Raw genomic sequence first — 57,671 nt, forward strand, 5'->3', positions numbered from 1 at the left:
CCCTAGGACTTTATGTCCTCTAAAGAGCCGTTGAAGACTACGACGTTGATAGGCTGGATGTGGAAGTGCGGTGACGCATGAAGCTGACCAGTACTAATTGCTCGTGAGGCTTGACTATACAACACCCAAGCAGCTGTATATCATGCTTCAATTGATTCACATATAATCAATCAAACTTGATTTAGTTAAAAAGCTAGATACAATGAACATCTTAAATTAACTCAAGTACTTCTGTTAATAACTCATTTGACCAAGCAACGGCACTGAAAAGATAAGACCAAATGCAAAGTCATAACAGTTGTGCTGGCGACAATAGCAAGAGTGAACCACCTGATCCCTTCCCGAACTCAGAAGTGAAACCTCTTAGCGCTGATGGTAGTGTGGGGTTACCCATGTGAGAGTAAGTCATCGCCAGCTCATTATTCGAAAAACACCCCTAACTCAAGCAGTTAGGGGTGTTTTTTTATGCATTAAATAAAAATAGGAAGGATAAAGAATGTAAGCTGAACAGAAGGCGCTTTAAAAAAATGAGAAGATATAAGATTTTAAAAAAAGAATAGCTTGATGGATAAAGAAGAATGACAGAGAAACTTCCATGCACAATGTGCGGTGCAATGATTCTAAAAGATACTTTTGAGCGGAATACAGGACTGTGTATGCCATGTAAAAATGGCATACGAGCTGCGCATGAGCATTCTAAACAGCAATATGAACGAGACAGGCTTTACCGGCAATTCGAAGAACACCATTATTGGGTTCAATTGGTTGAAAAAGTTAATCAGCAGCGCTGGTCAGTACTGTCACGACAGGATCAGCATTATTTTGTCATTAGTATTTTAATTGGTGAGGTTCTAAATGGCGGTTTTGAGCAATATTTTTTCAATAGTTCAGGGGATTATTACACACAGACAAAGCAAGTTCTGATTCAGTATGGTGAAGAGGACATTTTTAGACTATTGCTGCGCGCGAAGCAGCTGATCTTTACGGGGCAAGCGGTACCTGTGCGTTGTGAACAGCGACGGCAACTGTTGCAGAATATTGAGGCCGAGCAAGAACAGCAGCATGATGCAGAACTGCGTTTGCTGGAAAATCGATTTTTTGAAAAATCAGACCGGCTTTCAGCCCTTTTATCAAAATTGGCTGTGGAACATCATTTATATAGGCCTTTTGAATAATATTTTTCAAGTTTGCTTTTTGAGCTGTTTGAGGCAGTATTATTGCTATAATTTTGTATGTTTTTTAATAAAAATATGCTATAAAAAATAAATACGGCATAAAAATTGCTTATAACTCGCGGTATTTATATAGGGAATAAAAGATGAAGTTATCGGTTGGATTAAAGGTTGCAAACTCTCTGTCGCTTACGCCGCAGTTGCAGCAAGCCATTCGGTTACTTCAGCTTTCCAGCCTTGAATTAGAGCAGGAAATTCAGATTCAGTTAGACAGCAATCCTCTATTGGAAAAAATTGAGGAGCAATCCAGCGTTGAAGCATTAGCGACATTAAGTGAATCGGAGCAAGACCGTAAAGATTTAACCAATGAGCTGAATGCGGATCATTTGCCAGATGATTTGCCTGTTGATACAGATTGGGATGATGTGTATACCCATCAGCCCACCAGCCTTGGCAGTGCAGAATTTGAAGAGCGTGAGGATAATCGCCAAGGGCATTTAAGTCTAAAAGAACACATGCTTGAGCAGGTGAATTTACTGCATTTTTCGACTGTTGATAAACTGGTCGCGCATTGTATTATTGATTCTCTTGATGATAAAGGTTTTTTAGATTGTGATCTTTCGGAGATTACGTATTCTGCGCAGCATTTGCTGCAAAGCATGGACTATGATGAAGAGGTCGAGGATGATGAGGTCCTGGTTGTTTTAAAGCATATTCAGCGCTTGGAGCCTATAGGCATCGGTTCGAGAAACCTGGCAGAATGCTTAACCGTACAGTTGGAAAACCTGCCTGCAGCGGTTCCAAACCGCAGAGAAGCATTGCTGCTGATGCAGCATTATGAATTGCTGATTTCCAATGAGCTTCCTAAATTGGTGAAACAGACAGGATTGAATGCTGAGCAGTTAAAAGCAGCTGTTGATTTGCTGAAGACCTTAACAGCGCATCCCGGCATGGAATTCGAAGACCGCAGTTCTGATTATCAGATTCCTGATGTCGTTGTCTCTAAGAAGAATGAACATTGGCATGTACAGCTGAATCAGGATGTCATGCCTAAACTGAGGGTTAACTCATTCTACGCCAATATGATTAAGCGAGCGGATCAGAGTGATGATAATCAATATTTGCGCAGTCAAATGCTGGAAGCCAAAAACTTTATTAAAAGTATTGATGAGCGCCATAAAACGCTGCTGAAAGTTGCCACTTGTATAGTAGAGCATCAACGGGCTTTTTTTGAAATCGGTCCTGAAGGCATGAAGCCTTTAGTGCTTCGTGATATTGCTGAAGAAGTCGAACTGCATGAATCTACCGTTTCAAGGGTAACCACGAATAAGTTTATGCTGACGCCGCGCGGCTTATATGAATTGAAATATTTCTTTTCCAGCCATGTTGGCACCACATCCGGCGGCGAAGCATCATCTACGGCTATCCGGGCGAAAATTAAAAAAATGATTTCGGATGAAAATACCCGTAAACCTTTGTCAGATAACGCTATTGCGAATATGCTGAAGGATGAAGGCATTGATGTTGCGCGCAGAACAGTGGCGAAATATCGCGAGTCGTTACATATTCCGTCGTCTTCTGAGCGAAAAGTCTTGATCTGAATTTTAAAATCTGACTATCCTAGCGGTTCATTATGACAAAATAATGAATCTCTTTTTATTTAAGGAATGGCCAAAATGATTTGATGTTAAATGCAGAGCTCCAGCAATTTGCAAGTCTTCGAACTTTTGGGCTGTTTCTTTCTAATCCTAAAGAAGGTGAGGGATAGTGTTATGCAAATTACAATTCGTGGCCATCATTTAACCGTTACATCTGCGATAGAAGAAGATATTCGTTTTAAATTTGCACAGATGACTAAGCATTTAGACCAAGTCAACAGTATGCAAGTAAAGTTGACCAAAGATCATCAAATTGATAAGCGTTCCCGTAAAGGAAGTTCAAACCATATTGCAGAAGCGATCATTCGGCTGCCTGGCGCGGAACTGTTTGCTCAGGCTACAGCCGATGATATGTATACTTCAATTAAAAAATTGGCAGAAAAATTAAAAAGACAGCTGCATAAGCACCGGAAAATGCAATTGATCTATATGCCCTTAGAAGTTTAGCTCGTAATTTGCGCAAAAAGAGGTTTTAAATAACCTCTTTTTTTATTGATATATTGTGTGTGATTAATGAATTATTTTTTTTGATTTATAGTAAAATGGCAGGTTTTACACCGTTAGTCCTATAAAGAGGTCTTGTGATGAATAGTGAACAGCTCGCTGATATTTTAAAAGCTGCGTTTCCAGAAGCTGAAGTTGCAGTGAGTGGGCAAGGCGGAAAATTTGATCTTCGTATAGTGGATGATCAATTTGAAGGCAAGCGTCCCGTTGCCCGCCAGCAAACCGTTTACGCGCCTTTGAATTCCTATATTGCCAGCGGTGAAGTTCATGCAGTCACAATTCGCGCAATGACCAAAGAAGAATGGCGCAAAGCAAGCCTTTTCGGAGCTTAATAATTTAATGGATAAATTTTTAATTCAGGGCGGTGTGAAGCTCGAAGGCGAAGTGCGCATTTCTGGTGCAAAAAATGCGGCGCTTCCATTGCTGGCTGCAATGATCTTAGCAGACACTCCGATTACCCTGACCAATGTTCCAAACCTTAAAGATGTCAATACTTTAGTAAAATTGATTGGCGGTTTGGGCGTACAGATTTCTTATGAAGGCGATACCGTAAAAGCAGATGTATCTACTTTAGATAATCAGTTTGCCCCGTATGAGCTCGTTAAAACCATGCGTGCTTCAATTCTGGTGCTTGGGCCATTGCTCGCGCGCTATGGCAGTGCACAAGTGTCACTTCCGGGCGGCTGTGCGATCGGTTCACGTCCAGTTGACCAGCATTTAAAAGCATTAGAAGCTTTAGGCGCGCATATTGAAGTTGAAAATGGCTATGTACACGCCAAAGTTGATGGCCGCTTAAAAGGCGGTGAAGTTGTCTTTGATATGGTGACTGTAGGCGGTACAGAGAATATTTTAACGGCTGCGGTATTGGCGGATGGTGTCACCACCATCCGTAATGCAGCCCGTGAGCCGGAAATTACAGATCTTGCGCAAATGCTGATTAAGATGGGCGCAAAGATTGAAGGTTTAGATACAGATACCCTGATTGTAACAGGCGTAGACAGCCTGCATGGCTGCGAATATGCTGTGGTTGCGGACCGTATTGAAACAGGGTCATATTTAGCTGCTGCTGCCATTACTGGCGGTAAAGTGAAAACCACACATACTGATCCAAATCTTTTAGAATCTGTCCTCGATAAATTTGAAGAAATGGGCGCAGAAGTGACCCGCGGTGATGACTGGATTGAACTGGACATGATGGGCAAACGCCCGAAAGCCGTCAGCTTTCAAACTTTGCCGCATCCAGAATTCCCGACAGATATGCAAGCGCAGATTATGGCAGTGAATGCCATTGGCCGCGGTTTTGCAACGATTTCGGAAACGATTTTTGAAAACCGTTTTATGCATGTGCCTGAGCTTTCTCGTATGGGCGCAAATATTCAGGTTGAAGGGAATGATGCTGTTGTGACCGGTGTAGACAAACTTTCTGCAGCGCCGGTAATGGCAACTGATTTACGCGCTTCATTCTCTTTGGTTCTGGCGGCATTGGCAGCGGAAGGGGAAACATTGATTGACCGTATTTATCATATTGACCGCGGTTATGAAGACATTGAAGCAAAGTTACAGGGTTTAGGTGCCCAAATTAAGCGAGTAAGTTAATGAGTGATATGAGAAACGATGATCCAAACTTTGACGTAATGGGCAATTTTGATCATGGTTTAACTTTAGCATTAAGCAAAGGGCGTATCTTAAAAGAAACTTTACCGTTGCTTGAAACAGCGGGGATTAATTTACTGGAAGATCCAGATAAGTCCCGTAAATTAATTTTCCCGACGACTCATAAGCGCGTGCGTATTTTAATTCTGCGCGCTTCGGATGTGCCGACTTATGTTGAAAACGGCGCAGCGGATTTAGGGGTTGCCGGTAAAGATGTATTGATGGAACATGGCGCACAGAATGTGTATGAGCCATTGGACTTGAAAATTGCCAACTGTAAACTCATGACAGCAGGCAAAGTCGGGATGGTCCGTCCGAAAGGCCGTTTAAAAATTGCCACTAAATATGTAAACCTGACGCGTCAATATTATGCGAGTTTGGGTGAACAGGTGGATGTGATTAAACTTTATGGTTCAATGGAGCTTGCGCCGCTGGTGGGCTTAGGCGATTACATTGTCGATGTTGTTGACACAGGCAATACACTCCGCGCCAATGGTTTAGAGCCCTTGGAAGAAATTTGCAAAGTTTCTTCGCGCTTGATTGTGAATAAAGCCAGTTTTAAGCGTAAGCAGCAATTGCTGAATCCTATTCTTGCGCAGCTGGAAACCGCTGTAGAAGCACGGGAAAAAGCCAAGCAGGCTTAATGTATCTTTAAAAAAATCGCCTCAAAGGGCGGTTTTTTTTGCGCCAATGGCTTTTCAGGCAAAACGGCATTAAAAAATGGGCCTTCGCATTCATAGAATGCTTTGACCCTTTTTTTAATTGAAATGGTTTTGATTTTACTGGCTTTTGGTCGTTCTGGCTGGAAGAGGCTGCATGAGCAGTCTGGCCAATGCAATCAAAAGTAATTTTCCATTAAAGTCTGCTTAAAAGGCGGAGGATTGTTGCCCACAAAATGGCGGAAACAAGGTAAACTAAAGTTTTCCAATTCAAACCTTGTGGGTAAATTGATGCGACGTTTATCGACTCAAGATCAAAACTTCAAGCAGGCTTTTGCTGACTTGTTGGCTTTTGAGACAGTTAGTGATCCTGAACTTTTAAAAACCGTAGATCAAATCATTGCTGATGTCCGTCAGCATGGTGATGCTCATGTTCTTAAACTCACTCAACAGTTCGATCGACATCCCGCGCATCAATTTTCTGATCTGGAATTAAGCCAAGAACAGCTGAAAACAGCCTTTGAGGGTTTAACTGCTGAAGTGCGTGAAGCTTTGGAGTTGGCGGCTCGCCGCATCCGTGAGTTCCATCAGGCGCAAAAGCAGGATGGCTGGACTTATGTTGATGCTTTGGGCAATACATTAGGTCAAAAAATCACGCCTTTAGACCGTGTGGGCATTTATGTACCGGGCGGTTTAGCCTCTTATCCATCCTCTGTATTGATGAATGCGGTTCCAGCCCATGTCGCTGGCGTGCCAGAAATTATTATGGTGGTGCCTGCGCCGAATGGTGAACTCAATCCATTAGTTTTGGCGGCTGCTTATCTATCTGGCGTGCACCGCGTATTTACCATTGGCGGGGCGCAAGCGGTCGCTGCCTTGGCATATGGCACGGAAACGATTCCATCTGTTGATAAAATCACTGGTCCAGGCAACCGCTTTGTTGCTGCGGCAAAGCGGGCCGTATTTGGTCAGGTCGGCATTGATATGATTGCCGGGCCATCAGAAATTCTGGTTTATGCTGAAGGTGAGAACAATGCTGAATGGCTGGCCATGGATTTATTGTCGCAAGCGGAACATGATACTGTTGCGCAAGCAGTTTTTATTACACCCGATGAGCAGCTGCTGAATGATGTGGCAACTGCGATTGAAGCGCATTTGCAAGCTTTACCTAAAGCGGAGATTGCGCGCACATCGATTGCCAATCGCGGCGCATTAGTGCTGGTGAAAGATCGCGCCGAAGCCATTGAGCTGATCAACCAAGTAGCGCCAGAGCATTTAGAACTATGTTTGGATGATGCGCAAGCAATGGCTGAGAACATTCGCCACGCAGGCGCAATTTTCATGGGGCGCTACACTCCTGAAGCCATCGGCGATTATTGTGCAGGGCCAAACCATGTGCTGCCAACATCTGGCACAGCGCGTTTTTCATCGCCTCTGGGCGTATATGATTTCCAAAAGCGTTCAAGCCTGATCATGTGCTCAGAGCAAGGTGTTAAAACCTTGGCGAAAACGGCAGACATTTTGGCGCAGCAGGAAAACTTGGATGCGCATGCGCGTTCTGCACGTTACCGTTATCAGTAATTGAAATATAGGCTAGCTGAAAAAATCTAGTTTTCTAAAATGACAAACCTCTCCCTGACCCTCTCCTGCAAGGAGAGGGAAACGCATGCAATGAAAAAATTCGATGTCCGATTTTATCATTCATGAGATGGAGATTCCTCTGCTGAACGGGTTTTATTAAAAACACAGTTTAAGTGAGGTTAGGAGAGGGCAATAAGAGAATATAAAATGTCTAGCATTACTACTGAACAGATGCGTTTTTGGAGCCCGGAAGTGCGTGAGCTTGAGCCTTACGTGCCTGGAGAGCAGCCGAAAATTCAAAATCTATTAAAATTAAATACCAATGAAAATCCTTATCCGCCATCCCCTAAAGTGGTTGCCGCGGTACAGGCGGTATTGGATAATTCTGCCGATGCTTTACGTCTTTATCCAGATCCTGACGCATCGGCGTTAAAGCAGGCGATTGCCAAGCAGCAGCATGTAGCTGTAGAAACTGTATTTGTTGGCAATGGCTCTGATGAAGTGCTTGCGCATATTTTTAAAGCATTTTTCATTCAAGATTTACCGGTTTTGTATCCTGATATTACCTACAGTTTTTATCCGGTTTATAGCCAATTCTTTGGTGTTAAAACTAAAGTGCTGCCTTTGAGTGAAAATTTTGAAATCATTGCGGATGATTATAAGCAAGCCAATGGCGGGATTATCATTACCAATCCCAATGCGCCAACCAGTATCGATCTAGGCTTGGCTGCAATTGAAGAAGTCCTGCAGGCGAATCCGAATTCTGTCGTCGTGATTGATGAGGCTTATGTGGATTTTGGTGCGGAATCTGCAGTCAAGTTGGTTGAAAAATACGATAATTTAGTGGTCTGTCAAACCACTTCCAAATCGCGTTCTTTGGCGGGCTTGCGTGTCGGCTTTGCCATTGCCCAGCCGCATTTGATTGCAGCATTGGAAGCGGTGAAGAATAGTTTCAATTCATATCCAATTGACCGTTTTGCCATTGCTGCCGCCGTTGCTTCATTTGAAGATCAAGCTTATTTTGAAGAGCATAATCAGAAGGTGATAAAGAGCCGCGACAAACTTGTGGCGCAGCTTTCAGATTTAGGGTTCAAAGTTTTGCCGTCAAGCGCGAATTTTATTTTTGCATCGCTGCCATCCAAAGATGCCGGTGACTTAGCTGCTGGTTTACGTGAAAAAGGAATTATTGTGCGGTATTTCAATAAGCCGCGCATTAATCAATTTTTGCGGATCACAATTGGGACAGATGAACAGAATCAGCGCCTTGTTGATACGTTGAAGCATGAAATTTTAAAGTGAACTAGATTTTTACTCTGCCAGAGCCCCCCATTGTCTGATCAAGAAGGGCTAAGCGGAATTTAAAAAATGAAAGCGGATCTGAGGATCCGCTTTTTTATTCGGCAGGCTGATGCCAAGTATTGAGTAAATTCAGCATGGCGGATACTTTATCAAAGCATTCCTGATATTCAGCATCGCAATCAGACGCAATCGTAATGCCGCCGCCTGCCCATAGAGACACATCATTTTGGTATTTTTGAATTGAGCGGATGAGAATATTCCAAGAGCCTGTGCCATCATCATTAAAATAGCCTAAAGAACCGCAATATGCGCCGCGCGGCGCGCCTTCCAACTCGGCAATAATCTGCATTGCCCGGATTTTTGGTGCGCCCGTAATTGAACCGCCGGGCAGGGCAGACAGCAGCATATCGAAGGGATTCACATCATTTTTCAGTGTTGCGGTCACTTCGCTGACCATATGATGCACCTGATTAAATGATTCAATATTAAACAGTTTTGGGGTTTTTACAGATCCAGTTTCAGCATAAACACTGAGGTCATTGCGCAGCAGGTCTACAATCATGACATTTTCAGCCTGATCTTTTTCAGAGTTTATGAGCGTCTGTTTTGATTGCTGATCTAAAATCGGATCATCAAAGCGGGGCATCGTGCCTTTAATCGGTTTGGTCACAATCTTGCGGTCAGCTTCAAAATCAATAAACAGCTCCGGCGAACAGCTCAGCAATTCAAAATCATCAATGCGGAGATAGCCTGAATATGGAGCATCTGTTAATTGCCAAAATTGCGCAGCAGTATCTAAAAGTGACCCTTCCGCGGCAGCAACAAACTCTTGAGTTAAATTGATTTGGTAACAATCACCTGCTGTTATATATTCCTGTACTTGCTGAAATGCTGACTTATATTGGTTTTTTGACCAGCGGGCTGTGCAGGCAGATTGCAATGAAAAGCTGTTGTTTTTATTGATATTCTGTATTGCTTCAAGGAGTAAAGCCTCTGTTTGGCTTAGTTTTTCCGGTGAGCAATGCAGTATCCAGCCATCCTTCGTCCAGGCGAGAAAAGTGCTGAAATGCCCTAAAAACAAACTGGGCTGATTTTTTTCCGCCAAATCAATCTGCTGTGAAGCGCTGTAATCGTAACTGATGAATCCTATGTATCCGCCATTAAAACTTTTGTTGTGATTTTCTTTCAATATGTTATTGCCGATCCGCGGCAATTGCTGAATTGCTGATTTACAGTATGTGTGCAAATCCTGCTGAATAAAATGACTGAGCTGAGCGTTTTGCAAAAGAAAATATTCATCTGCGCCAAAGGCAATGACCGGCGAATTATCATTTTGCAAATAGGCGGCATGATTGAAGCCGGCCAAAGCTTTTAAAATAAGGCTGGCATCAATAGTATGATTAAAAAGGTTTTTTTTACAAATTTCGGGGTTTTGCATGCGTCAATTTAATGCAGAATTGAGTAATACGGAATAGTTTATATCAATGCCGCGCCGTTGGCTGTGTAAATACCGTTTATCGGCAAGAGAAAGATTGCGACCAACAACAGTTGAACAAAAAATGACACAGATATAATTTAGTCAGGCGAGCACTACTCAAGGAAAGATGTAACAGCTGTCACAAAATGAATAATCAGCTGGGTATATCGAGTGGTTGACAATCAAAAAAATAATACTCTTGGGAGAGTACAAGATGAAAAAACTTACTAAACTTGCTTTAGTTTCATCAATGGCTATCAGCGCAAATGCAATGGCAATGCAAGCAATGGATGATGCGGCGCTAAGTGCTTCTACAGGTCAAGATGGCATCAATATCGGTATCGGCATTTCAAAAATTGAAATCGAAAAATTATTGATTCATGATAATGACGGTTTAACTGATACAGCATTAGGCGGCACGAATAAAGCTGGCGCAATTGTAATCAAAGGCAATGGCATTTCAGGTGATGTGCTGGAAACTAAAGGTTTGATTATCGGTGCAAACTACGACAATAATGGCGCATATCTTTTAACTTCTCGCAACTTGGCTGATTTGCGCATCGATTCTGATGCCGGTACAGGTGCTAAAGGCGCATTCATCAATATCGCTGCAGATGTATCTGGCTTGGATATTAAAATCGGTGAGATTGGTGTGGCAGCGTCTAATGCAGTGCCTGCGGCATCAGCAACTTCTATTCGCCGCGGCGCTTCTGATACTAACTATAATGCGATTTTATCAGGCTTATCACTTAAAACGGGTAAAATGTCTGCAAACATCCAGCTGGGCGCAGCGCCTCAAGGTGCAATGATCAAGTTGGCGAGCACGATGATTGGCGGTCTTGAAATTACGAATCTCGGTATTCTTGATAACTCTACAAATGGTGCTGTAGTCGGCGCTGTTACAGCAGGGGCTATTACCACTAAGCAAGCTGGTGAAATTCATATTGACAGCATTAAAGTTGCTGATGCAAATAGCAAAGATTTAGCTTTAAATGCGACTGTATCTGTATATAACGACGGTTATTTAGGTGCAAATAAAGCGACTGACGGCTTCATTAAAATTCAAAGCAACAGCGGCCCAATCGATACTTATGTTGCAGGCATCCATTTAGGCAGCAAAACTGGCGGTTCTATTGGTGATGTAGAAGTGCAAGGTCTGCAAACATATTGGAGCCCAGCACAAGGTACTTATAACGCAGGTTCTGTAATCAAGATCTCTGGCCGTTAATATCTTTAAAAAAAAGCGCGTATTTATACGCGCTTTTTTTTTACAAAAAAAGATAAAAATCATCAAAAAAATAAAAAAAATACTGTTTTATTTTGAAAAAAAACGGTATCTTGCATATTACATGGATGTAGAGCATTAGCTCTAAAACAAAGATAATAAAGGCACATCATTGCCGATAACTAAAAAAGTTAGAACATATGTTAGAGATAGCACTAGGCTCGGCATTGATGTATTACTTTGCCAAAGAGTCGTTCGATATAAAGGAAAAGCCAGCCGGGACAGTGCAATACACTGAAACCTTGGATTCCCGTAATGATTCGTTTACGCGCATGCACCGCGAAGCGGTTAAAATCAAGCCTGCTATAGAAGATCAATTCCGCGGAATTGTCCGGCAGGCTTATGACTACAGCTGCGGTTCCGCTGCATTAACGACTTTGCTCAATGGATATGTAGGCACTCAGCTGACAGAACAGCAAATTATGAATGGCTTGCTGAAATACGGCGAAACCGAAAAAATTATCGAACGCCGCAGTTTTTCTTTGCTGGATATGAAGCGTTTTGTGGGCGCTTTGGGTTTGCAAAGCGAAGGTTACCGCGGAGAATTTTCGGATTTAGTCAGTCAAGGCCAGCCTGCTATTGTTCCAATTTCATATGCCGGCTTTAAACATTTTGTTGTCTTTAAAGGCTATAAAAATGGCAGGGTGTATGTTGCGGATCCTGCACTGGGAAACATCAGCTTTGACGAAACCCGATTCAAGCAAATCTGGGAAAATAATACTTTATATTTGATTAATGTTGCGCCTGAGCATCGAAAAAATTTATTGGCGCTGCAAGATGCTGATCTTCGTCATGTGGATGATGCGACCGTGAACAGATATGCATTTGTTGATATTCAATACCCGCAATTTTATATGAATAAAATTGCAGATAAAGCCTCAACAATCCGTCTCGATAAAAATATGAATAAAGATTCGGAGAACTACGGCAAGCAAGAATACAACTATTTGCGGCTTTACTATAAGAGCAAATAACTTCTGTTAACAGTTAATCGAAAGAAAAGCGAAATTAAAAAAATAAAAGCGGTGGGATGGAACATGAAAAGTAAATGGATGAACAGAACAATATTGGCTATGAGTATTCAGCTGGTGATGGGGGTTGCCTATGCTGCTGAAGAGTCGACGGTCGGAGAGTATGAGCAGCCTGAACAGCAAGAACAGACTATTGCGGCGGATACGGCAGTAGGCGGCTATGACTCTGTCGATGAGCCAGATGCAGATGCGCCTGCTGTACCAGTTCAAACAGCAGAAGCATCAAGTCCAGCTGCGCCAGAAACTCAGGCAGCAGTGAGTACTCCTGATGCATCATCGGCTTTGCAGCAGCAGGCTGGCGATGCAAACCAGGAAACAAATCTGCAAGAAGTATTCACCTCAAATGAACGTCAGTATTCTCTGATTAAAAAAGCTGAAATTTCATCTTTCTATGATGTGGACTATACGTATTATCGGGATACGCAGCTGGATATGGAAATGGCTAACGGCCAGCTCTATCAGTTGCGTGTGCAGGAAAATGCAACGCATTCGATGACCAACACTTTTACATTGCAATATGGTGTTTTGGATAATTTAACGTTTACTGCATCATTGCCTTTAGTCGCTAAATCGGATTTGCTGAAAGATACCTCTACTGCCGGTTTAGGCGATATTTCATTAGGCGCTCGCTGGGAGCCGTTTCCGCTGAAAGCAGGGCGCTTGCCATTAATTTTATTTGGTAATTTATCCACTAAAACGGGTGACAGCCCATATGAAGTCAATGCCGCTTCAGATTTAGCGACAGGTAAAGGCTATTATTCTGTCGGGGTGGGCGCAAGTACGCGCAAGTATATTGATCCAGTCGTATTGTTTGCTTCTGTTTCAGCCAATTATGGCCTGCCGGAAACTGGCTTGAACCAGCGCCGCGGCACAAGAATCATTAATGAGTTTGATCCGGGCATCAGCGGCGGTTTTGCTTTCGGTTTTGCCTATTCATTCAACTATGATGTCTCTTTGACGATGTCATATCAGCAAAGCTTCAATACTGGCTCTGAATTTAGATATAACACTGGAGAATCATACTCTCCAGCAGATCAAACTAGTTCAACTTTAGCCATTTCATTAGGTGTCCGGGTATCGCCAGACACGATTGTGAATGGAACAGTTGGTTTAGGCTTAACAGAAGATGCGCCAGATGTTTCTCTGGGCTTATCTTTCCCGCTGGATATCTTGGGTTTCGGAAAGAAACTCCGTTAAGAGGGCTGCTGCATGAATAATATTCGGCTCAGCCCACTCGTTACCGCGATTATTTTAACGGGCTGTTCCAGCGCCGCATTTGCGCAGCTGGGTACAAACTTATCTGTAGATGTACGTTCTTTGGCGCTGGGTAATGCCGTTACGGCAGATCCCCCGGGGATCAGCGCCGTGCATTTTAACCCTGCTGCTTTAACCAAAATCGAAGGCCTGCAAACCGATGTGCAGGGCATTATTGCTAACTTTGATATTCAGCGGCAGTTTTCTGTTCCAGCTGGCTATAATGTTTTTGGCTATTCAGACGACCCAATGGTCTGTAATGACGGCCCAGAAATTTCTGCAGATATTTGTACGGACTTCAAAGATACCATCAATGGGGATGTAGAGTATGCGAGCCTCTATGTGCCGATATTGAAAAAAATGGTGGACTTGGGCGAGGGGATGCCTTTAGCTGCACCCACTGCAGGTATTGCATATAATCCGCCAGGCTCAAAAGCGACATTCGCAACTGCAATGTACGCGCCATTAATTGCCGGTTTCGGTGCGGAAAATGGCAATGTGGGCAATTATATGGGCCAGCAGGTAGCGCTGGAGCGAATTACGTATTTATCGCCAACAATGGCTTATCAGGTCAATGATGAACTGTCGATCGGCGGCGGCATCGGCATGTCTTATCAGGCTATTGGCCTGAAAACAGATTTAAGGTTCCCAAATGAGCTGATCGGCATGCTGCGCATGATCGATGAGGTTGTCTGTACGCCCTTTAAAGAAAATTCAGACATTATTACCGATATTCTTTTGCTGGGGATGTGTAATACAGAAGAGGGCATGAACCCCTTTAGCCGTTTTGGCCAGCTGCAGCTCTCACTTGAGCAATCCTTAAGTCCAAGCTTTAACTTGGGTGTGCTGTGGGAACCCCGGGAGGATTTCGGTTTTGGCATGGTTTATCAAAGTGCATCAAAAATGCGCTTGAAAGGGAAATACCATATTGATAACTCTAAAGCACCGCAGGAACTGATAAAAGGCTTAATGTCTTCTCCAACAGGGCAGATTTTAGCAGCTATCTTAGGTTTTCCGACAGCGGTGCCTGCAAGCGAATCCGGCCTGGTTTCGATGGATTTTGAATATCCGCAGCATTTTCAAGCCGGCATCAAATATAAAATCTTGCCAGATCTGCAAGTCAACTTTGACATTGGCTGGACGGACTATAGTGCATGGGACAAATTCCGTTTTGAATTTGACCGTCAAATTTCTGCCCTGAAAATTGCCAAATTATTGTCTGCGGACATTAATGATACCTCACTGGCATTGCCCTTGAAGTTCACATCGCCATGGAACTACGGCATTGGCTTAGAGTATTCTGCAACGGACCGCTTAAAGCTTCGGATGGGGTATGAACCCCGCACCAGCGCCATTCCGGCTGATAAGCGGAATACGATGATTCCAATCAATGGGGCGCAATTATTTGGCATGGGCGTAGGTTACCGTTTTGATGCAGATACTGATTTAGACTTATCGATCGGCTTTTTACGCAGCAAAGATAACATCCCGGCAAATTCCAGTAGCTTATCCAACCAAACTGGGGTAAATAATATATTGTTAAATCCATACGCGGGTTTGAATGTTAAAACAGATACAAAAATCACGATTTTAGGGTTGAACTATAGAACAAGATGGTAGGAAAGGCAGAAGAATGAAAGGGAATTTATTCATGAAATCGGTGCTTGCATTTGGAATATTGCAGGCAGCGGTTTCTAATGCTGGCATATTCCATACAATTATTGGACCGGATGGGCGTCCGATGGTAGTGCAGCTGCCAGACAAGAATCTTTTGAAAAAACAGTTAGTAACGCAAGGCGAACCCCAAAAGTATGCGCAGCAGAGCGAACATGCACGTAAGGATGATCTGAAACAGTCTAACTTAAAGATAGAATCTGCTGTTATTGCCCAGCCGCAAGAAATCCGCTCATCTTCACAAATCAGTAGGGTGCAAGAACAGAATTTACAGCAAGTTATTAAAAAATTAGATGTGAAAAAATCTGTTCCTTCAGTAGAAGAGCGTCAGCAGGCTAAAGATAATTTGCCGTCAATACCCCCGGCTCAAGCGGCAGATGTCCAGCGGCCTAAGCCGCAAAAACAGGATGATGGGAAAGCGGCTGAGCAGCTGAAGCGGCCTGAAACAGCGCAAGGGAATGTTCCGCCAGTTCTTAAACACAATGTGCACGCGGAAGAGCCTAAGCAGCCAGCATCAGCAGAACGTGTGCAGATTGCGCCTGCGGTCATACAGTCAATTCAAAAAAATGAGCAGCTGAATCAAGCGCAGTCTCCGTTTAAGACCCTGCCGCCGGATCTGCTAAAAAAAACGGGCGCAGCTGAGAAGCCTTTAGCGCAAACAGAACCGCGCACAGGTTTTTCCGCCATCAATGGCGAGCAGTACGTCAACAGTGAATATCTGGAAGATAAAGAATTTAATTTAGAAGGTAAAAAGCGCTTTTATGCGATGCCGGAAGGCGTAATTGATCATAAAGTCGGTGCAACTCGAATGCAGATGGTTGAGCGTGAGAAGGGGGTCAGTAAATCTATAATTGAATCCCTGTTTAAGCGCAATCAGCCTGTGGAAAATGGGCCAATTACCTTATCTGCATCTTATTATAGGGTTTCTCAGGCGGATGCTGTTTTAGGACTAGGGCAGCAGTGCTTCCAGGAACAGCAAACTAAAAAAGCGAAAAATTTAAAGCCGCAGTCTGAAATGAATATCTGGCCAAGGGCGCCATTGAAAGATGAGTTTGATTTTGAAGTGATCAAAGTCGAAAAGCCAATACAGAATATCCGAATCAACTCGTATGCGTCTAAACAGAATAATCCAACTTTTTATTGGCCCTTTGTGGTTTTCTTAGATCAGCAGGGATGTGTGCTGGAAGGGGCTGGGGGTTTTAAAAATAATGACAGCGCTGCAACAATGACCCAACATGAAAAAATTGAAGGTGTCATTCACGTTCCGCAGCAGAGCCAATATATTTTACTGACGCCTTTGGCTTCTGCGCTGGACGTTGATCATCGTGAATTATCCAATCATGGACAGTTGAAATTAGTCGCAATCCGATAGGATTTGAATAAAGAGAACAGGAATGAAAAGAAATTATTTTTTACCCTTTGCAGCAACAGCATTGGTTGCAGCATTATCTGGCTGCGGCGGCGAAAGCGCTAATGTGATTCCAGAAGTTTATGACACCAGCACTGCAAATGGGGCATGCACAATTGGTACAAGCGGCTGCTTGGGCTTTGCGCTGGACTATCCGCTAGATGGGCTGAATTTCACCTGCAGCAGTGACACGGTAAATGTATTCACCACGAATTTGAATTTAACAGATGGCGCAGCAACAGGCGCATGCAAGATTGGGGATACGGCGACCTTTTTTATTAAAGGTGAAAAAGATAAACGGATTAATTTGGGCAGCTTAGACCTGAACAGCATTGCAAAAGTAAGTGTTGCTCAGTTGCCGCGCCTATCTATTGCTGATATTGCTGCAGGGCTCACAGGAAGCAGCGCTGCATCTTTAAATGAAAATGATGCCACCATTAAAGTCGCGGTTCGTATTGTCCGGATATTGCAGGCATTAGCGCTTCAAGAGCGGAAAATCTCTAATCCTGCTGACATTCAAGCTTTATATATTACAGACAGCATGCGTACGCAGCTTGAAAATATTGCGGCTTCGATTCCTCAAGACAAGCTGATTAATACCACCGATGCTGAATTTGAAGCATTGATTAATCCATGGATTAATCTATCGTCTGTAACGAATGCGCAAGCTTTTGAAGCTGTAAAAACATTAGTCATGATTACGAATGGCGCGGTGTATCAGCCAGAGTTTTCATTATTTTCTACCGCAGCGATTTTGGGAAGCGCATTAAGCGGTTCAGACGGTTTGGTCGGCTGCAATAAAGACAGCTGTGATACAACCGATGCATCTACACAGCATATTTTTGGTCACTTTATGGTGATTACAGACCGTGAAGGCTATACTTTTGGTAGCGGTTTGCAGTGGCAGGGCTCGGGCATTTCCGGGACACAAACCGTAGGCGGATTAAATACGAAATTAATTACATCGACGCGGCCGATCCGTTTAACCGCGCCATCTCAAAATACGTGGCTGAATCCGTTAACGAAGAAAATTGATCAAAATTATAATTTTAATGTGGGGAATTCATCCTCGCCGTTAACGATTTATCAAGGCAAGCTGTATAACGATTATATGATTGCCGGCAAAGAAAAATTCTATAAATTGCTGACCGGAAAGACGACAGTAAGCAGTGCGGATCAGCTGGATTTTGGACTTTGGAAGCAAACGGCAGGGGCCGATCAGTTTAAAGGAACGCTGGATCTGTATAAAACGTTCCCAATTACTTATTTAGACAAAGCGGTTTTCAAATCCGCAGCCAATGTAAGCAATGGCGAAAGCTATGTTTTCCCAATGTATGCAGATTTGACCTTTAAATTTACGGATACTTCTGTTTCCAATGTCAAATTGGGCATTGTGATTGAGGAAAACGGGAACATCCGTTCAAATATTAAATCGGGCTTTACTGCTGATGATATGTCTACAGGCACGTGTGACAGCAGCACCTTCAATAAAGCCACATATGTCCAAGATGGTGTGCAGCAATATCGCTTGGGTGCCGTTTCTCGCGCGTTTACCAATGATAAGACGGTGTCCCTGCGGATGGTTTTAGGCGGGGCAACACTAGGGAAAATTGATGGCGCCTTGATTGGCATGAACTCATCCATTAAAACGGACAGTGATGGCAGCAGTTTAGTGATTGGCGGCGCTTTATTGAATGTCGGTAATTTATTAGGCCTGACTGGCGGTACGGCAAGCATCCCATTTACCGATTCAACCAAAACCGGTGATGTAAAATGGGCGAACAGTCTGGCGAGTTTCCAGCGCACATACAATACGAATAATACGACCGCAGTAACGGCTCAAGATACTGAACTGGCAAAATTAGCGGGCGGCACTTTATCGATTAGCCTTGCGCCGTGTTATAGCGTGAAAGTTAAAAATTAAATATAAAAGATAAAAAAGCCCATCTCCTGATGGGCTTTTTTATCTTTGCAGGGCTGCTGCCTAACGATGAAAAGCGCTATCCGGTATGATCCAAGCGCGTGCCTAATGTTTCCAGATGGTTTGAGAAATTGCCTGTTTTCCGGTCTTCAAAATAATGCCGGAGTGTGCGCTCCACACTGGGAAACGCTAAATCATTCCATGGAATTTCGTCTTCAGCAAATAAGCGGGATTCGATGGTTTCTTCACCGGCGCCAAATTTTCCTTCAATGAGGTCGGCTTTAAACAGCACATAAATTTGACCAATCCGAGGGATATTGTACATGCAGTAGAGCTGCTGAATTTCGACTTCAGCTTCAGCCTCTTCACGGGTTTCCCGGGCTGCGCCTTGCTCCATGGTTTCAAACAGCTCCATGTATCCGGCGGGCAAAGTCCACAGTCCATAGCGCGGCTCAATTGCGCGGCGGCACAGCAGCACTTTATTTTCCCAAAGGGCAAGCGCGCCGCAAATCACCTTGGGATTGACATAATGAATATAACTGCACTGAGTGCATATACGGCGGACTTGGTGATCGCCAAGAGGGATTTTTTCAGCTGTTGTACCGCCGCAGTTTGTACAGAAGTTCATATTCAAGGTCAATGATTAAACTTGCAGTCAGCATAACTGAAAAATTAAACTTTGGCATCATTTCTCAGGCAGCGGCAATAAAATTGAGCTATGATCAAATGAGCCAATAAGAAAGAGAAGTATGGATGAAGGATCGTTCATTGACACAAAAACTGCAGCAGAGCTTACGGTTTTCGACGCGGGTGCAATACGCGCAAGCCGCTGTGTTGATTGCGGTTACAGATGAAGCCGATCCTAAAATACTGCTGACCCGCCGTTCCGCTTATTTGTCCAATCATGCCGGGGAAGTTTCATTTCCTGGGGGCAAGCGTGACCCGAATGACACCAGCAATATCGTGGTCGCCTTGCGTGAAGCGCAGGAAGAAACGGCGCTTAATCCTTTTGATGTGCAGCTGCTGGGTGATCTGCCCATGCAAAAAGCAAGAAATGGCATGCTGGTTAAGCCCGTTGTGGGGTTGATTCCGCCGCAAGTTGAACTGATTGCGCAGCCGTCCGAAATTGACCGGATCTTCTTTGCTTCTGTCGAAAAATTGATGCAGGCGCCGCCGATTCCTTATGAAGTGCGTTACGCGCATCAATCGCTGTATTTTCCCAGCATGCGGGTAGAAAATGAAATTGTCTGGGGCTTAACTGCGCGGATGCTGATTTCGCTGTTTCAATACGGATTAGGCTATCGAAAAGAATGGCCTTTTTTAGTTAATTCACCGACATTTAAGTGACTTAATTCATGTCTTATTCTCAACAGGATATTTTCAAGGAAGCATGATGCTGTATAAATTTGAAGGGCGCTCGCCGAAAGCGCTGCATCAGCCATGGGATGGCTGGGTAGCGGACAATGCCACAGTGATTGGCCAGGTTGAACTGGGGCGGAAAGTCAGTATTTGGTTTGGCGCTGTCATCCGTGCCGATAATTGCCGCATTCATTTGGGGGATTATAGCAATGTGCAGGAAAATGCAGTGTTGCATACCGATGCCGGCATTGAACTGCATATCGGCAATTATGTGACCATTGGCCATCAAGCGATGCTGCATGGCTGCACCATTGGCGACAACAGCCTCATCGGGATTAACGCAGTGGTATTAAACAATGCGGTAATTGGCAAAAACTGCATTATTGGCGCCAATGCCTTAATTCCAGAAGGCAAAATCATTCCCGATAATTCAGTGGTGATGGGTTCTCCTGGCAAAGTTGTAAAAATGCTTGATGAGGCTGCCGAAGCAAAATTGAAAATGAGCGCTCTGCATTATGCTGCGCATTTCCCTAAATTCATGCATTTGGAACCGGCTCAATTAGATTGGGTTTCAATCTAAAAAAGACTCAGCCTGGATGATTCCAGGCTTTTTTGTATCCAATGATGGAAAATCTCGCGAAGCATCTGCGAGTGGAGTATCATAATCACCGTTTTTTAGTCCGTTTTAATTAAGGTTGTGCATGAAATTGCTGGCACTGGAAACCGCCAATGAGCAGTGTTCCGTCTGTATTGCAGAAGAAAATCAAGAGCTTTATTTCCAACTCGATGCGCGGGCGAAAGCACAAACGCAAACCATTTTGCCATTCATTGAGCAGGGCCTTTCGCAAACAGGCATTCAAATTTCAGATTTAACCGCAATTGCCTTCAGCCGCGGCCCAGGTTCTTTCAGCGGCGTGCGCATTAATGCAGCCGTGACGCAGGCTTTGGCGTGGTCAAATGACTTGCCGGTTATTCCTGTATCCAGCCTGCAGGCCTTGGCGCAAGCTGCATACCGTATCGCCGGTTTGACTGAAGTCACGGCGGTACTGGATGCACGTATGAAAGAAGTCTATATGGCCAGTTATCAGCTGGATCAAAGCGGCATTATGCAGGCGGCAGATGAAGAACAATTATTAAGCTACAGCGAAGCGGAGCAGGCCGTGAAATTTACGCTGATTGGCTCAGGTTCAGTTTTAGTTAAGCCAGAACAAATACAATATAAAGATATCAGTGCAACCGCACAGGATATCGCCACTATTGCGCGCATACATGCACAGCAGCAGAATTGGGTGACTGCTGAACAGGCTTTGCCTGTCTATTTGCGTGATAATGCTTGGAAAAAAATCCCAGAACAGGGCACACCATAATTAGGAATTTGTATGGATCTTATCCTGCTGCTTAAAGCAGCAATCATGGGCATCGTTGAAGGCATAACTGAATTTTTGCCAATTTCAAGTACTGGGCATTTGATCTTAGCTTCTGAATTGATGAACTTTTGGACCAAAGAAAAAAGCGACGTCTTTGTGATTGCGATTCAAATGGGCGCTATCGCTGCCGTCATTTATGAATACTGGTCACGCCTTTGGGGCGCAGCAACCGGCATGTTCACAGGTGAAGTCAAAGGCCGGCATTTAGGCTTTAGCCTGATCATGGCGTCTATTCCTATTGTCCTGGTGGGCTTAACTTTTGGCCAGGCAGTAAAAGACCTGCTGTTTAATGATATTGCGGTTGCGATTGGCCTCATTGTTGGCGGCTTTATTATTATCTGGATTGAAAAGCACCCGCCGAAAGTAAATGCGCAAGAAGTCGAAAATATCAGCTATAAAGAAGCAATGTGGATTGGCCTCATTCAAGTGCTGTCTTTAATTCCGGGCACCTCGCGTTCAGGCGCCACGATTATTGGCGCAATGTTCTTGGGCATATCGCGTAAAGCAGCGACGGAATTTTCATTCTTTTTGGGTATCCCGGTGATTATTGGCGCAGGCCTGCTGGATTTATATCAAAGCTATGATGTGTTTAAAACCACTGAAGACTGGAGCGTTTTGGCAACAGGCATCATTGTTTCATTTGTTTCCGCATTGATCCTCATCCGCGCATTGGTCGCTTATGTCGCAAAACGTGATTTTATGATTTTTGCCTGGTACCGTATTGCATCAGGCCTATTGATTCTATTGTTTGCATTTACAGGCTGGAAATTATGGTAAGCGAAATGCGCTTATACACAGAAGCCGAGTTTGAACCGAAAGCACAGCAGTTCTCTGCTGTGCTTTCTTCTCGTGGGGTTGATGTAAATATTCAGGTTGCAGAAAAACTCAATGCGCGGTTTTTCCGCCAAAATCCGGATATCGCCTTGAGCGTAGATGCGGATGGCCTTTGGCTATGCGCCAATGGCATGAAAATGCAGCCGGACTGGAAAGCGGAGGCCGGACGTTTGAAGCGGGCATCGATTAAATCTGAAATGATTGGCCGCGCCTGCAATTTGGCAGAAAAGCCCAATTTGATTGATGCGACAGCTGGCCTTGGCCATGACAGCCTGCTGATGGCGTATTTAGGCGCCAACGTAACTTTGCTGGAACGCCATCCGATTTTGTTTACGCTGCTTGAAGATTCGCACCGGCAGGCCATGCAGGATCCTTTTTTAAAGCCAGTGGCTGCGCGCATTCATTTGGTCTTTCAAGATTCAGCAGATTATTTGCGTGAACAGGCCGTGCAGCGTAAAACGACGGATGTCGTATATTTAGATCCCATGTTTCCTCAGCGTGATCAGAATCAGCAGGCCATTAAAAAACAGGCGCAAGTGAAAAAGCAGATGCAGCTGCTGCACATGCTGCTGCCGGAAGATGGCGAAATGGATTTGGGTGACAATTTGCTGGGTTTAGCGCAGCAGGTTGCAAAACGTGTTGTGGTAAAACGCCCAAGACTGGCGGTATTTCTGGCGAATCAGGAACCGCAGCATCAATGGCAAGGGGATGCCTGCCGTTTTGATGCCTATTTTCAGCATGATCTGGCAATTTAGTGTGATAATGACTTCAAAAATCACCCTGATTTGCTATATAGTTGAAAAATAGCATTGATAAAAACTGCATCAAGCATACACTTGCTGATGTGATAAGTGAGCCATAACCCCCATAAGATTTATATGATCGACTTCAAACCCTCCATCAATTTTTGGCATGATTTTAAAAGCAACCAAACTGCGGGGATGTGGCTGTTTTTAGGGTCTAGGCGCTCGCTTCAGATTGTCCGCCCATCTATTCTGCAATTGGTGTTTTGGGGGATTTTAGGCGGCTGCGCAAACAGCCTGTTTAGCTGGCTGAGCAGCGGGCGCATTGGCGAATTTAACCCTCAAGGCTTGGTCAGCTACGCGCTTTGGCCTTTTATTGCCTTGATTGTCGGAATCTTTTTGTCACAGCGGGTCAATAACCCGCGCCTGATGCTGGTGCCTGCGCTGTTATGGCTGGTGCTGGATACCCACATCATGCTGTTCCAGGGTTTGATACAGTATTTGGGCGATCTGGATGCGCTGCCGTATATCTTGTATGACTTTATTCCAACCCTGTTCATTATCCTGTTTGTGTGGCAAAGCCTTGCTGTTGTCTGGGTGATTTCCCGAGAGCTGAAATGGCCATGGTGGGAGCGCGCGCTGATTATGCTGGCGACGCTGTTTACTTTGGTGGTATGGCAAATGTCAGTCAAAGACCAGCCGATCTGGAAAGTGGAAGACATGCCGCCAACATTTGAAGAAGATGCGTTCTATGCGCAGAGCAAACTGCTGAACAAATCTCTAGATGGCGTGGAATATGGGGAATTTGCGCAAACCCACTGGTATTTTTTAGGGGTGGCGGGAGCCAGCTATCAAGATGTCTTTAAACTGGAAATCGAGCGGATTAAAGAACAGTTTGATACGCGTTTCGGCACCTTTGGCCACTCTATGGCTTTAGTCAACAATCCGGCAACCCGCACGGAATTGCCGATTGCATCCCGAACCAGCATGGAAATGGCTTTGCGCCGTATTGGCCAGCAGATGAATAAGGAAAGCGATGTCTTATTTTTATATATGACTTCGCATGGCTTGCCGAATGTGTTTGAAATGGAAAATGCCCCTTTGGATTTGGCGCAGGTTGACCCGAAATGGCTGCGTGAAACTTTGGATGCCGCTGGCATCCGCTGGCGGGTGATTGTGATTTCGTCTTGCTATTCCGGCAGTTTTGTTCCGGCTTTGCAGGATGAAAATACGCTGGTGATTACCGCATCGGCGGCTGACCGCCAGTCCTTCGGCTGTTCGAGTGAAGCGGATTACACCTATTTCGGGCGCGCTTTTTTTGATCAGGCGATGCGTGAGCAGCCTTCCATAGAAGCAGCATTTGAACAAACCAAACAAACTGTCGCGCAATGGGAAAGTGCGCAAGGCTTTGAACCGTCTGAACCGCAATGGTCAATTGGCAAAAATATGCAATTGATGCTGCCGCAATTGGAGCAGCGCTTATTTCCGCCTGCTACTGCGCCGCAGAAACTTGTTTCGGCGCCACAGAAGCCTGCTGCCGCAGCGTTGAATTAGGACGTATCCGCCGAGCTGAAACAGCCGGCCTGAGGAAGGTTGGTTTAAAAATGTGCGCGGTGTTTTTGAATCTCCGCAAGCAGTTGCAGCGCCGGAGCTGAAAAAAGGCCGCAGCAGATATTCTTAGATCTTCTAAAATAATGTATTGATTTGATTAAAATTGATTGTTTATTTAATACTTCATATTTTGTGATTGGGCGATTATTTTTCTAAGCCAGGATTTGGTTTTAACAATTCAAGTTTTCATTGGGTTGCTGAACAATTGGGCTAATATGGCACCGCTGATGATTAAGGAGCAGTTTGTGGAAAGAATAGAAAGACATGCCTCATTTGGCGGCTGGCAGGACGTTTATCAGCACCAGTCAGATGTTTTAAAATGCGCTATGAACTTCTCAATTTATCTGCCGCCGCATGCAAAGGATGAGAAATTGCCAGTCATTTATTGGCTTTCCGGGCTGACCTGCAATGAGCAGAATTTCATTACCAAAGCCGGCGCTCAAAAATATGCATCCGAAAATAAAGTGATTATTGTCGCTCCGGATACCAGCCCGCGGGGTGGTAATATCGCGGATGATGCGGCTTACGATTTAGGGCAAGGCGCAGGATTTTATCTCAATGCGACACAAGCGCCATGGTCTGAACATTATCAAATGTATGATTATATCGTTCATGAACTGCGGGCCTTAATAGATGGAAACTTTCCAAGCAAGCGGGTGCAAAGCATTATGGGGCATAGTGCCGGAGGGCATGGCGCTTTAGTCATTGGCCTGAGCAATCCGGACGTTTATCAGAGCATTTCCGCCTTTTCGCCTATTGTTGCGCCGTCGCAAGTGCCTTGGGGGCAGAAGGCATTTAGGGCTTACCTCGGCGATGATCAATTGCTGTGGCGCCGTTATGATGCCGTTGAGCTGATTAAGTCGGGTGCAGCGCGCAAGCCAATTTTAGTGGATCAAGGTTCTGCGGATTCGTTTTTGGAAGAACAGCTAAAGCCTGAATTGCTGAGCGATGCCTGCCGTGAAATGAACTATCCGGTGACGCTGAACATGCGTGAAGGATATGACCACAGCTATTATTTTATTGCCAGTTTTATTGAGGCGCATATTCAGTTCCATAGCGCTGAATTAAACAGGTAAAATCACGGATCAGACCAATTTGAAATGCTGTTTCGGATGCCGCAGTATGATGCATTTATGCTGTGGATTGCGCTTCGATATGGCGGATATTGCTGATCAAAGCCACACTGGCGGGATAGGCGCTTCACAGCGCCGTGCATTTACTCAAAATAGTGCGGATTCAATCTTGGAAACATTATAGTCAGATCAATGGATATGTTTCATATGCAGGCGATTTTAACGGAAGTCCTGCCGGGATGAATGTTTGCCGCTGATCGAAATAGTTTTTCCGCCCGCTGACAGCAAAGTACTCCATATTTATTCATTTTATCTATAGAATCAAAGGATAGCGCAGAATAACGTCATCACCTGCTTGTGTAATTCACCGTATATTGCAGTCATGCTGAACAGCGCGGTGACATTGGATCACTCAATTATTAAAATAATTTTTTAGGCTTTTTATGCAAAATTCAGAAACCTATCCCAATCAAAACCCAGACTTTCCCACTCCTTTTTTTGAGGAAACACCGCAGCAAACGGCGGGGGCTTCCATAGATTTGGGGCTGCAATATTCATTTCGCTTTCAGGGAACCGCCTCGGAATATTTCGGCATTTGGATTGTCAATATTTTACTGACCATCATTACATTAGGCCTATATGCGCCGTGGGCGAAAGTGCGCCGCCTGCGCTATTTCTATGGCAATACATGGTTTATTCAGCGCCGTTTCGATTTTACAGGCCTGCCGTCTAAGATTTTAATCGGACGCATTATTGCCCTCGTTATTTACGGCGCAATTTCCTTGGCTATGAAATATTCAGTCGAGTTGCTCTTGGCAGGCCTGCTGCTGATTTTCTTGGCAGTGCCATGGCTGGTGCGTTCGACGATCCGTTTCCGCGCCCGCAACAGCAAGTTTGGCAATAGCCGGTTCTTTTTTGCAGGAAGCAATAAAAGCGCGTATTGGTGCTTTTTGAAATGCGTTGCGGTGACGGTATTCACCATGGGGCTGTTTTTTCCAGCCGCAGTCTGGCTCTATAAGCGGGAGTGCCTGAATTATTTGTATATTGGGCAGCTGAACTTTAAGTTGAATGCTGATTGGCCTGCCTATATGCGCGCGATGTATATGCCGGTGTTTATTTTTATGGCAGCAATGGCTGTATTGGCCGCGGTGCTGGGCCTGATGTACAGCATGGGCGGAGGCTTAGGAGTTAAATATTATACTGGGCTGTTTTTCATTGCATATCTCATTGGCTACTTATTTGTTTGGCCTTTGATGATGGCGCGTATTTTTATTATCTCATGGAACAGCACATCGATTAACCGCAGCCGCTTCACTGCGGGCTGCAGCCAATGGCGCTATGCATGGATTATTCTCAGCAACTGGCTGGCAAAAATTATTTCTCTCGGATTGCTTACGCCGTGGGCTGCAATTCGCTTATACAAATATCAGACCGAATCATTAAAACTGGTGCTGGCCGATAATCCTGATGATTTGATGAACCAGCTGCAGCAAGACCACAATGCGGTCGCTGAAGAACTCAGTGAGATCTTTGATTTGGATATTTCACTTTAATTGCGGGAGACAGCCATGAACCTTTCTGCCGATGCGGTATTTTACGACGGCATCAGCGCTAAGCCGCAAATCGCGCAAGTGCTTCAACTGGATGAACAGCGTGTTTTAGTGAAATATGGCATTCAGCTGGTGCAGCAGCGGGTCTATATGTATGACGATATGACATTGATTGGCGCATTGGGGACGATTAAGCCGATTGTTGAATTTAAGGATGAATCTCGGCTGGAATTTAAAGATGCTTTGCCTGAGTGGTTTAATTTAACCGCTAAAGACCGCCTGCATACCGTCTGGAAACTGGAAAAAACGCCCAGTTTAATTCTGTTCAGTGTGGCATTTGTGGCTGCTTTGGCCTTTGCTGTCATTAAATGGGGCGTGCCTGCGGCGTCTTATCAGGTGTCAAAGCATTTGCCTGCGCAAACAATGCAGAGCTGGGGCGATCAAGCGGAAAAGTATATTCTGGAGATGACAGCTGACTCGCAGCTGCCTAAGGCCCGCCAGGATGAGCTGCTGCAAAAATATCAGCGTCTGGTTGCCGGAGCGCAGCCTGCAAAGCTGATTTTCCGCGGCGGCGGAAGCATTGGCGCCAATGCGCTGGCAATTCCGAATAACACCATCATACTGACCGATGAGCTGGTGAAGCTGGCCAAAAATGATGATGAGCTTTTAGGAGTGCTGGCGCATGAGCAAGGGCATTTAGCGCAGCGCCACAGCATGCAGCAGGCATTATCCAGCCTTGGGTTCAGTGTCATCGCCTTGATGATTACGGGGGACAGTTCTGATCTGATCACCACATTGCCTGTTGCGCTGATTGGCGCAAGCTATTCGCGGGATTTTGAGTCCGAAGCAGATTTATACGCCATGCGCATGATGGATCAGCATCATCTGAAAACCATACACTATGCCAATTTTTTACAGCGCCTTGCGGATGATGCCGGTGAGAAAGTGACTGAAAAGCGCTCTTGGCAAGATTTTTTAAGTTCGCATCCTGCAACCTACGAGCGGATTGAAGCGGTTAAAAATTATCAGTCACAGCATCCATCTTTATGATGAAACTGCAGTCTGTATAAGGACGCTTGATATTTCAAGCAGCCTTTATCATGGCGATTTTTAAGAATAGTCCTTTTCAGGCAAGCGCACCGCTTCTGCTTGCCTCAAAGCACATTGGGCAGCAGAACGGCAGCATTTATTCTGAACGCTGCCATTCTGCGCTCAGTTCTTCCTGCCCCATGCGGATTAAATGATCCAGTACCACCTGTTCTAGGCGGGGCAAGTCAGCATCTGGCGTTGTAGCGATAATCGCTACGTTCAGATGCGCAGTGTCAGGGCTAAGCTGAATTTCAGCCGTCGGCATAAAAATCTGCAGCAGGGTTTCCGACTCAGAAACGTCGAATTTGTGTTTCCAATGATTAAGCAAGCGTTTGGCAATTCGAGCCGCTTGCCCTGTCGCAATTTGGCTATGTGAAGATTGAGGCATACTGATCCGCAGATAAAGATGAATAGGACTTAGACCCTAAAGCATTTATCTGCAGATGCCTATTCAAAAATTGCAGCGCAGTGTTTAAAAGCAATTTTGCGGCTGATGGATCGTGTTCAGCCTCTTTTTTTGAGCATACATCCTTGATATTAAATCTTATTTTTCATGATGCGGCCAGCATTCTTGCCTTAAGATTTATCATGGCAATGCGCAGCAGCAGGCAAGCGCCGATCAGCCAGTTTTGCTATACTGTAAAAATACTACTTCTCCATAGCCAGGTTCATCATGTCCAAGCCATTTTTAATTGCGCCTTCCATTTTATCTGCTGACTTTGCCCGTTTAGGTGAAGAAGTGGACAATGTTCTGCAGGCAGGCGCAGATGTTGTGCATTTTGATGTGATGGATAATCACTATGTGCCGAATCTGACTTTTGGTGCAGGCGTGTGCAAAGCCTTGAAAAAATACGGTATTCAAGCGCCGATTGATGTGCATTTGATGGTGTCGCCAGTCGACCGCATGATTGGCGATTTTTTGGAAGCGGGTGCGGATATTATTACGTTCCATCCGGAAGCGACAGATCATATTGACCGTTCTTTGCAGCTGATCAAAGCTGGCGGCGCGAAAGCGGGTCTGGTCTTCAACCCTGCAACACCGCTGCATTATTTGGACTATGTTTTGGATAAAGTCGATCAAATCTTGCTGATGAGTGTTAACCCGGGCTTTGGCGGTCAGAAATTTATTCCAATGACGCTGGAGAAATTGCGTCAAGCGCGAAAAATTATTGATGCTTCAGGCCGTGACATCCGCCTGGAAGTGGATGGCGGTGTAGGGCCCGGCAATATCCGTGAAATTGCAGAGGCGGGCGCAGATATGTTTGTTGCCGGTTCAGCAATTTTCGGCAAGCCGGATTATAAAGCTGTGATTGATGAAATGCGTTCTGAATTGGCAAAAGCTGGTGCAGTGGAAGTTTAAGCCGTTATGAATAAATCCGATACAGACTGTGGATAACTTTATGGATAAACGTATGGATATCTATGTCGATAACTATATGGATAACTTGAATAAAGAATAAACAACAGTGTATCAACGGGTTATTAATTAGACTTTATTTGTATAAAAATGGCTCACTTGAGCCATTTTTATTGTTTTAAAGTGTTTGAATTATTGATTGTTTATTCAGCATTGCTTAAAAAAGGCGCTGCTTAAAATATAACTGCATTGTTTAAAATGATTTGCCAAAAAAGAAAAAACCGTTTCGCGGATAAATTTAGGGTGTTGTGCATAAGTGCGCAGTTCTTTATGATGGAAAGGCACATCAGGGGATGTGGAAAACTGCAAAATAATTGGCAGAATTGCTCATCGGGCAACAGCTGATGCAGTGATTGACGGATTCTCATTTTATGCAGAAGGCAGAATAGGCTTGCTGAAACTCATGCGGCGGTATACCAGCTTCGCTTTTCTGATGGCATTGGTCATCGGATGGAGCAGTGTTGCCTTTGCTGTGCAAAAGCCGATTCACTTGCTGATGATGAGCCAAGCCGTTGAAGCCAGCAGCGCTCAGTCCGAAGCGCCGCAGTTGAGGAATGCTCAGGCTGATAATGCGCAGGCCGCTGTTTCTCACATGCAAACAGTACCGGTGCATTCTGCGCCTCATGGCGTGATGGCGAAGCATGATTCAGCTGCCCCGCATGCCGTGGCGCAACAGGCTTCTTCCGGCTCAGCCGCGTCCAATATGCAAATGCAGGATTGCCATCAAGGCAAGACGCCGCTTCAGGCTTCAGAGCATTGCCAGACCAATCCCGCTCCTATGGGCAGTAACATGCAATGTGCTGACTGCGCCTTGTGGCACTGCCAAATTGCCTCGCTTTCTTTAGAAATGCATGCCGTTCAGTTTTCTTTGCCTGAATTGAAGCTGGCGTCTGAACAGCCCAATATTACCTACACTGCACAGTATTTGCCTGGCCATTGGCAGGAACTGCTGCGCCCTCCTAAGGCTTAATCCGTTTTTTAGAACACTTTTATCTCAAAGTCCCTTTAAAAAATCAGGATTAAGTTATGTCCAGTACATTCAGTCAAAGCCTGCTTGCAGGTGTTTGCTTCATATCGTCTACAGCGCTGTATGCTGCTGTGAAAGAATACTCGCTCATTATTGACGAGGGCACAGTTCAGGTCACAGGCAAAGCGCTCACTCGGATTACCGTAAACGGTCAATTTCCTGCTCCGCTTTTAGAGTTTGAAGAAGGCGATGATGCAGTGATCCGGGTCAAGAATCATCTGAAAAATAAAGACTCTTCCATCCATTGGCATGGCCTGCTGCTGCCAGGCATCATGGATGGCGTGCCGGGCTTTAACGGTTTCAACGGCATTGGGCCAAATAAAGAATTTGTTTATAAATTCAAGGTGCGTCAAAGCGGTACTTATTGGTATCACGCGCATTCTAAAGGGCAGGAGCAGGATGGCCTGTACGGCGCTTTGGTGATTTATCCGAAAGGGAAACAGCCTTTGGCGCCGCATGAAAAAACTGAGCGTGATTATGTGGTGATGCTGTCGGATTTTCATGAGCAAGGCAGCGATCAGATTCAGAAAAATCTGAAAATTTCTGCAGAGTACTATCAAAATCAGCGTGAAACCTTGGGCGATGTGTGGAAACAAGTCCAGCGGGATGGGCTGAAAGCCACATGGGCTGACCGCAAAATGTGGAATCAGATGCGCATGCTGAAAACGGATCTGTCTGATGTCACCGGCTATACCTTCCTGATCAATGGCAAAACGCCTGAACAGAATTGGACAGGCATGTTTAAGCCGAACGAAAAAGTCCGCCTGCGTTTTATTAATGCCTCGGCTATGTCTTTTTTTGATGTGCGCATTCCCGGCCTGAAAATGACGGTGGTCAGCGCGGACGGTCAGCCGGTTAAGCCTGTGCCTGTGGATGAGTTCCGCATCGGCACCGCAGAAACCTATGATGTGATCGTTGCACCGGAAACCGGGCACTATCAGATAGAGGCGGAATCCATTGACCGTTCAGGCTTTGCTGTGGGCACGCTGCACAATGAATTGAATCCAATGACTCACGGCATTCACATGCCTGCACCGCGTCCGCGCTCCCTGCTGACGATGGAAGATATGGGGCATGGAGATATGCAAGGCATGGATCATTCGAAGATGACTCCTGATGCAATGCAAGGCATGGATCATTCGAAGATGAATCATGATGCAATGCCAGATATGGATCATACGAAAATGAATCACGATGCAATGCAGGACATGAATCATTCAAAGATGAATCATGACGCGATGCAAGGCATGGATCATTCAAAGATGAATCATGAAGCAATGTCAGGCATGGATCATTCACAGCATATGCCGCAGAAAAATGATCAGCCTGCATATGGCTGGGCCAATGCCTCTACGCCAGAAGGTGATAAAGCACTGCAATACAGTGATTTAAAATCTTTACATCCTCAAGCGGATACCCGCGCAGCGGCCAGTGAACTGGTCATCCGTCTGGGCGGCACGATGGAGCGCTATATCTGGACCATCAACGGCAAGAAATTCAGTGATGCTGAACCGCTGAAAGTGAAGTATGGCGAGCGTATCCGAATCAAATTTATCAATGACAGCATGATGGCGCATCCCATGCATCTGCACGGCATGTTTATGCAGCTGGAAAATGGCCAGCCTGCGGCGGATATGCCCAATAAGCATACAGTGATTGTGCCGCCGGGCAAAACCGTGACGGCTTTACTGACTGCAGATGAATTGGGGGAGTGGGCAATTCATTGCCACCTGCTATATCACATGAGTGCAGGTATGATGAACAAGCTGATTGTTGCCAATGTTACTGATGGAAAAGTTTCGACAGCGCCCATTCAAAGTGCAGCAAAAATGACGGAAGCCACACCGGCAGCTGAGCAAAAGGGGGCTGAACATGCACATCACTGATTTTGTATTGAAAGCGGTTTTCTCTGCTGCAGTCTTGGGTTTGAGTACGTTTAGCCTGGCGCATGACGGCCATCATTCACCTGTCAAAAAAGGAACAGAGACTTCGGCAATGAGCCAGCAGATGGATCATTCACAGCATTCTGCGCAAGCGCACGAACAGCATATGCAGATGATGGCGCATATGAATCATCAGCAGTCACAGCCTGCAAAAGATCAGCAGCAAGATGCCACAGAAAAACAGCAGGAAAAAAATGCTCAGAAAGGAGATCAGCATGCACATCATTAATCTTTTTTCTAAAAGTGTTTTAAGCAGTTCTTTGCTGATGATCAGTGCGGTGAGTTTTGCGCATAATGGTGAAGATCATGGTGCAAAAGCGACCACTACAGCTATGCCGATGGATCATTCTCAACTGAATCACCAGCAGATGAACCATACAGAAATGAACCATACAGAAATGAATCATGCTGATATGAAGCATGACGAAATGGATCATTCACAGCACATTGCCCCTGCAGTACAACGTGTTCCTGAAGCGCAGCCTGTGCAAGACCATATAACTCATTCGGCACCTGCATCGGCATCGGTTGAAACAGCGCATCAAGGGCATGATCACCGCAAAGAGCATGGCGCACAGATTTATGCAGTGACCACGGTCGATAATAAATGGCTGGTGAATGAAGATGGCGCCGGCGCTTTAAAGTCCGAGCTTGAAACCCGCATCGGGACAGATGAAAACAAAGTTTTCATTAAAGTGCATGCGGAAAAACAAGAGTCACATGACGCGCATTATGATGCCAAAATTTTGTATAGCCGCATGATTTCAGATTTTTGGGATGCGCAAATCGGCGCACGTTATCGAAGTGAAAAAGTCGAACTTGATCATCGGCATAAAGACACTGAAGAAAATGTTGATGCGGTAATTGGCCTGCATGGCATGGCGCCGTATTTCTTTGAAACCGATGCTTATCTCTATGCCGGTGAGGACAGTTATGCCGGTTTTAGCCTTGAGACGGAACGAGATTTATTGATCACACAAAAGCTGATTGTGCAGCCGTATTTAGACCTGAATGTAATCTTCAGTGATGACTCTAAATATGCCAAAAAAGCAGGATTGAGCAATGTCACCGCTGGTTTGGAAACCCGTTATGAGATCAGTAAAAAAGTCATGCCGTATCTCGACATTGCCTATGAATATTCGAAGGGCAATGATGAAACATCGTGGCAGGTTCAGTCAGATTCTGAAAAGGGCTGGCTGTATGGCGCAGGTGTGCGCTTTAAGTTTTAAGAAATAAGTATTTATCATTATTGTAACCATAGGACTTTAAGAGGAAATTTTAAAGTCCTATTTTTTATAGGTTTATTTTTGGTCATAAGTTGTAAAAATTGCCCCAAAAAAAATCATAATTCGCTATGATTGCACCATTATAAGGAGGAACGACCTCCCTCATTTTTGAGTTTTAATCTAAAGCCTCATCTCTTGAGAAAATCCGTCAGGACGGCCTGACTCTAATTTAAATTTGGAGCAGATATCATGGCTTGGATTCTTCTTATCTTTGCGGGCATTTTTGAAATCGTTTGGGCATACAGCATGAAAATGTCCGAAGGTTTCACCAAGCTCACCCCAAGTATTATCACCTTATTTTTTATGATTTTAAGCTTTGGCCTGCTGGCATATGCCATGCGTACTTTGCCGCTGGGAACGGCGTATACCATTTGGACGGGGATCGGTGCAGTCGGTTCATTTCTGGTCGGTATTTTTATTTTGGGTGAACCTGCGACTGCGGTGCGCATGCTGGCAGCGGTATTGATTATTTCAGGCCTTGTACTGATGAAGCTTTCATCAAGTTAATACTGAGGTTTCTAAAGAGTCATATTCAACCATATGGCTCTTTTTTAGGTTTATGATTTTTCATTTAAGTGGCTGAAAATTAGATTAGGTTTAGGATATGGCTTGGGTTTTATTGCTTGTTGCAGGATTTTTGGAAGTGGTTTGGGCATACTTTATGAAAGTGTCTGATGGGTTTTCTAAATTCGTTCCAAGTGTGCTGACCATTGTTTTTATGATCGCAAGTTTTGCTTTACTGTCTTATGCCATGAAAACTTTGCCGCTGGGTACAGCGTATACTGTTTGGACAGGCATTGGCGCGGTCGGCTCATTTGCCGTAGGCATTTTCTTTTTAGGCGAGCCTGCTTCGGCAATGCGCATGCTGGCGGCAGTCCTGATTATTTCGGGGCTGGTACTGATGAAACTTTCATCGAGTTGAGTTATATTTCAAACGCCTTGAACGATATGAATCACGAGCATGCAATTGTCTTTTATGGAAATGGCTTCACCTGTTGGTTTACTGAAATTGGTCGCGCATGACACAGCACTTGTTGCGGTGCTTTGGGAAAATGAAGACCCCAAACGTGTTCGTTTGGCAGAGCTGGTTGAAGATAAAAAGCATCCAATTTTGCTGGAAACGCAAAAGCAGTTAAATGAATATTTTTTAGGTCAACGTCAAGTTTTTAATTTGCCTTTGGATTTTGAAGGGACTGAATTTCAGCAAAAAGTTTGGCAGGCGCTGCTGACCATTCCTTTTGGTGAAACCCGCAGCTATAAGCAAATTGCTGAACAGCTCGGCAATGTTAAAGCGGTGCGCGCAGTCGGCGCAGCCAACGGTAAAAATCCAATTTCGATTATTGCGCCGTGCCACCGTGTAGTGGGGGCGAATGGAAAATTGGTGGGCTTTGCCGGCGGACTGGAAAATAAGGATATTCTATTGAAATTAGAAGCTTTATGAACTCAGTCAGTTTATATTATTTTTTATTAAAACTATAATATGAACTGGATTGAATGAATATAGCGCAAATTTTTTCCCCGCTGTTTTCGCAGCTATGGTGGCTGATTTTACTGTTTGCTGCTGCTGGCCTCTTCAAAATATTTACGCCTTTTCTGAAAGGAAAAATAGGGGAGTTTGCCGTCAGCACACAGGCCAAACGGTATTTGAATAAAGAAAAGTACCGTTTATTGAACGATTGACCTTGCCTGATGAGCAGAATCAAACCACGCAGATTGACCATATTTTATTAAGCCCTTACGGCATTTTTGTTATTGAAACCAAAAATTACAAGGGCTGGATCTTTGGCGGCGCGCGTCAAAAAATGTGGACGCAGAAAATTTATAAAAAATCGTTTAAGTTTCAAAATCCATTGCATCAAAACTATAAGCATCAAAAAGTTTTGCACACCCTTTTGAGCGATCTTGTTGAGCCGGCATGGATGCATTCGATTGTCGTGTTTATGCCAGACTGTGAATTTAAGAGCTCTATCCTGAGAATGTATTCCGCGGCGCCGCATGGACAGATTATGTTAAAGGTTTCCGTGAAGAGCTGATTCCGCGGCGATGACGCTGAAACGGATTCAATTGCGGATTGAAAAAGCAGTGCTGGAAAAGTCCTGGAAGACCAATCGGACCCATGTGGAAAACCTAAGGCAGAAAAATGAAATGGTTTAAAATATGCATACATAGTGAATAGTTAAGCCTGCTGACAGCAGTTGTACTTTTGAACACTTTTGCTATGATGCTCTGCAAAATAAAAGCAACTCAATAAGAACAACATGATGAGCAATTTGCATTTAGACGCGCTTTTTCAGCAGGCTGCCGGAAATCCTGAAAACACGCCTGCATTTTTGAAGCAATTGCTGCTTTCAGACATTTACTGTCTAGGCCTAGCGCAGGCCAATGGCCGCATTCAATTCCGCATGCTGCAAACAGAACATGGCGAGCAGGCCATCCCATTCTTTTTATCATCTGAAACGATTCGTGCCGATTTAGGTGCAGGTGAACCTTTTCTGAGCATGCCTGCCAGAAAATTATTGGAAATGACGCAAGGTGCAATTTTGGTCTTAAACCCGACGTCATCCTATTCAAAAGAATTTTCGGCGGACGAAATTGAATTTTTGCTGCAGGCTGACTTTGCTTAGAGCATTTGATCTGGACATTCAGCTATAGATGAAAAAGCCCTTTTGAGAAAGGGCTTTTCAGATATTTATTGATGGCTTTGCAGTTTTTGCACAATCTCATCTAAAGGCTTCACTTTCTTCACTTCATCCCACAGCGCCTTCGCTTCAGGATAATGCTTAGACATCATGCCCAGCCATTGCTTATAGCGTCCCACCATATTCATTTCTTTTTTATATGTGCCGTTTAAAAAGCGGATCTGCAGCTGAATCAGCTCATTCCATGTAATCAGCGCATCATCACTATTTTGGCGGATGCATTGGGTAATGTCCGGTGTGGTCACAGCTCCGCGGCCAATCATTAAATCTTCACAGCCTGATTCAAGCCGGCACTGCTTGGCATCGGCATTGTTCCAAATTTCGCCATTGGCAATCACATTAATTTTCAATGCTTCGCGGATGGGGCGCAGCTGATCCCAAAAGGCGGGTGGAGTATAGCCGTCCGCTTTGGTGCGGGCATGCACAGTAACCCATGCTGCGCCAGCGTCTTCAATGGCATGGGCATTTTCCATCGTGAAATTGCGGTCCATATAGCCTAGGCGCATTTTGGCTGATACCGGAATATGGCTCGGCACGGCATCGCGCACAGCTTTGACCAGTTCATAGACCACTTCGGGTTCATCCAGCAGCACCGAACCGCCGCGGTGGCGGTTCACCGTTTTTGCAGGACAGCCAAAATTCATATCAATAGCAGGCGCGCCTAAAGCAACCGCGCGTAAGGCATTGGCAGCCAGCATTTCAGGATCATTGCCTAAAAACTGTACATGCACAGGCGTGCCTGCTGCCGTTTTCCCCTCATTGAGCAGCTCAGGGCAATAGGAGTGATAGACATGGTCGGGCAGGACAGAATTAGTGACCCGAATAAACTCAGTGACACACCAGTCAAAGCTCCCGACGGATGTCAGCACATCGCGCATAATTGGATCGGTTAAGCCTTCCATGGGTGCTAATACAAGTTTCACTGCCATTGCCTGTACGAAGAAAAACGGAGTTATACGTTGTTTTCCTGTACTTGTCTAGTTTAGCGCAAATTGCTTTTATTCTATGGTTTAAGCGCTTTAATATCGCAGGCAGATACTGTCAATATATGAGCAGCCTGTCGCATTCAGACATTATAGAACAGGCAGATAATATGAAACAGCATATAATCGGGACGGAGAGCTGCGGCATATTATAATGCGCAGCAAAGGTTATTTTTCAAAATGAGACCATTAAAATAAAATTATTAAAAAGAATATTCAGGCAGGAATTATTATTTTAATTGGCTTGGCCATAGGGCGGACTGCTGAAGCCGTTAAAAATTATCATATAAAAGCGATTCTGCAGGGAATTTTTCGGCAAATAGGCTTTTAGCCTTGATAGCCAATACAGGGGTTAAATTTGGCTATCCTGCTAATTTTGTTTAATTATACTTCATGATTAATTTAAGTTTTTTACAATAAATGGCATATGCATAGAGGCTGTTGTCTTAAAGGGCGGTTGTCACTGAAAAATAAAATATGGGTGTCCCTGCACACAGGATGATCAATTGAAAATTAAAATCGCGCAGTATGTGATTAAGTTATCAATCCCTGATTTTTTTGATAATTAAGAAGAATAACGGATTGAGCAGCTGTGCTATAAAAATTATAAAAGAAAATAAACAGGGGCGATGTCATGTTAAAAAATATCGCAATAATTTTGATATCTGTGTGTGCAGCTTCAGTTGTTTTTGCTCAAGAAGCGATTAATCTGAATTTCAATGGGGAAATTTATGAAAACACATGTGATTTAAATTATTCTGACAATGAAAAAAAATGTGAAGTTTTAGAAAATCAATTTGCAAACCTTGTTGAGCGCATAAAGGCAGAAGATCCTTCGGCTGTAGAAATGCAATCCTACCTGCAGCAGCAGGCCGAAATACGGTCCACTTTTTTTGCGGTAAATGTAAAGCAACTTCCTGAAAAAAAAGCCTTAAATCTTGAAATAAACTATAAATAGCGTCATTTTTCATAACTCATCTGCTTTCAATAGCTTAAGTGTTTCTTTTTTTTAAGTAAAATTTCGAAATATATTTTAAGCAATAGAATATGTTTTTTTTTGTTAATAATGTTGCTCATTAATAAATATAATAAAAACAATATATTGAATATTTAATTAAGCGATTTTGAGCTGTTTCTTTGATATTTCCCTGTCTTGTTTACAAAAAATATATAAAAAGAGTTTTCAAATGTTTTTTTTCTGCTATGATCCAAAAAATGTAAGATATGTCACATTTTGTATTTCCTTTGTGTTTGTGGTCATATTTTAGTAAGCCCCGCAATAAGCGGAAAAAAATTATTGATTATCTTTAGGTTAAGTAAATGAAAACACAAATTTCTTTGGCATTCGCAGCAGTTTCAGCATTGGCTTTCACAACTTCAGCATTTGCTGCGGGTCAAATTAACTTTACTGGTGAAATTGTGAATGCCGCATGTGATATTAAAATCAACAACAGCAGCAGCAATGAAGTTGTTTTAGGCAAATGGCCAACGTCTATGTTTAAAGCAGCTGGCGATAAATCAACTCCAGCAAATTTTACAATTGACGCAGCCAACTGTGTTGCCGGCAACTATCAAGTTAACTTTGCAGGCACTGCAGATGCAACGAACGCTAAGCTGCTGAAAGCATCAGCTGCAACAGGTGTCGGCATTGCAATTGCAAACGCAAACAGTACATCAAATTTAGTGAATTTAAATACAGTAGTCGGTGCTGATTCTAACGCTGCTTTAACTGCGTCTGGCACTGGCGCAACTGCTGCAGGAACTTTGCCATTGCAGGCGTTCTATCAAGCGACTGGCAGTGCTGTGACTGCAGGTAAAGCAGACGCAACTGTAAGCATTACATTGCAGCAAAAATAATTTAGCACCCTGAGGAACTGTCATGCGCCTGAATCCATCGTTATTCGCCATTGTTTTATCCGGCCTTGCGTTTGCATCGCCAAGCAATGCTGCGATTCAGGCCATGGCTAGCCGCGTGATTTATCACAGTGACAGCAAAGCTGCCACGCTAAATCTGAAAAATAACGCGTCTAAACCTTATATTGTGCAAACTTGGCTTGAAGCTGGTGAAGATAAAACAGCTTCAGCTAAGGTGCCTTTTATTGTGACGCCGCCATTAATCAAAATTGAACCGCAAAAAGAGTCTGTTTTACGATTCATTTATTCGGGTTCAGGCTTGCCGACAGACCGGGAAAGCCAAGTTTGGATCAATGTGCAGGAAATACCGCCAAAGCCGGAAGAAGAAAACACTTTACAGCTGGCAGTGCGTTCAAAACTCAAATTATTCTACCGTCCGCAGCAAATTGAAGCGGATTTGCCGGCAGCCGTGAAAAAACTTCAGTGGTCTGTTGAACATGGCACATTGAAGCTGAAAAATAATAGCCCGTTATTTATCACGATCGGTGACTTGGCTTTAGGCAAAAATGGCCAGCCGATCACCCATATGAATCAGGATATGGCGCCGCCATTCCAAAGCATTGATGTGCTGCGCAACGTGCCGGAAAATGTAAAAAGCTTTAAATTTACCTATATCAATGACTATGGCAGCAATGTTGAGATGCCCGAAGTTATTTTGAAATAATGATTTGACCTGCAGTTGGATTTGAACTTGCATTATTTAAAACTGTCTTTGCTTAGTCTGAGCCTTGCTGCATTAAATACACAGGCAGAAGATTCAGCGTTCAATACAGCATTTCTTAAAGATGTTACCGACCAAGTGGTTTTTGATGCTGTCACCAAAGGCTACAGCATTTTGCCGGGTGATTATGATTTCAGCATTTATCTGAATAATCAGCGCATAGAAAAAAGAAAAGTAAAATTCTATCAAAAAGATCAGGATGTTGTTCCTTGTGTTGATGCCAGTTTTATTGAAGACTATCAAATACTTTTAGACACTCAAACGGATGCGCAGCCATCTACGGCCTGTTATGACCTGACGGCATTATCCGGCGCAAAACTGAATTTTGATGCGGGCCTGCAAACCTTGAATTTATCCATTCCACAGGTTTTTTTACAGCAGAATGCGCGCGGCTATATTTCACCGAAGCTGTATGATCAGGGCATCAATGCGCTGATCTTAAATTACAGTGCCAATACCAATACCTATAAAAGCCAGTCAGGCCCGGATACCAGCAACAGCAGCCTATTACTGAACGGCGGCTTTAACTGGGGCGCGTGGCGTTACCGCAATCAGAGCAGCTTTTTAAAGAGCACGGGGCAGTCTGCCTCTTGGGACAATGCCATCAATAAGCTTGAACGCGACATTATTCCATTAAAGGCGCGCCTGGAATTGGGCGATGCCAATACCCGCGGCGATGTTTTTGAAAGCATTAATTTCCGCGGCCTGCAATTCAGCAGTGATGAGGCGCAATTGCCAATCGGCTTGCAAAGCTATGCGCCAGTGATCCGCGGCACCGCGCGCAGCAATGCGCTGGTCGAAATCCGTCAAAATAATTACTTGGTGTACAGCATGAATGTTGCGCCGGGCAATTTTGAAATCGCCGATTTATCTGGCGTGAACGACAGCGGCGATTTGGAAATCAAAATTATTGAAAGTGACGGTTCCGTCCGCACTTATACGCAGCCGTATGCATCTATACCGAATATGGTGCGCGCTGGACAGCATAAATATCAGATCACTGCTGGGCAATACCGCAGCGGTTCAGGCGCGGAGCTGCCGTATTTTGGCCAGCTGACCTATACGCTGGGTTTAAACAATTTTCTGACGCCGTATGCAGGCGTGCTGGCTGCAGAGGATTATCACTCCGTTGCAGGCGGCACAGCGTGGTCATTGGGAAATTGGGGCGCTGTTTCTGCCGACCTGAGCTATGCCCGCAATACCTTATTCAGCGGCCGCCAAGAAGACGGCTTAGCTGTGCGTGTGAACTATGCAAAATCCATCAATACACTGGGAACTGATATTCACCTGACCGGGTCTCATTACAGTGAGCAATATTTCAGCTTTGCAGACGCCGTACAAGAAAAAGCGCAGTGGCAGAACGGCGCGTATGAGTATCAGTACCAAAACTCATCGGCAGTAAATGACCCCGCAAATTCTGCTGATATTCAAACACATTCCTATTATTCGCCTGTGTTTTTCAATAGAAAAACTCAGTATCAAATTTCACTGAATCAGCGTCTTGGCAAATGGGGCCAGCTGTATGCCAATGTGTCCGATACTCAGTTTTGGCAAAAGGAATACAATCAGCACAATTGGCAGATTGGCTATAATAACAATATTCATCGTTTGACCTATGGCCTGTATTATCAAAACAGCAAAAGCCTCTTCAGCGGTTCCGACTATTCGGTTGGGCTGAATTTGAGCCTGCCGCTTGATACGCCGAAATCCTTTAAGCAGCATGATGTTATTGCCAATAACAGCGCGCTCTATTCTGAAAGCTCGGGCGCAACCCTGCAAAGCGCGCTGTCTGCAAGCTTTTTGAAGGATAAAAACCTGCAAACGCAGTTGCTGGCGGGGCATTCTGAAAAAAGCGGCGATCATTTTAATGTGAATGCAGCATATCGGGGAGTCAAAGGCAATGCCAATGTCGGATATGCTTATGCTGATCAATACCGGCAGCTGTATGCTGGGGTGAGCGGCGGCCTGCTTGTGCATTCCCATGGGGCAGTCTTCGGGCAGCAAATGTATAATTCGCCGATTTTGATTGAAGCCAAAGGCGCCAGCAATATCCGTATTGAAAATCAAACCGGTTTAAAATTGGATAAGCATGGCTATGCTATTATCAGCAGCAGCAATCCTTATGCAAAAAACCGTGTGGCGCTGCAGGCGGAAGATTTAGGGCAAAATATCTTTATTGATGAATTGGTGAAGAATGATATTGTTCCTACTAAATATGCGATTGTGAAAGTAAAATTTGATGTGAAGACAGGCCACAGCTTGCTGGTCAATTTGAATTATAAAGGCCGTGAATTAGCGGCCGGCACGGAAATCAGCGATGTGCAAGGCCTTAACCGTTATGGCCTTGTGGGACTGAACGGCCAGGCTTACCTGACCAATGTTGAGTCAGGGCAGGTTTTGACCGCAAAATGGGGCAGTGCTGAAAACCAGCAGTGTCATTTTACTTTACCGCAGCTCAGCAGCCGTGATATTGGTTACGATGAACTGGCATTAGCATGTGAAGCTGGAGAATCTAAATGAAGAGCAAATGGCTTCCGCTGTTTTTGAATGCATTTTTAATCGCCATCAGTTTAACCGCTGCGCAAAGCGCATCGGCTATGCGCTGCCTGTCCGGCGGCAAGGCGACCAGCAATTTTAATATTGATACGGCAAAAAATACCACCAATACTACAAATGTCGGCACCATTACGGTCACCAGTTTTAATAGTGCAACCAATGCATTATTGTGGGAGTCGCAAACTTATTCATCGACGTTTACCTGTTATGATGATGCAACGACCAACTCCAGTGAAGATGCTTATTTATATGTCGATGACGCTGCGAAAAAATTAGCGACCGATTTTGGCAACTCTAATTTAATTATGGGCATCCGTTTTAATGGCCAAGAATACCCCATTACAAAAACCACCGATAAAATCGCGACCGGCAAGCGCGCGCTCAGCTATCAATCAGATAACTACTGGTCTACCTCAAGAGCTTCTCAAAATTGTAATTTGATTGGTAAAAATAATTGGTCAAGTTCAAAGCGTTGTGCAGATCCTCAAACCATTACCTTAACCTATTCTTTATATATTAAGGCGCGCGGTTCAGGCAGCAATTTTCCTGCAACGGTGAAAAACTATGATGTTTTCCAGCTGGACGGTATTGGCGGGCGCAACGGCAACGGCAATTTTCAGGAAAAAGTCAGCGGGGTTCAAATCAATTATGTGGAATGTGTCCCTGTGCTGAGCACGCAGAGTGTGGATTTGGGCAAATACTATGCTTATCAGGATTTAAATACCGTTCTAAGGAAAACACCATTTACCATTAATGTCACCACCAATGGCAAAGACTGCGCAAAATATCCTTTTGTTGGCGTGTTCAGTTCGGCATATAAAGTGGATGATCAAACGGTCACTGCCATAGAAACAGGCATGAAAGATGTGGTGGGAATCCGCCTGTTTGAATCAGGAAACAGCGCGCCTTTGAGCTTAAATGACACGGTTGATTTTGGCTACAGTACAGGAACGCAGCTGAGTAAAAACTTTGAAGCGGGCGTACTGTTTCTGAAAAAGCCGGTAAATGCCGGAAAATTCACTTCCGTCATTAATTATGAAGTCTATTTTAAATAGCGGCTGAACCGCTGTAGCCGCGGTATTTGTCAGGCTGAGGCGGTTATGCTGTGGTGTTTGCAATATGGGAAATAAGCAGGAGCTTGTGCCTAAATTCATTTGGCCTGTTTGAGGCTAAGGTATGGATTGACTGCGCAAAATATAGCGGATTGCATCCAGGTATTTAGGATGCATTTGGCTGGCATCCATGTCCAGCAGATACGGCGCAGCCATCCAGAAAAAGCTGAAGACATGGCCATAATCATCTAAGGTTTGATATTGCCATTGTTCCGCTAAGTTCAGATCCTGAATATCAACCGCAATAAAATGCCATGACATAGACGCAATCGGTTTCTGGCCGATATAGGTGCAATGATCAGCCGTTCTTATAATGCCGGACTCTTCAAAAAGCTCCCGAATGGCCGCATCAACAACCGGCTCATTCTCTTCCAGCGTGCCTTTGACCAGCTGAATGCCAGACAGCGGATGCTGAAAAACCAGCAGCTCGGTTTGAAGTTCTGTATTTTTTCGCAGGATAAACGGGCAGACTTTTTCCATAGACGCACCTTTGTATTTAGCGGTTTAAAATCATTTCCAATACAAATTTAGAACCAATAAATCCAACAGCCAATAAAAAGAATCCAATAATGGTAAAGCGGATGGCTTTTTGACCGCGCCAGCCAAATTTATAATGCCCAATCAGCAAGGCGCCGTATACAAACCAGGACACGATGCTGAACGCTGTTTTATGCGCCAAATGCTGCCCAAAGAAATTGTCAATGGTAAAGAAGCCAAAGCCTAAGGCGAAAGTCAGCAGCGCAAAACCGGCAATCAGCATATCAAACAGCAGTGACTCCATGGCTTGAAAGGGAGGCAGCAAGTTGACCCAAACACGGCGCTTTTGCTTGTTTTTTAATTCACGGTCTTGGAACCACAGCAGCACGGCGTGAATCGTGGCCATCAGCAAAATAGCATAGGCGGATAAAGACAGAATAATGTGTAGGTCGAGGCCGAATGAATTCTGTGAAATGAATAAATCGTGTTTGCTGAATGCGAAGCCGAGGATCAGTCCTGTGGCCGCCACAGGAATGCCGATTAAAGCCAGCGGCAAGACTGGCCGGTAGGTGCTGAATAAGATGCTGAGAAGCAGCATCAGGGCGGACGTGAAGGACATAATGTTAAACACATTATAGTTCACGCCTGCAGGTGTCAGCATATCGTTATACAAGACGCCGGCGTGCAGCAGCAGCCCTAAGCTTAAAATTACACCGACAAACCAGTGATTGGGAACACGCTTAGACATCAAATGCATAAACAAATACCAAAAAGACGTGGTGTATGCGATTAATGCTAAAATTGTGTAAACCAAGGGCAGGCTAATCATGTCAAACCTTTTTCAGGATGATGAAAATTCAGAGATGTAAATTCGATGCGAACTACAGTATCCTATAGCATTCTATGCATAAATTTTCTATTTTAAGAAAGATTTTTTTGCAACAACCATTTTAAGCGGATTTTGCAATGTTTGATACCTTAACAGAACGACTCACGCAGAGTTTAAGAAATGTTACTGGCTCTGGGCAGCTAACCGAAGACAATATTAAAGATACGTTGCGTGAAGTGCGTATGGCGCTTCTTGAAGCCGATGTGGCGTTGCCTGTAACTCGTGAGTTTATCGCGAAAGTTAAGGAAGAAGCATTGGGTCAGGAAGTGATGACTCAGTTATCGCCAGGCCAGGCGTTTGTCAAAATTGTCCATGACGAACTGACCAAAATGATGGGCGAGGCCAATGAAAGCCTTGACCTTGCTGCCAAACCGCCGGTGGTTATTTTGCTTGCCGGTCTGCAGGGTGCGGGTAAAACCACCACTGCGGCAAAACTTGCGCGTTTCCTTCAAGAACGTCAAAAGAAAAAAGTCGCGATGGTTTCTGCTGACGTTTACCGTCCAGCCGCCATTAAGCAGCTTCAGACTGTTGCTGGCGAAGTTGGCGCGATTTTCTTTGAATCAAGTGCCGATGAAAAACCGATTACGATTGCCAACCGTGCCATTGAACAGGCGAAAATTCAATTTGCTGATGTCTTGATTGTCGATACCGCAGGCCGCCTGCATGTCGATGATGAAATGATGGACGAAATTAAAGAGCTTCATGCGGCCATCAAGCCAACTGAAACTTTATTCGTTGTCGATGCCATGACGGGGCAGGATGCTGCCAATACAGCCAAAGCCTTTAATGATGCATTGCCGCTTACCGGTGTGATTTTGACTAAAACTGACGGTGATGCCCGCGGCGGCGCGGCGCTTTCAGTACGCGCAATCACAGGCAAGCCAATTAAATTCCTGGGTATGGGCGAAAAGCTGGATGCCTTAGAGCCATTCCATCCGGAACGCGTTGCGCAGCGCATCTTGGGTATGGGTGACGTGCTGTCTTTAGTCGAAGAAGTTGAACGTAAAATCGACAAAGAAAAAGCCGAGAAAATGGCGAAAAAACTGCAAAAAGGCGGCAGCTTCAACTTTGAAGATATGCTGATGCAGTTTGAGCAAATGAATAAAATGGGCGGCATGATGGGCTTCCTGGATAAGCTGCCTGGCATGAGCAATGCCGGGATTCAAGATGCGCTGGCGCAAGCGAATCCTGAAAAGCAAGTGAAAAAGATGGAAGCGATTATCCAGTCGATGACCATCAAAGAACGCCGTAACCCAGATCTGATGAACCCAAGCCGTAAAAAGCGCATTGCAGCGGGCTGCGGAATGGATGTTGTGGAAGTGAATAAGCTGATTAAGCAGCATGCGCAGATGGCGAAAATGATGAAGAAGTTTGCCAATCCGTCAGGTATGGCAAAAATGATGAAATCATTGGGCAATATGCAGAAGCAGTTTGGCGGCGGCGGCGGCATGGGTCCGCTATTCGGCGGCAAAGACCAAAAATAAATGATGATGCGGTAAGTGAAAAAAAGGCGTTTTATACGCCTTTTTTTTATTCATGCCTATGTTGATTTCAATGGAAAATGCACAAAATATAGATAGATTTATCCATTAAGCATATAAAAACAGGTCATATTCATGCATCTGGTCTCATGCTATTTTAAGAGGCAGCCAGTAATACATAAGAAAAACGCGAACATGAATAATATGAAACAAAAAAAAGTCTATATTGTGCACGGTTACCAAGCTTCTCCGAATGACCATTGGTTTCCATGGCTGAGCCGGAAAGTGCACGCTGCCGGCCATTTTTCCAAGCGGGTGATGCTGCCGGAATCCAGCCAGCCTGATTTTGCCGCCTGGCAGCAGTCTCTCGCACTGCAAATCCCGCATTTGAATGAAGACACCATTATTGTTGCGCATAGCCTAGGATGTGCAGCTGTACTGCATTATTTGACTCAGCATTTTCAGACAGCTGCAAAAAATATTCAGGCCGGTATTTTTGTTTCAGGTTTTATTGCGCCTTTATCGGCGATACCTGAATTAAATGAATTTATTGCATCTGCGAAATTAGACAGTGTCAAACTGCAGACCTCTATGCCTTTGGCCTTCAGCTTATTGTCTTCCAATGACCCGATTGTCCCGCCGCCATTGACGCTGCAGTTAAGCCATTTGCTAAACGCGCAATGTTTTGAGGTGAAAAAAGCAGGGCATTTTATGCGTAAAGACGGCTATAGCGAGTTTCATGAAATTTGGGAGCTGATAAAGCCCTTATTGTCATCTTGAAACGGGCCTTTGGCCATGCTGCTGAATAGAAGATTAGAAAAATGCGCCAAGGCTTAACAGCAGGCCTTGGTCAATCTTTTCCTGACTCGAAGGGTACGCGGTTGGCTGAATGCAGAAAAATGCGGGAATGCATTATTCTGCAAAAGGCAAAATATTTAGTTTTTAGAGACCGGTAAAGCCTGCATATAAACCTGCAAGCCTTTCAGCAGCAGATCTGTTTCAATTTCAGGCTGGTAGCGCTGCAGATATTGAGCAAATAATGGCGCATCGCCGCCGGTTAAAATCAGTTTGCTGGGGTATTTATCCATGACTTTTTCAATGGTGCTGAGCAGGCTGAGCAAGATGCCGTGATGCACCGCATCAATGGTGTTGCGCCCTGGGCTGAGTTCGTCAAAAGATGCATCTGGAATTTTAATGCCTTTGGTATTTTGGATGAGGGAATCCCGCTGCAGATACAAATTTGGCAGAATATAGCCGCCTAAATGCTCAAAGCCATTGGTCAGGTCAATGGTTAATGCTGTTCCGCAGCTGATCACACAGTATTTCTGCTGCGGATCATGCACCACTGCCAGCATTTGCAGCCAGCGGTCTATGCCGAATTTAGCGGTGTCTTCATACGCGCAGCGCAGGCCGGAAAATTCTGCATGCACTTTGGCAAAGACAATTGGAATCTGCAAAAACTTGAGAATTTTCTGAATGCGGTCGTTGTTTTTTTTGTCCTGCACCGAGGAAACACCAACACGCTGCAAATCAAGGCTTTTAAAATGCTGAATTAAACCCAGCAGCAGCTCTGCAGGGGACTGCAAATGCAGTTCCGCCGCCTGTTCAATGATTTGCCCATTTTCGGTAATCCAATATTTCAGGCGGGTGTTGCCAATATCAAGCCATAAATTCTTCATGTCAGAATCTCTAAATCACTGATCCAATGCGCCGATTCTGCGCAAGCGGCCTTGAAAAAAGTGTTCAATGCCGTTTTGATTGCGGATTTCTATAGCGCCGTTATTGCGGATGCCGAGGAAAATGCCTTGACTGATGCCCTGCAAATGTTCAATTTCGACCGCTTGATCTTTAAAGGCCGCATAATGATTGAAGCGGGCCGCCAAATTGCAGCTGTCATGATTGAACCATTCACCGGCCTGCTGAATCGCCAGATACAGTTCTGCAGTCAGTTTAATGCGGTCAAATCGAGTCAAGCCCAGTTCTGTCAGTGAGGTTACGGCTTGATCTATCCCTTCTTTAGGCAAAGGCAGCACATTCAGTCCGACACCGACGACCGCCTGATGAGCATTCAAGGGCTCAATTAAAATGCCGCCCCATTTTCCAGCTGCGCTGTACAGGTCATTTGGCCATTTCACCTGTAAATTTAAATGCTGCAGGCTCGGCATTTGCAGGATATTTAACGCAATTTCCAGCGCTAAACGGCCGTCAATAGCTGTTCGGGTATTGAGCAATGTGCTTAAATAGATGTTGCCTTCGGGAGACACCCATTGGCGCTGACGCTGTCCGCGCCCCTGCGTTTGCCGAACACTGGTCACCAGGACTTGCTGTACGCCTTTGAGCGCAATCTCCCGCACATCATCGTTGGTGGATGCGGTCACGGGTTTTAAGAGCAGCACTTCAGGAAGCTGATGTGCATCGCTCAGCATCTGCTGCAGTAATCGAGTCTCTAAATCCATTTGAATCTGAGAGTTGTGGAATAATTGATGGAGTTAATCATATATTTGCTGATCGGCGCAATCGCTGGTTTTGCTGCGGGCTTATTTGGGGTAGGCGGCGGGTTAATAATTGTCCCGATTCTGTATATTGTATTTACTCAAATGCATTACGATCCGTCAATTATTATGCATATGGCGCTGGGTACGTCTTTGGCGACCATTATTGTCACTTCAATCAGTTCGGTCAGCGCGCATCATAAAAAAGGCGCAGTGCTGTGGCAGGTGTTCCGCAATTTAGCGCCCGGTTTGGCGCTGGGCGCATTTCTGGGCGCAGGCATTGCAGACTACCTTTCAGGGCAAGGCCTGCAGCTGCTGATCGGCTGCTTTGCCATTTGGGTGGCATTCAAAATGTTCAGAGGCGCGGGTGTGGCCGTAGACCCGCAGCGCCGCATGCCTTCTGCTCCAATGCAGCTGGCTGCCGGCGGAGGGATTGGCATCGCCTCAGCTATTTTCGGCATTGGCGGCGGCAGTTTGACTGTGCCGTATCTCAACCGTCACGGTGTTGTCATGCAAAAAGCCGTGGCGACGTCTGCAGCGTGCGGCCTGCCGATTGCGGTTGCCGGCGCTTTGGGCTTTATGTGGTTTGGCAAACAGGCCGATGTTGCTGTGCCGAATACGATTGGCTATGTGCATATTTATGCTTTTATTGGCATCAGCGTCATGAGTTTCATCACTGCAAAACTGGGGGCAAAAGTGGCGCATATGCTGTCTCCAGCGATGCTGAAGAAATGCTTTGCCTGCCTGCTGACCGCTGTAGGCAGCTATTTTATGTATCAAGGCCTGAGCCAGCTGTTTTAAAAGCCGTTAGGCTGAACTGCGGATTGGCTTTATAGACATAAGATTGTCTGACAATGTCATATTTAATTTGACGGAAAACCGTTTAAATGAATGCAGATTCGGAGAAATCTAGATTTGCATTTTTATAAAAGCAAGACGGGAACAGCATGCAGCCACACAATGCGGAAAGTTTGTCAGAACAAATCGCCAAGCATATCAGTGAGCAGATTATTCGCGGCGAACTGGTGGAGGGAGAGCGCATTCAAGAACTGCGCATTGCTTCAGAGCTGGACGTCAGCCGGGGATCTGTGCGCGAGGCATTGCTGATTTTAGAGCGCACCCAGCTGATTGAAATTTTTCCGCGGCGCGGCGCGATTGTTTCTGAAATGTCAGCGATGCAAGTGCGTTCCCTTTTTGATATGGCATCCTTGCTGCTGGGGCAAATTGTGCACCGCATGGCTGAAACGTGGCGCAGCCATGAAGCCGAGCGCATTCAGCTGCTATTAGAACAATTAAATATTGAAACCAGCCAAGGCCATACCGAAAAATTTTATGATTTGATCTTTCAAAGCATGGCGCGCCAGCATGAAATGGTCGGCAATCCGTACTTGATGCGCTATTATCAAGAACTGCTGCCGTCGTTGCGCCGCAGCTATTTTTTAACCTTAAATATCTCGCGCCGTGAGCTTCAGGAATCTTCAGAGCTGTTTAAGCTGGTAAGCGATGCAGTTTTAATCAGAAAGTCACAACAAGCTGCTTTATTTATGGAAGATTTTTGTCGACACTTGCGTAACCTTGTGTTGGAATCGCTGACACGGATGAAACAAATTGAACTCGCGTGGGCTAGACGCTCACGACGTTAATCAGGACACTATGCGTTTAAGCAGTTTAAAACTTTCAGGCTTCAAATCTTTTGCCGACAGTACAACTTTACAATTCAAAGATAACCGCACCGCTGTAGTTGGGCCCAATGGCTGCGGAAAATCCAACGTCATTGACGCCATCCGCTGGGTGATGGGTGAATCCAGCGCGCGCCAGCTTCGCGGCGGCAGCATGCAGGACGTGATTTTTACCGGTACGGCAAAGCGCAAGCCTGTCGGCATGGCCAGTGTAGAACTGCGCTTTGACAATACCTATGGCAAGCTGGGCGGCGCATACAATGCTTACAGCGAACTGGCGGTACGCCGTCAGGTCAACCGCGACGGCAAATCTGAATACTTTTTAAATGGCGCCAAATGCCGGCGCCGTGACATTACCGATATTTTCTTGGGCACCGGTTTAGGCCCGCGTTCATATTCCATTATTGAACAGGGCATGATCAACCGCTTGGTGGATGCCAAACCTGAAGAAATGCGGGTGTTTATTGAAGAAGCGGCCGGTGTATCGCGCTATCAGGCGCGCCGCCGTGAAACCACACAGCATTTAGAACACACCGCGCAGAATTTATCGCGCTTAGAAGATATTGCATCTGAGCTGAAATCACAGCTGAAGACTTTAAAGCGCCAGTCTGAAACTGCGGTGCAGTATAAGGAATTGGAAACACAGATCCGCACCATTAAAATTGAAGTGCTGTCTTTCCAGTGCGAGCAAAGCACCCGCCTGCAGCAGGAATACACTGTGCAGCTGAACACGCTGGGCGAAAGCTTTAAGCTGGTGCGCTCTGAATTAACGACTTTAGAGCATGATTTAACCTCCACCAGTGAATTGTTTCAGCGCTTGATTCAGCAATCGACGCCTTTGCAGAATGAGTGGCAGCAGGCTGAGAAAAAGCTCGCTGAATTGAAAATGACGCTGGAGCAGAAGCAGGCGCTGTATTCACAAAACTCTGAAAGCTTGGTGCAGCTGGAACAGCAGAAATTCCAAAGCAAAGAGCGCTTGCAGCTGATTGACTTGCAGCTGGAAACTTTGCATGCGCAGCAGGAAGAATATGACGAACAGCTAAAGCTGCAGGAAAGCCAAAGCCAAGAGCGGATACAGGGATTCAGTGATTTAAAGGCGCAGCAGTCTGCGGTGCTGCAGCAGTACGAACAGGCTAAGGCGCAGGTGGAAAAACAGCAGCAGCAAAAACTGCAGATGCTGGCGCAAAGCGAGCAGCTGACAAAGAACATCAGCCGTTTAGAACAGCAAAAGGACACCTTAAAACAGCAGTCCCTGCAAATTCAGCATCATGCACAGCAAGATGAACTGGAGCAGCTGGAACAGCTCAAAGTACAGTTGCAGCAGATTTGTACGGATAAAGAACAGCAGATTGCTGATATGAAGCAGCAGTTAGAACAGCTGACTGATGAATTGACGCAGCAGAAATCACTGATGCAGGAACTGAAATCTGAAATTCAGGTGCTTCAATCAGAGCAAAAGAATTTAAATCAGCTACTGATTAAAGTCACTCCTAAAGCCAAAACCGACACTTTACGCCTGATGCAGGCGCTGCAGCTGTCTGCACAGGGCAAAGCTCATGCGCCGCTGATTGAAAAATATTTGGCCAAATGGCTGCATGCACAGGTCTTGGAGCATGAGGATGAGTTTCAGGACAGCGTTGCGCGCCAGCTGAAAACCGATTCAAAAACTGCAAGAATTGACTTGCCAAAACTGGCTTGCCTGGCGGATTGGATTGATGCGCCGCAGTCTTCTTTATGGCGGCACGTGGCGGTTGCAGAAAGTTTGCAGGAAGCTTTGGCCTATCAGGGCCAGCTGCAGGCAGGCCAGTCGATTTTGTCTTTAGACGGCTATCAGGTTGGTTCAGACTGGGTGATTGGCCTGCACTATGATGAAGACAGCCAAGCGGGTCAGGGCGCCTTAAGCCACCGCATCCGTTTAGACGAAATTGAGCAGGCCTTGGCAGAAAAAATGCCAGCATTTGCGCAGGCGGAAAGTGGCTTGCCAGCGCTGCAGGAACAGGCGCAGCAGCTGCAGCAAGCGCTGCAGGCAGAACAGGGGCAGTTGAAAAAACTGCAGCAAGAACTGCAGCAGGCGGATGTGGCTGTGGTTAAAGTGCAAAGCGCAGCGCAAGCATTTGCGGTTCAGAAGCAGCAATTGACCGATCAGCTGACGCAAGTGGAAGCGCAGCTGGAAGAAGATGCCATGCAGAAAGATGATCTGGAAATTGATCTGCACGCCTTGAATATGAAGCTGGAATTGGCGCTGCCGAATTTTAAGACGCTGCAGTTTCAAGTGGAAGAATTGACAGGCCAGCTGGAAGACTCGCAGCAAGTGACGCAAAAGGCGCAGCAGGAGCTGGAACTGATCCGCCGTCAGGCCTTACAGGCTAAACAGCAAATAGAGCTGCTGGAAAAAGATGCCGTGTTCTTAAAAGCCCAGCGCCAGCAGATCGCGGCGCAAATGGAGCAGGCGCAGAAATTTGTTGACCCCGCGCAATTGGAATTGCCAAGCCTGCAGTCACAGTACGCAGAGCAGTCAGAAGCCACTGAAAAGCTGCAAAAAAAATGGGCAGAGTGGCAGCTGGAGCTGAACCATGTGCAGTCTAAGCAAAAAGAGCTGACCGAACAGCGCCACAGCCAGCAGCAGCAGGATGAAAAGCTGCGGTCAGAACTGGAAAACAAGCGTTTGGCTTGGCAAGCCGCGCAGTCAGACCTGCAGCATTACAGTGAACAGCTGAAAGAGCTGAACGGTGAGATGCTGACAGGCTTGAGCCTTGATGTTGCTTCACATCAGCAGAAACTGGAAAAAGCCCAGCAGCAGTTTGATAAATTGGGCGCAGTGAACTTGGCCGCATCTGCTGAATATGAAGACGTTTTAAAACGCTATGAAGAGCTCAGCCATCAAATCGAAGATTTGGAAAAAACCGTCGAACAGCTGCAAGGCGCCATGAAAAGCATTGATCAGGAAACCCGCAAGCTGTTCATGACCACTTTTGATCAGGTGAATGAAGAGCTGCAGGAGCTGTTTCCGAAAGTCTTCAATGGCGGCGAAGCCAGTTTAAGCCTTGAAGACGGCTGGCAGTCCGGTGTAAAACTGATGGCGCGCCCGCCGGGCAAGCGCAACAGTTCGCTGGCTCTGCTGTCTGGCGGTGAAAAGGCCCTGACGGCATTGGCCTTGGTCTTTGCGATTTTCAGACTGAACCCTGCGCCATTCTGCGTGCTGGATGAAGTGGATGCGCCTTTAGACGATGCCAATGTAGGACGGTTTTGTAATTTGGTAAAAGAGCTTTCTGAACAGGTTCAATTCATTTACATTACACATAATAAACTGGCGATGACCATGGCGACTGACTTGCTCGGTGTGACCATGCCGGAACCGGGAACTTCAAAATTAGTGACTGTGAATTTAGAGCAGGCAAAAGAATACGGTTTAGTTGCGGAGTCATAACATGGAAATCACCACAATCGTTGGGATTGTTGCTGCTGTCATTTTGATCTTGGTCGGCCTTAAGCTGGTCTTGAAAAAGCCATCCGATGCGGCGCCGTCGCTGGATTCGGAGCTGCATATCGACCCTGACAGCCAGCAGCCAGTGATCCCGCGGCATGTCCGCAGCCAGCTGAGCGCTGCGGAGCCGTCCTCAGCGCAGCGCGTGGAACCGACCTTGGCAGATGCAAAACCTGAGCAGGCAGAAACATCAGAAACGTCGGAGCCTGCGCAAGCAGTTTCAGAACTTAAAACGGAAGATGCCCAGCCTGAATCGGCTGCAGCGCCATCAGAAGAAAAAACGGCTGAAGCGGCTGCACCGCAGACCGCAGAGGCAATTCTGACTGCTGCGCCAAGCGCCAGAAAGCCCCATGAGGCTGCGCTGGACAAGGCCGCGCCAGAGTTAAGCCTGAATCAAATCGAAAAAGCGGAAATCAGTGAATTTGAAGATGAAAGCAATATTTTAGATGCGCATCTTTATGAGCAGAAGCTGGTGGATGATGAAAGCGCGCTGGCGACTGCAGAAACCTATATTGCATTGAATGTCTATCCTGACAGCCGCGCGCTGTCAGGTGAAAAAGCGCTGAAAGTGCTGCTGAAATATGGGCTGCGCTTTGGTGAAATGGCCTGTTTTCACCGCTATAGCGAAGATGGCGGCAAGCTGCTGTTCTCTGTGCTGCAAATCAGCAATGATGGCGCAGCCGCAGGTTTTGATTTGGAAACGCTGTCGACAGAGCAAGTGAAGGGCTTGGCTTTCTTTTTGGCCTTGCCGCACAGCGATGTACAGATTGCCTTTGATACCATGGACAGTGTTTCACGTCTGATTGCCCGTGAAATTGAAGGTACGGTGTATGATCAGAACAATCAGGAATTTACGCCGCAGCTGCGTGAACATTGGCGCCATCAGGCAATCGATTACCGTCCGGGCCAGGCGGTAGCGGAAGCTTAGCATTGAAACTGCCGCTGCTGATTTTTATAATGGCGGCAGATTAAGAATTTTTTGAGGGCGGAGAATTTACCGCCCTTTTTTATGGTGAAACTATGACACAGCAAAACACTGTTGTTGCGCAAATGCGCCAACTGATTCAAATTCTGGCCAAGCATAATCATGCTTACTATGTGATGGATCAGCCGACAATTGCTGACAGTGAATATGACCAGTTATTTCACCAGCTTAAAGCATTGGAAGAGCAGCATCCTGATCTAGTGCAGCCTGATACGCCGACGAATACAGTAGGCGCAAAGCCGTTACCCAAGTTTGCCAATGTGACGCATGCTGTGCCCATGCTGTCTTTAGGCAATGTGTTCAATGAAGAAGATTTATATGCGTTTGCGCGCCGCGCAGAAGAGCGTTTGCCGAATCAGAAAATTGAATATGATGTTGAACTGAAGTTTGACGGCCTGGCGATTTCACTTTGGTATGAGCATGGGGTGCTGGTGCGCGGCGTAACGCGCGGCGACGGTGAAACAGGGGAAGACATTACCCAAAATGTGAAAACCATCCGCAATTTGCCTAAAGTCTTAAGTTCAGAAAAAACAGCGGTGCCTGAACTGCTGGAAGTGCGCGGTGAAGTCTTGATGCCCAAAGCGGGCTTTGAAAAATTAAATGCAGAAAATGAAGCCAAGGGCGAAAAAACCTTTGCCAATCCGCGCAATGCGGCAGCCGGCAGCCTGCGCCAGCTCGATCCCGCGATTGCGGCATCTCGGCCTTTGGCATTTTATGCCTACGGCATCGCGCAATGTGAGCCGAATCATGGCCAAAGCACCATGTCCGCGAGTCTGGAATGGCTGACCCAGTTTGGTTTTGCAGTCGGTGAACGCCACTTTATTTGTGACAATATTCAAGATGTGCAGGCCGCTTATGAGCAGATTAATGCCGAACGTCCAAATCTCAGTGTTGAAATTGACGGCATGGTGATTAAGGTGAATGATCTGAAACAGCAGCAGACTTTAGGCTTTTTAAGCCGGGAGCCGCGCTGGGCGACCGCTTATAAATTTCCTGCTGTGGCGGCCTTGACCACGGTAGAGAATATTGACTGGCAAGTGGGCCGTACAGGCACCTTAACCCCGGTAGCGCGCTTGAATCCTGTTGCAGTAGGCGGTGTCACTGTTTCGAATGTGACCTTGCACAATATCGGTGAAATTCACCGTCTGGATGTGCGCATTGGCGATACGGTCAGTGTATACCGCAGCGGCGATGTGATTCCGAAAGTGGAAAAGGTTTGGCCGGAATTCCGCCCAAATGATGCTGTAGAAGTGCATTTGCCTGAATGCTGCCCAGTCTGTTCATCGCCTGTGGTGATGCCGGAAGGGGAAGCGTTGGCGCGCTGTTCAGGCGGCCTGTACTGCGCGGCGCAGCGTATTGAGGCGATTCGCCACTTTGTTTCACGCAAGGCTTTGGATATAGAGGGCTTGGGCGACCGCTGGGTAGAGTCGCTGCTGCATTTGGATTTGCTGCAAAATGTGGCGGACATTTACAGCCTGCACGAACACCGTGAACAGCTGCTGACCATTGAAAAGATGGGGGAAAAGTCGGTTCAAAATTTAATGGATTCGATTGAGAACAGCAAGAAAACCACACTGGCAGCTTTCATTTATGCCCTAGGCATCCGTGGGGTAGGTGAAACCACAGCACGCATGCTGGCCAATACGTTTCAGACTTTGGATGCGCTGCGGAATGCGGATATTGAAGCGTTGAAGAAAACCCCTGATGTCGGCGAGATCACCGCAGAATGGATTGTGGATTTCTTTCAGGCGCCGCACAATCTTGAAGTGGTTGACCGCCTGCTGGCGGCAGGCATCCATTGGGATGCGCCAGCCGCGCCAACCCGTCAGCCTTTAAATGGCGAAAGCTGGGTGATAACTGGAACTTTAAGCACCATGGGCCGTGATGAGGCGACTCAAATGCTGCAGGCTTTAGGCGCGCGGGTCAGCGGCAGCGTATCCAGCAAAACCAAATGCGTTGTCGCAGGCGAAAAAGCGGGTTCAAAACTGGAAAAAGCTGAGAAATTAGGTGTACAGGTCATGACGGAAGCTGAATTTTTAGAATTTGTGCAGCAGTATTAATTGATCTGATTGAAAGGAAAAGCCCAGTGTTTAATCAAACGCTGGGCTTTTTGCATTTAAGGAATATATTTTTTCACGACGCCGTCATCCAGCAATTGCTGGAAATGTTCAACTAAGCTGGTCTCAATATTCCGGTAATGAATGCCCAAGTCTTTTTTGCTTTTATCCGCATTAAAGTAAATTGGATACCCCATATTCAGTTCT

Annotated in this window: 54 protein-coding genes, 2 rRNA genes and 1 pseudogene (1 of these 57 running past the window's edge); 48 read left to right on the forward strand and 9 right to left on the reverse strand. The window is 45.5% G+C overall.

Annotated elements, in window-relative coordinates; all coding sequences use genetic code 11:
* From JZ784_RS00005 to hisC, 10 genes are all read left to right on the forward strand, one after another.
* Positions 1–118 (forward strand): 23S ribosomal RNA (locus tag JZ784_RS00005); the annotation flags it as partial.
* A gap of 184 nt (positions 119–302) precedes the next feature.
* Positions 303–417: ribosomal RNA gene (rrf, locus tag JZ784_RS00010) — 5S ribosomal RNA — on the forward strand.
* A 161-nt stretch (positions 418–578) separates the two neighbouring features.
* On the forward strand, positions 579–1,175 hold the full coding sequence (locus tag JZ784_RS00015) for a DUF4375 domain-containing protein (RefSeq protein WP_346313358.1): 597 nt from the start codon (positions 579–581) through the stop codon (positions 1,173–1,175).
* A gap of 143 nt (positions 1,176–1,318) precedes the next feature.
* Entirely contained in the window at positions 1,319–2,773 is a 1,455-nt protein-coding gene (locus JZ784_RS00020; RefSeq protein WP_346313359.1) for an RNA polymerase factor sigma-54, read from the forward strand.
* A gap of 171 nt (positions 2,774–2,944) precedes the next feature.
* Entirely contained in the window at positions 2,945–3,277 is a 333-nt protein-coding gene (gene raiA / locus JZ784_RS00025; protein ID WP_005011988.1) for a ribosome-associated translation inhibitor RaiA, read from the forward strand.
* A 137-nt stretch (positions 3,278–3,414) separates the two neighbouring features.
* Positions 3,415–3,666 carry a BolA family iron metabolism protein IbaG gene (ibaG, locus tag JZ784_RS00030; RefSeq protein WP_005011984.1) on the forward strand — a complete coding sequence of 84 codons (252 nt, stop codon included), beginning with the start codon at positions 3,415–3,417 and terminating at the stop codon, positions 3,664–3,666.
* 7 nt (positions 3,667–3,673) lie between these two features.
* Positions 3,674–4,930: a UDP-N-acetylglucosamine 1-carboxyvinyltransferase gene (murA, locus tag JZ784_RS00035; RefSeq protein WP_346313360.1), complete on the forward strand. Its 1,257-nt coding sequence runs from the start codon at positions 3,674–3,676 to the stop codon at positions 4,928–4,930.
* Positions 4,930–5,631 carry an ATP phosphoribosyltransferase gene (gene hisG, locus JZ784_RS00040; protein WP_130147531.1) on the forward strand — a complete coding sequence of 234 codons (702 nt, stop codon included), beginning with the start codon at positions 4,930–4,932 and terminating at the stop codon, positions 5,629–5,631. The genes murA and hisG overlap by 1 nt, the downstream gene beginning before the upstream one ends.
* 294 nt (positions 5,632–5,925) lie before the next feature.
* Positions 5,926–7,227 carry a histidinol dehydrogenase gene (gene hisD, locus JZ784_RS00045; protein WP_346313361.1) on the forward strand — a complete coding sequence of 434 codons (1,302 nt, stop codon included), beginning with the start codon at positions 5,926–5,928 and terminating at the stop codon, positions 7,225–7,227.
* Positions 7,228–7,434: 207 nt separating this feature from the next.
* A complete protein-coding gene (hisC, locus tag JZ784_RS00050; RefSeq protein WP_346313362.1) occupies positions 7,435–8,526 on the forward strand; it encodes a histidinol-phosphate transaminase in 1,092 nt (363 codons plus the stop codon).
* A gap of 94 nt (positions 8,527–8,620) precedes the next feature.
* Here hisC and JZ784_RS00055 read toward each other — a convergent pair whose 3' ends face one another.
* Positions 8,621–9,964: an anthranilate synthase component I family protein gene (locus JZ784_RS00055; protein ID WP_346313363.1), complete on the reverse strand. Its 1,344-nt coding sequence runs from the start codon at positions 9,962–9,964 to the stop codon at positions 8,621–8,623.
* Between the two features lie 253 nt (positions 9,965–10,217).
* Between JZ784_RS00055 and JZ784_RS00060 the strand changes: the two genes are divergently transcribed.
* From JZ784_RS00060 to JZ784_RS00085, 6 genes are all read left to right on the forward strand, one after another.
* The gene (locus JZ784_RS00060; RefSeq protein ID WP_346313364.1) at positions 10,218–11,231 is read left to right on the forward strand and encodes a DUF6160 family protein; all 1,014 of its coding nucleotides are present in this window, start codon (positions 10,218–10,220) and stop codon (positions 11,229–11,231) included.
* Between the two features lie 197 nt (positions 11,232–11,428).
* Positions 11,429–12,262: a C39 family peptidase gene (locus JZ784_RS00065; protein ID WP_035361865.1), complete on the forward strand. Its 834-nt coding sequence runs from the start codon at positions 11,429–11,431 to the stop codon at positions 12,260–12,262.
* 63 nt (positions 12,263–12,325) lie between these two features.
* Positions 12,326–13,516: a hypothetical protein gene (locus tag JZ784_RS00070; protein WP_346313365.1), complete on the forward strand. Its 1,191-nt coding sequence runs from the start codon at positions 12,326–12,328 to the stop codon at positions 13,514–13,516.
* Positions 13,517–13,528: 12 nt separating this feature from the next.
* Positions 13,529–15,193 carry an outer membrane protein transport protein gene (locus JZ784_RS00075; RefSeq protein WP_346313366.1) on the forward strand — a complete coding sequence of 555 codons (1,665 nt, stop codon included), beginning with the start codon at positions 13,529–13,531 and terminating at the stop codon, positions 15,191–15,193.
* 31 nt (positions 15,194–15,224) lie between these two features.
* The gene (gene filE / locus JZ784_RS00080; RefSeq protein WP_346313367.1) at positions 15,225–16,619 is read left to right on the forward strand and encodes a putative pilus assembly protein FilE; all 1,395 of its coding nucleotides are present in this window, start codon (positions 15,225–15,227) and stop codon (positions 16,617–16,619) included.
* Positions 16,620–16,641: 22 nt separating this feature from the next.
* Complete coding sequence (locus JZ784_RS00085; RefSeq protein WP_346313368.1) at positions 16,642–18,579, forward strand: hypothetical protein; 1,938 nt, start codon at positions 16,642–16,644, stop codon at positions 18,577–18,579.
* A 76-nt stretch (positions 18,580–18,655) separates the two neighbouring features.
* On the opposite strand, the gene JZ784_RS00090 is transcribed toward JZ784_RS00085, so the two are convergent.
* On the reverse strand, positions 18,656–19,204 hold the full coding sequence (locus tag JZ784_RS00090) for an NUDIX hydrolase (RefSeq protein WP_346313369.1): 549 nt from the start codon (positions 19,202–19,204) through the stop codon (positions 18,656–18,658).
* 125 nt (positions 19,205–19,329) lie between these two features.
* On the opposite strand from JZ784_RS00090, the gene JZ784_RS00095 reads away from it, so the two are divergent.
* From JZ784_RS00095 to JZ784_RS00140, 10 genes are all read left to right on the forward strand, one after another.
* The gene (locus JZ784_RS00095; RefSeq protein ID WP_346313370.1) at positions 19,330–19,923 is read left to right on the forward strand and encodes a CoA pyrophosphatase; all 594 of its coding nucleotides are present in this window, start codon (positions 19,330–19,332) and stop codon (positions 19,921–19,923) included.
* Positions 19,924–19,969: 46 nt separating this feature from the next.
* Positions 19,970–20,515: a gamma carbonic anhydrase family protein gene (locus tag JZ784_RS00100; RefSeq protein WP_346313371.1), complete on the forward strand. Its 546-nt coding sequence runs from the start codon at positions 19,970–19,972 to the stop codon at positions 20,513–20,515.
* Between the two features lie 121 nt (positions 20,516–20,636).
* Positions 20,637–21,302: a tRNA (adenosine(37)-N6)-threonylcarbamoyltransferase complex dimerization subunit type 1 TsaB gene (gene tsaB / locus JZ784_RS00105; protein WP_346313372.1), complete on the forward strand. Its 666-nt coding sequence runs from the start codon at positions 20,637–20,639 to the stop codon at positions 21,300–21,302.
* Between the two features lie 12 nt (positions 21,303–21,314).
* Positions 21,315–22,139: an undecaprenyl-diphosphate phosphatase gene (locus JZ784_RS00110; protein WP_005011955.1), complete on the forward strand. Its 825-nt coding sequence runs from the start codon at positions 21,315–21,317 to the stop codon at positions 22,137–22,139.
* Between the two features lie 5 nt (positions 22,140–22,144).
* A complete protein-coding gene (locus tag JZ784_RS00115; RefSeq protein ID WP_171065518.1) occupies positions 22,145–22,951 on the forward strand; it encodes a class I SAM-dependent methyltransferase in 807 nt (268 codons plus the stop codon).
* Between the two features lie 123 nt (positions 22,952–23,074).
* Positions 23,075–24,493, forward strand: a complete 1,419-nt coding sequence (locus JZ784_RS00120; RefSeq protein WP_346313373.1) for a C13 family peptidase — start codon at positions 23,075–23,077, stop codon at positions 24,491–24,493.
* Positions 24,494–24,795: 302 nt separating this feature from the next.
* Entirely contained in the window at positions 24,796–25,626 is an 831-nt protein-coding gene (fghA, locus tag JZ784_RS00125; RefSeq protein ID WP_346313374.1) for an S-formylglutathione hydrolase, read from the forward strand.
* A gap of 46 nt (positions 25,627–25,672) precedes the next feature.
* Positions 25,673–25,807: a hypothetical protein gene (locus JZ784_RS00130; protein ID WP_346313375.1), complete on the forward strand. Its 135-nt coding sequence runs from the start codon at positions 25,673–25,675 to the stop codon at positions 25,805–25,807.
* Between the two features lie 259 nt (positions 25,808–26,066).
* The gene (locus JZ784_RS00135; protein ID WP_346313376.1) at positions 26,067–27,176 is read left to right on the forward strand and encodes a YjgN family protein; all 1,110 of its coding nucleotides are present in this window, start codon (positions 26,067–26,069) and stop codon (positions 27,174–27,176) included.
* Between the two features lie 15 nt (positions 27,177–27,191).
* Positions 27,192–28,223 carry a M48 family metallopeptidase gene (locus JZ784_RS00140; RefSeq protein ID WP_346313377.1) on the forward strand — a complete coding sequence of 344 codons (1,032 nt, stop codon included), beginning with the start codon at positions 27,192–27,194 and terminating at the stop codon, positions 28,221–28,223.
* Positions 28,224–28,359: 136 nt separating this feature from the next.
* Here JZ784_RS00140 and JZ784_RS00145 read toward each other — a convergent pair whose 3' ends face one another.
* On the reverse strand, positions 28,360–28,650 hold the full coding sequence (locus JZ784_RS00145) for a DUF2218 domain-containing protein (RefSeq protein WP_346313378.1): 291 nt from the start codon (positions 28,648–28,650) through the stop codon (positions 28,360–28,362).
* A gap of 285 nt (positions 28,651–28,935) precedes the next feature.
* On the opposite strand from JZ784_RS00145, the gene rpe reads away from it, so the two are divergent.
* The 10 genes and pseudogenes from rpe (at position 28,936) to JZ784_RS00195 (ending at position 36,559) form a co-directional block, all read left to right on the forward strand.
* Positions 28,936–29,622 carry a ribulose-phosphate 3-epimerase gene (rpe, locus tag JZ784_RS00150; protein WP_130147570.1) on the forward strand — a complete coding sequence of 229 codons (687 nt, stop codon included), beginning with the start codon at positions 28,936–28,938 and terminating at the stop codon, positions 29,620–29,622.
* 460 nt (positions 29,623–30,082) lie between these two features.
* Positions 30,083–30,649 (forward strand): hypothetical protein, encoded by a 567-nt coding sequence (locus JZ784_RS00155; RefSeq protein WP_346313379.1) that lies wholly within the window; start codon positions 30,083–30,085, stop codon positions 30,647–30,649.
* 56 nt (positions 30,650–30,705) lie between these two features.
* The gene (locus tag JZ784_RS00160) at positions 30,706–32,592 is read left to right on the forward strand and encodes a copper resistance system multicopper oxidase (protein ID WP_346313380.1); all 1,887 of its coding nucleotides are present in this window, start codon (positions 30,706–30,708) and stop codon (positions 32,590–32,592) included.
* Positions 32,579–32,878 (forward strand): hypothetical protein, encoded by a 300-nt coding sequence (locus JZ784_RS00165; protein WP_346313381.1) that lies wholly within the window; start codon positions 32,579–32,581, stop codon positions 32,876–32,878. Before JZ784_RS00160 ends, JZ784_RS00165 begins: the two co-directional genes overlap by 14 nt.
* Entirely contained in the window at positions 32,865–33,878 is a 1,014-nt protein-coding gene (locus JZ784_RS00170; RefSeq protein WP_346313382.1) for a copper resistance protein B, read from the forward strand. The genes JZ784_RS00165 and JZ784_RS00170 overlap by 14 nt, the downstream gene beginning before the upstream one ends.
* A gap of 246 nt (positions 33,879–34,124) precedes the next feature.
* Positions 34,125–34,442, forward strand: coding sequence for a multidrug efflux SMR transporter (locus JZ784_RS00175; protein WP_005011931.1), 318 nt, complete (start codon positions 34,125–34,127; stop codon positions 34,440–34,442).
* Positions 34,443–34,539: 97 nt separating this feature from the next.
* The gene (gene sugE / locus JZ784_RS00180; protein ID WP_346313383.1) at positions 34,540–34,857 is read left to right on the forward strand and encodes a quaternary ammonium compound efflux SMR transporter SugE; all 318 of its coding nucleotides are present in this window, start codon (positions 34,540–34,542) and stop codon (positions 34,855–34,857) included.
* A 39-nt stretch (positions 34,858–34,896) separates the two neighbouring features.
* Positions 34,897–35,376, forward strand: coding sequence for a methylated-DNA--[protein]-cysteine S-methyltransferase (locus JZ784_RS00185; RefSeq protein ID WP_346313384.1), 480 nt, complete (start codon positions 34,897–34,899; stop codon positions 35,374–35,376).
* A 53-nt stretch (positions 35,377–35,429) separates the two neighbouring features.
* Positions 35,430–36,089, forward strand: a pseudogene (locus JZ784_RS00190) (nuclease-related domain-containing protein).
* Between the two features lie 104 nt (positions 36,090–36,193).
* Positions 36,194–36,559, forward strand: a complete 366-nt coding sequence (locus tag JZ784_RS00195; protein WP_346313385.1) for an SseB family protein — start codon at positions 36,194–36,196, stop codon at positions 36,557–36,559.
* A 65-nt stretch (positions 36,560–36,624) separates the two neighbouring features.
* Here the strand turns inward: JZ784_RS00195 and JZ784_RS00200 are convergent, their stop codons facing one another.
* Entirely contained in the window at positions 36,625–37,557 is a 933-nt protein-coding gene (locus JZ784_RS00200) for a tRNA-dihydrouridine synthase (protein ID WP_346313386.1), read from the reverse strand.
* Between the two features lie 694 nt (positions 37,558–38,251).
* On the opposite strand from JZ784_RS00200, the gene JZ784_RS00205 reads away from it, so the two are divergent.
* The 5 genes from JZ784_RS00205 to JZ784_RS00225 all read left to right on the forward strand — a co-directional run bounded on the left by JZ784_RS00205 (position 38,252) and on the right by JZ784_RS00225 (position 43,863).
* On the forward strand, positions 38,252–38,575 hold the full coding sequence (locus JZ784_RS00205) for a hypothetical protein (RefSeq protein WP_346313387.1): 324 nt from the start codon (positions 38,252–38,254) through the stop codon (positions 38,573–38,575).
* Positions 38,576–38,937: 362 nt separating this feature from the next.
* A complete protein-coding gene (locus JZ784_RS00210) occupies positions 38,938–39,474 on the forward strand; it encodes a fimbrial protein (protein ID WP_005011914.1) in 537 nt (178 codons plus the stop codon).
* A 22-nt stretch (positions 39,475–39,496) separates the two neighbouring features.
* Positions 39,497–40,195 (forward strand): molecular chaperone, encoded by a 699-nt coding sequence (locus JZ784_RS00215; protein ID WP_346313388.1) that lies wholly within the window; start codon positions 39,497–39,499, stop codon positions 40,193–40,195.
* 27 nt (positions 40,196–40,222) lie between these two features.
* A complete protein-coding gene (locus JZ784_RS00220) occupies positions 40,223–42,772 on the forward strand; it encodes a fimbria/pilus outer membrane usher protein (protein ID WP_346313389.1) in 2,550 nt (849 codons plus the stop codon).
* A complete protein-coding gene (locus tag JZ784_RS00225) occupies positions 42,769–43,863 on the forward strand; it encodes a hypothetical protein (RefSeq protein ID WP_346313390.1) in 1,095 nt (364 codons plus the stop codon). The genes JZ784_RS00220 and JZ784_RS00225 overlap by 4 nt, the downstream gene beginning before the upstream one ends.
* 114 nt (positions 43,864–43,977) lie before the next feature.
* On the opposite strand, the gene JZ784_RS00230 is transcribed toward JZ784_RS00225, so the two are convergent.
* Both JZ784_RS00230 and ccsA read right to left on the reverse strand, forming a co-directional pair.
* Complete coding sequence (locus JZ784_RS00230) at positions 43,978–44,400, reverse strand: NUDIX domain-containing protein (protein ID WP_346313391.1); 423 nt, start codon at positions 44,398–44,400, stop codon at positions 43,978–43,980.
* Positions 44,401–44,416: 16 nt separating this feature from the next.
* Positions 44,417–45,226 carry a cytochrome c biogenesis protein CcsA gene (gene ccsA / locus JZ784_RS00235; protein WP_346313392.1) on the reverse strand — a complete coding sequence of 270 codons (810 nt, stop codon included), beginning with the start codon at positions 45,224–45,226 and terminating at the stop codon, positions 44,417–44,419.
* Positions 45,227–45,363: 137 nt separating this feature from the next.
* Here ccsA and ffh point away from each other — a divergent pair, with 137 nt between their 5' ends.
* Both ffh and JZ784_RS00245 read left to right on the forward strand, forming a co-directional pair.
* Positions 45,364–46,770 (forward strand): signal recognition particle protein, encoded by a 1,407-nt coding sequence (ffh, locus tag JZ784_RS00240; protein ID WP_346313393.1) that lies wholly within the window; start codon positions 45,364–45,366, stop codon positions 46,768–46,770.
* A gap of 192 nt (positions 46,771–46,962) precedes the next feature.
* On the forward strand, positions 46,963–47,547 hold the full coding sequence (locus JZ784_RS00245) for an alpha/beta hydrolase (RefSeq protein WP_346313394.1): 585 nt from the start codon (positions 46,963–46,965) through the stop codon (positions 47,545–47,547).
* 155 nt (positions 47,548–47,702) lie between these two features.
* Here JZ784_RS00245 and JZ784_RS00250 read toward each other — a convergent pair whose 3' ends face one another.
* Both JZ784_RS00250 and JZ784_RS00255 read right to left on the reverse strand, forming a co-directional pair.
* The gene (locus tag JZ784_RS00250; protein WP_346313395.1) at positions 47,703–48,446 is read right to left on the reverse strand and encodes a type III pantothenate kinase; all 744 of its coding nucleotides are present in this window, start codon (positions 48,444–48,446) and stop codon (positions 47,703–47,705) included.
* Positions 48,447–48,461: 15 nt separating this feature from the next.
* Positions 48,462–49,223 carry a biotin--[acetyl-CoA-carboxylase] ligase gene (locus JZ784_RS00255; RefSeq protein ID WP_346313396.1) on the reverse strand — a complete coding sequence of 254 codons (762 nt, stop codon included), beginning with the start codon at positions 49,221–49,223 and terminating at the stop codon, positions 48,462–48,464.
* A 27-nt stretch (positions 49,224–49,250) separates the two neighbouring features.
* Between JZ784_RS00255 and JZ784_RS00260 the strand changes: the two genes are divergently transcribed.
* The 5 genes from JZ784_RS00260 to ligA all read left to right on the forward strand — a co-directional run bounded on the left by JZ784_RS00260 (position 49,251) and on the right by ligA (position 57,467).
* The gene (locus JZ784_RS00260; protein ID WP_346313397.1) at positions 49,251–50,060 is read left to right on the forward strand and encodes a sulfite exporter TauE/SafE family protein; all 810 of its coding nucleotides are present in this window, start codon (positions 49,251–49,253) and stop codon (positions 50,058–50,060) included.
* 146 nt (positions 50,061–50,206) lie between these two features.
* The gene (locus JZ784_RS00265; protein ID WP_005011897.1) at positions 50,207–50,902 is read left to right on the forward strand and encodes a GntR family transcriptional regulator; all 696 of its coding nucleotides are present in this window, start codon (positions 50,207–50,209) and stop codon (positions 50,900–50,902) included.
* Between the two features lie 10 nt (positions 50,903–50,912).
* Positions 50,913–54,365, forward strand: coding sequence for a chromosome segregation protein SMC (gene smc / locus JZ784_RS00270; RefSeq protein WP_346313398.1), 3,453 nt, complete (start codon positions 50,913–50,915; stop codon positions 54,363–54,365).
* A gap of 1 nt (position 54,366) precedes the next feature.
* Positions 54,367–55,350, forward strand: coding sequence for a cell division protein ZipA C-terminal FtsZ-binding domain-containing protein (locus tag JZ784_RS00275; RefSeq protein ID WP_346313399.1), 984 nt, complete (start codon positions 54,367–54,369; stop codon positions 55,348–55,350).
* Between the two features lie 92 nt (positions 55,351–55,442).
* Positions 55,443–57,467, forward strand: a complete 2,025-nt coding sequence (gene ligA, locus JZ784_RS00280) for an NAD-dependent DNA ligase LigA (protein WP_346313400.1) — start codon at positions 55,443–55,445, stop codon at positions 57,465–57,467.
* A gap of 56 nt (positions 57,468–57,523) precedes the next feature.
* Here the strand turns inward: ligA and JZ784_RS00285 are convergent, their stop codons facing one another.
* Positions 57,524–57,671 carry the final stretch of an aldehyde reductase gene (locus tag JZ784_RS00285; protein WP_346314230.1) on the reverse strand. It continues 923 nt past the right edge of the window, so only the last 148 of its 1,071 coding nucleotides appear in the window; its start codon lies off the right edge, out of view; it ends in the stop codon at positions 57,524–57,526.

It is taken from the genome of Acinetobacter sp. CWB-B33, assembly GCF_039655955.1.
Lineage (GTDB): Bacteria > Pseudomonadota > Gammaproteobacteria > Pseudomonadales > Moraxellaceae > Acinetobacter > Acinetobacter bouvetii.

What these genes read in the sequence shown, in the direction of transcription:
- JZ784_RS00120 (WP_346313373.1), top strand. Translation starts at nt 23,075, where the DNA reads ATGATCGACTTCAAACCCTCCATCAATTTTTGGCATGATTTTAAAAGC.
- JZ784_RS00275 (WP_346313399.1), top strand. Translation starts at nt 54,367, where the DNA reads ATGGAAATCACCACAATCGTTGGGATTGTTGCTGCTGTCATTTTGATC.
- JZ784_RS00165 (WP_346313381.1), top strand. Translation starts at nt 32,579, where the DNA reads ATGCACATCACTGATTTTGTATTGAAAGCGGTTTTCTCTGCTGCAGTC.
- JZ784_RS00135 (WP_346313376.1), top strand. Translation starts at nt 26,067, where the DNA reads ATGCAAAATTCAGAAACCTATCCCAATCAAAACCCAGACTTTCCCACT.
- JZ784_RS00250 (WP_346313395.1), bottom strand. Translation starts at nt 48,446, where the DNA reads ATGAAGAATTTATGGCTTGATATTGGCAACACCCGCCTGAAATATTGG.
- JZ784_RS00175 (WP_005011931.1), top strand. Translation starts at nt 34,125, where the DNA reads ATGGCTTGGATTCTTCTTATCTTTGCGGGCATTTTTGAAATCGTTTGG.
- tsaB (WP_346313372.1), top strand. Translation starts at nt 20,637, where the DNA reads ATGAAATTGCTGGCACTGGAAACCGCCAATGAGCAGTGTTCCGTCTGT.
- JZ784_RS00245 (WP_346313394.1), top strand. Translation starts at nt 46,963, where the DNA reads ATGAATAATATGAAACAAAAAAAAGTCTATATTGTGCACGGTTACCAA.
- JZ784_RS00260 (WP_346313397.1), top strand. Translation starts at nt 49,251, where the DNA reads ATGGAGTTAATCATATATTTGCTGATCGGCGCAATCGCTGGTTTTGCT.
- raiA (WP_005011988.1), top strand. Translation starts at nt 2,945, where the DNA reads ATGCAAATTACAATTCGTGGCCATCATTTAACCGTTACATCTGCGATA.
- JZ784_RS00015 (WP_346313358.1), top strand. Translation starts at nt 579, where the DNA reads ATGACAGAGAAACTTCCATGCACAATGTGCGGTGCAATGATTCTAAAA.
- JZ784_RS00205 (WP_346313387.1), top strand. Translation starts at nt 38,252, where the DNA reads ATGTTAAAAAATATCGCAATAATTTTGATATCTGTGTGTGCAGCTTCA.
- JZ784_RS00090 (WP_346313369.1), bottom strand. Translation starts at nt 19,204, where the DNA reads ATGAACTTCTGTACAAACTGCGGCGGTACAACAGCTGAAAAAATCCCT.
- JZ784_RS00160 (WP_346313380.1), top strand. Translation starts at nt 30,706, where the DNA reads ATGTCCAGTACATTCAGTCAAAGCCTGCTTGCAGGTGTTTGCTTCATA.
- JZ784_RS00110 (WP_005011955.1), top strand. Translation starts at nt 21,315, where the DNA reads ATGGATCTTATCCTGCTGCTTAAAGCAGCAATCATGGGCATCGTTGAA.
- JZ784_RS00255 (WP_346313396.1), bottom strand. Translation starts at nt 49,223, where the DNA reads ATGGATTTAGAGACTCGATTACTGCAGCAGATGCTGAGCGATGCACAT.
- ccsA (WP_346313392.1), bottom strand. Translation starts at nt 45,226, where the DNA reads ATGATTAGCCTGCCCTTGGTTTACACAATTTTAGCATTAATCGCATAC.
- JZ784_RS00225 (WP_346313390.1), top strand. Translation starts at nt 42,769, where the DNA reads ATGAAGAGCAAATGGCTTCCGCTGTTTTTGAATGCATTTTTAATCGCC.
- JZ784_RS00155 (WP_346313379.1), top strand. Translation starts at nt 30,083, where the DNA reads ATGCGGCGGTATACCAGCTTCGCTTTTCTGATGGCATTGGTCATCGGA.
- hisC (WP_346313362.1), top strand. Translation starts at nt 7,435, where the DNA reads ATGTCTAGCATTACTACTGAACAGATGCGTTTTTGGAGCCCGGAAGTG.
- JZ784_RS00185 (WP_346313384.1), top strand. Translation starts at nt 34,897, where the DNA reads ATGCAATTGTCTTTTATGGAAATGGCTTCACCTGTTGGTTTACTGAAA.
- JZ784_RS00070 (WP_346313365.1), top strand. Translation starts at nt 12,326, where the DNA reads ATGAAAAGTAAATGGATGAACAGAACAATATTGGCTATGAGTATTCAG.
- JZ784_RS00145 (WP_346313378.1), bottom strand. Translation starts at nt 28,650, where the DNA reads ATGCCTCAATCTTCACATAGCCAAATTGCGACAGGGCAAGCGGCTCGA.
- sugE (WP_346313383.1), top strand. Translation starts at nt 34,540, where the DNA reads ATGGCTTGGGTTTTATTGCTTGTTGCAGGATTTTTGGAAGTGGTTTGG.
- hisG (WP_130147531.1), top strand. Translation starts at nt 4,930, where the DNA reads ATGAGTGATATGAGAAACGATGATCCAAACTTTGACGTAATGGGCAAT.
- ibaG (WP_005011984.1), top strand. Translation starts at nt 3,415, where the DNA reads ATGAATAGTGAACAGCTCGCTGATATTTTAAAAGCTGCGTTTCCAGAA.
- JZ784_RS00075 (WP_346313366.1), top strand. Translation starts at nt 13,529, where the DNA reads ATGAATAATATTCGGCTCAGCCCACTCGTTACCGCGATTATTTTAACG.
- JZ784_RS00170 (WP_346313382.1), top strand. Translation starts at nt 32,865, where the DNA reads ATGCACATCATTAATCTTTTTTCTAAAAGTGTTTTAAGCAGTTCTTTG.
- smc (WP_346313398.1), top strand. Translation starts at nt 50,913, where the DNA reads ATGCGTTTAAGCAGTTTAAAACTTTCAGGCTTCAAATCTTTTGCCGAC.
- murA (WP_346313360.1), top strand. Translation starts at nt 3,674, where the DNA reads ATGGATAAATTTTTAATTCAGGGCGGTGTGAAGCTCGAAGGCGAAGTG.
- filE (WP_346313367.1), top strand. Translation starts at nt 15,225, where the DNA reads ATGAAATCGGTGCTTGCATTTGGAATATTGCAGGCAGCGGTTTCTAAT.
- JZ784_RS00130 (WP_346313375.1), top strand. Translation starts at nt 25,673, where the DNA reads ATGATGCATTTATGCTGTGGATTGCGCTTCGATATGGCGGATATTGCT.
- JZ784_RS00215 (WP_346313388.1), top strand. Translation starts at nt 39,497, where the DNA reads ATGCGCCTGAATCCATCGTTATTCGCCATTGTTTTATCCGGCCTTGCG.
- JZ784_RS00100 (WP_346313371.1), top strand. Translation starts at nt 19,970, where the DNA reads ATGCTGTATAAATTTGAAGGGCGCTCGCCGAAAGCGCTGCATCAGCCA.
- JZ784_RS00095 (WP_346313370.1), top strand. Translation starts at nt 19,330, where the DNA reads ATGAAGGATCGTTCATTGACACAAAAACTGCAGCAGAGCTTACGGTTT.
- rpe (WP_130147570.1), top strand. Translation starts at nt 28,936, where the DNA reads ATGTCCAAGCCATTTTTAATTGCGCCTTCCATTTTATCTGCTGACTTT.
- ligA (WP_346313400.1), top strand. Translation starts at nt 55,443, where the DNA reads ATGACACAGCAAAACACTGTTGTTGCGCAAATGCGCCAACTGATTCAA.
- JZ784_RS00230 (WP_346313391.1), bottom strand. Translation starts at nt 44,400, where the DNA reads ATGGAAAAAGTCTGCCCGTTTATCCTGCGAAAAAATACAGAACTTCAA.
- JZ784_RS00195 (WP_346313385.1), top strand. Translation starts at nt 36,194, where the DNA reads ATGATGAGCAATTTGCATTTAGACGCGCTTTTTCAGCAGGCTGCCGGA.
- JZ784_RS00265 (WP_005011897.1), top strand. Translation starts at nt 50,207, where the DNA reads ATGCAGCCACACAATGCGGAAAGTTTGTCAGAACAAATCGCCAAGCAT.
- JZ784_RS00115 (WP_171065518.1), top strand. Translation starts at nt 22,145, where the DNA reads ATGCGCTTATACACAGAAGCCGAGTTTGAACCGAAAGCACAGCAGTTC.
- ffh (WP_346313393.1), top strand. Translation starts at nt 45,364, where the DNA reads ATGTTTGATACCTTAACAGAACGACTCACGCAGAGTTTAAGAAATGTT.
- JZ784_RS00140 (WP_346313377.1), top strand. Translation starts at nt 27,192, where the DNA reads ATGAACCTTTCTGCCGATGCGGTATTTTACGACGGCATCAGCGCTAAG.
- JZ784_RS00020 (WP_346313359.1), top strand. Translation starts at nt 1,319, where the DNA reads ATGAAGTTATCGGTTGGATTAAAGGTTGCAAACTCTCTGTCGCTTACG.
- JZ784_RS00060 (WP_346313364.1), top strand. Translation starts at nt 10,218, where the DNA reads ATGAAAAAACTTACTAAACTTGCTTTAGTTTCATCAATGGCTATCAGC.
- JZ784_RS00065 (WP_035361865.1), top strand. Translation starts at nt 11,429, where the DNA reads ATGTTAGAGATAGCACTAGGCTCGGCATTGATGTATTACTTTGCCAAA.
- JZ784_RS00085 (WP_346313368.1), top strand. Translation starts at nt 16,642, where the DNA reads ATGAAAAGAAATTATTTTTTACCCTTTGCAGCAACAGCATTGGTTGCA.
- JZ784_RS00210 (WP_005011914.1), top strand. Translation starts at nt 38,938, where the DNA reads ATGAAAACACAAATTTCTTTGGCATTCGCAGCAGTTTCAGCATTGGCT.
- JZ784_RS00055 (WP_346313363.1), bottom strand. Translation starts at nt 9,964, where the DNA reads ATGCAAAACCCCGAAATTTGTAAAAAAAACCTTTTTAATCATACTATT.